The organism is Pseudomonas salicis (genome assembly GCF_057128705.1).
The window spans coordinates 162,191-219,242 of sequence record NZ_JBSKHU010000003.1 but is presented as its reverse complement, the minus strand read 5'-3'; the positions used below and the strand labels follow the sequence as shown (position 1 = coordinate 219,242).

Sequence of the window (57,052 nt, the reverse complement as noted above, 5' to 3'; positions counted from 1 at the left end):
CTGAGCGATGCCCTTGGCCAGCTCGACGTTATAGCCCAGGTGTTCACCGGTTTTCGGGTCGATGGTGCCGAACGGCGGGCCGCTGAGGATCACGCCGATGCTGATTTTGTGGCGCTGCTGGATCTTGTCCAGCGTCGCATCGGCGTGGGCCAGGGTGGCCGCCATCGCCATGCCGATCGAGAGGCCGAGGGCGGTCAGGGTTTTGCCGAAAGTACGCGTGCTCATAACCAATGCCTTGAAAGGGGAACGACTCAGGCGCCTGTGGCCTGGAACTTGTCATGCAGCTCGACCAGTGCTGGCGAGGCCGGGGTGATGTGGTGGCGCTTCTCGCCTTCGATCAGCCAGCCCGTGCGGTGCCAGCCTTTGACGAGGGTGTCGAGTTTGGCTTGGGTGTCGGTCTCGCCAGGGCGGGTCCAGATCACTGACGGGGCCGGGTTCAACTCCGGGGCGATGGCGCGGTAGTCCTTCCATTCAGGGCTGTCGGCGATCAGCGGGTTGATCAGCGTGGCGTCGTGCACGGCGGCGACGCAATTGTTGCCGCGCAGGGCCAGCAGGGATTCGGACGAGCTTTTGAACGCTTTGAGCTCAGCGCCGTATTCGGTCAGCGGCTTGACGTAGCTGCTGCCTTGAGAAGTGCAGACCGGCTGGCCCTTGAGGTCTTCCCAGCGGGTGATCATGCTGTCTTTGAGCACCGCAGCGGTGCCGCCAACGCGGTAGAACGGCGTTGGCACGAAACCGAGTTGCTGGCCGCGCTCGACGGTCCATTCCATGTTGGCGATCAGCAAATCGACCTTGCCCTGCTGCAGAAACTGCACGCGGTTGGCAGGCAGCACCGGCACCAGCTTGACCTCAACGCCCAGTTGACGGCCAATGTCTTCGGCCATGTCGACGTTCAGGCCCTTGGGTTTCTGGTTACTCGGATCAATGGAGCCGAACGGGCCGCCCGACAGCAATACCCCGACCACCACCCGGTGGCGCTGCTCGATCTTGTCCAGCGTGGCGTCGGCCTGAGCGACAAAACTGGCGCCGAGGGCGGCGACCGCACCGACGAACAAGGGAAGCAAACGGGTAATGGGCGAGCGCGTGTACGGCATGGATGTCCCCTCAAGATGGTCAGCGGCTGGGCACTTGTGTCAGCGCCTCGTCATGGGCTGCATCCTAGGGAGGGGAATGCCACAACGGAAATGCAAATATCAAATATGGTTATAACTTTCTGGTTTAGCCGGTTAAATCAAAACGGCATAAGTGCGGTTTTATTGGGCTTATCGGAAATTTTTTACAGGAAGGCTTTTTAAAACCATAAAAATCCGTAATGTATTACGCACTTCGATTGATGTAACACGACGCCCACACGGGTGACCGCACTTCGACCCGATCACGAGATGCCCGATGTCCGACACCCTCGATCTCGAACTGCTGCGCACTTTCGTCGCGGTGGTCGATCACCACAGCTTCGCCGGGGCCGGTGCGCAGTTGTCGCGCACGCAGTCGTCGGTGACCCAACACATGCAACGGCTGGAGCAGCAGATCGGCGTCAGTCTGTTTCAGAAGCAGGGTCGGCAAAAGCAACTGACCGAACCCGGTCGCCAGTTGCTTCGTCATGCCCGGCAGATGCTCTCGCTCAACGACGACGCGCTCAATTCACTGCGTGAAAGCAGCCTTAGCGGCGTGCTGCGCATCGGCTCGCCCCACGACATTGCCGACACGATCTTGCCGCCGATCCTCAGCCACATCGCCCGTTCCGCGCCGAAACTGCGGCTGGAAATCGACGTGGGCCGCAGCCCGTTTCTGATGGACGACTTGCATCGCGGCAAAGTGGACATGGTGATCTCGACCCGCGAAGATCCCGCTCTGGAAGGCTTTGCGCTCAGGACTTCGCCGGTGTGGTGGATCTGTTCGGCGCAGTACCAGCATGTGCCGAGCGAGCCGATTCCGCTGATTCTGGTGGATGAGCCGAGCATCTATCGGCGTTACGCCATCGAGGCGCTGGAACGGGCGAACATCGCGTGGCGACAGGCGTACCTGGCGTCGAATCTGATCGGCATCAAGGCCGCAACCCGAGCAGGACTGGGGGTGACGGCGCGCAGCATGGAAATGCTCGGCCCGGACATGCGTGTGCTGGGGGAAGCCGACGGGCTGCCGAGAATGCCCGACGTGACGTATCACCTGTGGATTCGGCCCAACACCGTGAACCCGCTGGCGCGGCGGGCCTATGAGTTGATTCGGGGGAGTCAGGGGTTGTAGCTAAATTATCCACAGCGTGCCTGTAGGAGTGAGCTTGCTCGCGATGGCTGAGTGTCTGACACATCAACTGTGACTGACTGTACGCCATCTCGAGCAAGCTCACTCCTACAGGTAGCATGCAATTCAAGATCGCCACCGCCGGCAAGCCGTGCTGCTACAGATGTCATCAATGGGCGGTCAACACCCCCTCAATCCACCGTTTCAAATCCGCCACCTCAGCCGAGGTGATGGTGTGCCCTGCCCCGGCGTAGGCATGAAACTCCGGATTGATCAGCAGATTCTCCAGCACCGTCTGCGCTTCAGTGGCGCCCGAGTACGGCACGCGGGTGTCGGCAGCGCCATGGCCGATGAACACTTTCAGCGGCTTGAGGCGGTCGTCGGGTTTGAGTCGTGCATTGAGTGCGGAAAGTATCTTGCCGCTCAACGGCGCGATGCCCCGCACCAGTTCAGGGTGTTGCAAGCCGATTTGATAACTCATCATCGCGCCCTGGCTGAAGCCCACCAAAATCACTTTGTTGGGCTGGGTACCGTATTTTTCGGTCGCCTGCTCGATGAATGTCCTGAGGGAATCGGTGCTCTTGTCCACTTCGCTGGTCACGCCTTCGTACTCGGCCTGATCAGTGTCCTGGGTAAACCACTTGTAGCCACCGCCATCCACTTCCCCCGGCGCGCGCACTGACAGGTAGGTGTAGTCCGCCGACAGGTCGTCCTTGATCCCGAACAGGTCGCGTTCGTCGCTACCGTAGCCGTGCAGGAAGATGATCAGGGGTTTGTCTTTGGAATCGGCGGGGGCCGCTGCGAGATACGGCAGGGCCAGGTCGGTGAGCAACGCGGGTTCGGCATGGGCGAAGCCTGTGAACACACAGAGCAGCGCGGCGAAAAACTTCATCATTGAAAACGGGCCCTTTCAGAAAAACGTCGGGCCCATCATACGCAGCATGATCAAGATGTCAGCCCGTCATCGACGGGGAGAAGCTGTCGGGTTGCTGTCTGAACGGCAAATCCCTGTGGAATTCAGGCTGAGAAACAGGGCGTCAGTTCACGCCATACGCGGCGCGCAGGTATTCCCGGTAGCCCACAGGCTTGCGCCCGATCAGACGCTCCAGATCGCCGCTCACCTCCGCGAACTCACCGTGAGCCACGGCCATTTCCCACTGCGCCTGAAACTCGGCGACCGCAGGCGGAAGACCCGCGTCGATCAGATCGGCCACGAACTGATCGGCTGACACCGGCGAATAAACCACCGGCTCATCGTGAAGCGCCGACAACTCCATGGCTATCTCACGAAAGGACACGGCTTCGGAGGCGCCCAGGGTGTAGATCGCGTTCTCATGTCCCGCCTGAGTCAGCACAACCGCGTTGGCCTCGGCCAGGTCCCCGCGAGTCACCAGTGCGCCTTTGCCTTCGCCCTCGACAACGTGCACGCCCTTGTTCAGCACGTCTTCTCCCAACAAAAAGCCCAGCGCTTCGAAATACAGCCCGTTACGCAAAATCGTGTAGTTCAGGCCGCTGTCCTTCAGCGCTTGCTCAGTCGCGATGTCAGATTCGGTGACGCCGTCGATGTTGAACGACGATCCGGGCTTGCGCTGGATGGAGGTGTAGACCACGTGCCTGACGCCCGCTGCTTTCGCGGCCTCGATCACATTCACATGCTGGGCAAGGCGGTCGGTGAACGCCACCGCAGAGACCAACAGCAGCGCATCGATGCCCTGGAATGCCGACAGCAGCGAGGCGCGGTCCTGATAATCGCCCTGGCGCACTTCGACGCCCTGATCCCGCAGATGGGCCGCCCTGGAACCGTCCCGCACCAGCGCAACCACCTGCTCAGCGCTGACCCTGTGCAACAAGGCCTGCACCGTCAAACCGCCCAAAGCCCCGGTAGCGCCGGTGACCAATATCTTGCTCATGAGAGAACGCCTGTGAGTGAACGAAGGAATGACGTCATATCTGGCCCCAACCACCGTCGACCGGGATGTCCGCACCGTTGATGTAGCTGGCACCGTCCGAGGCGAGGAACAGCGCGACCTTGGCGATTTCGTCCGGCTGCCCGACGCGACCGGCAGGAATCAGCGAGCCGAAGTGTTCGAACATCGCCTTCGCTCCGGCAGCATCTGGCGCCGCACCGGCAAGGCCCGGGGTTTCGATGGCGCCGGGGCTGATGGCGTTGACGCGAATATGACGATCCTTGAGGTCCATCATCCAGCTACGCGCCAGGTTTCGAATGGCGGCCTTGGTCGCCGCGTACAGGCTGTTACCGGCCATGCCTTTGCTCGCCACGACCGAGGAGGTCAGCAGGATCACGCCGCCATCGACCAACAGCGGCAAGGCTTTTTGCACGGTGAAGACCAGGCCTTTGACATTGATGTCGAAGAGCCGGTCTGCCGAACCTTCGGTGATTTCGCCCAATGCGCCGCGTTCGAGAATCCCCGCGTTGGCGAACACCACGTCGAGCTTGCCCTTGCGCGATTTGATCTCGGCAAACACGCGATCCAGATCGCCGAGCTTCGAAGAGTCTGCCTGCACGGCCACCACGTCGCCGCCGATTTCGGCCACTGCCTTGTCCAGTTCTTCCTGACGCCGTCCGGTAATGAACACGCTGGCGCCCTCCCCCACGAAACGCTTGGCAGTCGCCAGCCCCAGACCGGAACTGCCGCCAGTAATGATTGCCACCTTGCCTGCCATTGATTGACTCATGCTGCACCTCGTCGTCGTAATGTAGTGATCGATAAATTACGAGGGCTTTGCATTCAGGGTCAAGCTTTAAATAGAATGATCGCTAAATTACAGGAGGCTCTCTAATGGCCAGACCGCGAAAATTCGACGAACACGAGGTGCTGGATCGGGCCATGGAGGTGTTCTGGCAACTGGGCTACGACGGCGCCTCGATGGCTGAGTTGACCAAGGCGATGAACCTGAACGCGCCCAGCATTTATTTTGCGTTCGGCAGCAAACGCGGGCTGTTCGATGCGGTGCTCGAACACTACGACCTGCATCGCGAGCATTACCGGGACAGCATCCTCGACGCAGCGACGGCGCGGGAAGCGGCTGAACGGTTTCTGTTCGGCGGGATCGAGTGGCTGACCGCCAGCGACGAGCCGCCAGGGTGTTTGCTGGTACAGGCCGGACTGGCCACCAGCGCAGCCAGCGACATTCCGGCCACGCTGGCCTGTCGCCGGGGTCGCATCGTGGCGTTCATGAGTGAGCGCTTCGAACAGGGCCAGCTCAAGGGCAATCTGTCGAAGGAGGCAGATGTACAGGGGCTGGCGCGTTACATGCTGATGATCTTCAACGGGCTGTGCGTGCAGGCCGCTGCCGGCAGTCCTCGGGAAGAACTGGAAGCCGACGCCCGACGCGCGATGATGGGCTGGCCAGATCAGCCTGTCGTGCACTGATCCGGTTTCGCTTTGAGTGACCTTTTTGTGTCAAGTCGCCAGTCGGCTCAACAGCATTCAAAAACTGTAGGAGCGAAATCATTCGCGAATCGGTGGAACAGCCGATACATCTCCGGCGCCTCACCCATCTTTCGCGAATGAATTCGCTCCTACAGTTTGAACGCGTCACGCCTCCGAATCAGCGGCGCAAAGGGACCTCTGTAGGAGCGAATTCATTCGCGAATCATTGGGTCAGCCGATACATCTCTGTCGCCTGACCCACCTTTCGCGAATGAATTCGCTCCTACAGTTGAGGGTTGCATCATCAGGGAGACTTCAGACCTCAATCCTCCAGCGCGGGGAGCCCCAGATGTTCACGCAACGTCGAACCTTCATAGGCCGTGCGGAACAGGCCCTTGCGCTGCAAATGCGGGATCACGCTTTCGACGAATTCACTGAATGACCCTGGCAGGTAGGCCGGAGAAATCACGAAGCCGTCGCAGCCGCCCTGGGTAAACATCTCGGCCAGTTGATCGGCGATCTGCGCACCGGTGCCTACCAGTTGCGGCACCCGCACGCTGCTGGCGAAGATTCGGCCCAGTTCTTCGAGGGTGGTGTCGGCGCCCTGCATCAGCAGTTTTTCCGCCGCTGCCGGGTGAATCGAGGGCGCTTTGGCGATTTCCGCCAGGGTGGCCGACAGCGGAAACGGCGACAGGTCGACGTTCAACTGCGACGCGAGGGTCACCAGCCCCAGTTCCGGCCGCGCCAACGCATTGTGTTTGTCGCGCTTGGCCCGTGCTTCGGCCTCGGTGCCGCCAATGAACGGCATCACCGCCGTCAGCACCTTGCAGCTGTCGGCGCTGCGCCCCTGCTGCACGACTTGCCCGCGCACGTCTTCGCGGAACGCCTGCATGGCCTTGAGGTGCGGATGGATGGTGAAAATCGCCTCGGCCCAACGGGCGCCGAACCGACGTCCTCGCCCCGACGACCCCGCCTGAATCAGCACGGGCCGCCCTTGAGGTGTGCGCGGAATATTCAGCGGGCCTTCGACCTTAAACCACTCGCCGTGATGCTGCACTGACGTAATTTTGTCCGGGTCGGCTAACACGCCGTTTTCCCTGTCCAGCTTCAACGCACCCGGTGCCCAACTGCGCCAGAGCTTCAGCGCGACCTCCACGAACTCGTCGGCACGGTCGTAGCGCAGGTCGTGTTCCAAGTGCTTGTCCTTGCCGAACAAGCGCCCTTCGCTGTCGTTCATCGAGGTCACGATGTTCCACGCCGCCCGGCCTTTGGACAGGTGATCGAGGGTCGCGAACTCACGGGCGATGTGCGCCGGTTCGAAGTAAGTGGTCGAACGCGTGGCGCCCAAGCCCAGCTTGCTCGTCTGCCCGACCAGATAAGACAGGATTGGCAGCGGGTCGAGACGCGTGGCGTCCTGCGCACCATAGCGCAATGCCAGGTCGCGCGACCCGCCCATCTGATCGCCCACGGCCAGCCGGTCGGCAAAGAACAGGAAGTCGAACAGCCCCTCTTCCACGACGCGGGCGGTGCGTGCGTAGTACTCGGGATCGAGGTAATTACCAATGGTTTCCGGATGACGCCATGCCGCATGGCTGTGAATGACCGGCCCGGTCAGCAGGAACGCAGAGAGGTGAATGTGGCGACTCATGAACGCGCTCCTGTCTTATTCGGACTTGGCTTTCGGAACCCACACCGCGATGTCGGAAATCTTCAGCGGTTTCGGAATCAATTTGGCTTCGTAGTAGTAATCGGCGATGCGCTGCTGCTCGGCCAGTTGGTCGATCTTGACGGGCACGATGTCGTAACTGCGGCGGCTGTTGGCCAGTTCCACGGTTTCCGTCGGGATGTTGCCCCACAGCGGCGCGAGGTTTTTCGCGGCTTCCTGCGGATGGCCTTTGACCCACTGCCCGGCGTCGTGAAGCGTGTCGAACACCACTTGCAACACCTCCGGATGAGCCTTGGCAAAACTCGTATTGGCGACATAAAAACGGTTGTAGTTGGCGACATCGTGGGTCCCGTCGGCGAGCACCCGAACATGGTGTTCACGTTGTTGCGTCGCCAGGAACGGGTCCCAGATGGCCCACGCATCGACGTTGCCGCTGGAGAATGCCGCCACGCCATCCGGCGCTTCCAGGTAGACCGGCTTGATATCCGCCAGGGTCAAACCGGCTTTCTTCAACGCCGAGATCAGCAGAAAATTACTGCCCGACCCTTTCGAAACCGCCACGCTTTTGCCCTTCAGGTCAGCGACGCTATGAATCGGCGAACTGTCCTGAACGATGATTGCCTGCGCAGTCGGCGAAGGATTCTCACGCGCGTAATAGGTCAACGGTGTGTTCGCCGCTTGCGTGAACAAGGCGAAGGCATCGGCGACGTCGGCGTGCAGATCGACACTCCCCGCGTTCATCGCGCTCAACAACCCGCTGCTGAACTCATGCCAGTTGACGGTAAAGCCCAGCGGCTTGAGGCGCTGTTCGAGCTGGCCGTCATTCTTCAGTAACAGCCAGAGTGTCGAGGAACGCTGGTAGCCGATGCTGATGACTTGATCGGCATGGGCTGTGACAGTCGCCAGCAGCAAAGCGGCGGCAACGAAAAGTTTGCGAACGGACATGGCGATCCTTGGGAGGGCGGTGATCGGGACGCTCAGATCTGAAAAGCATGAGCGCAGCGGGATAAAGTCGTTTTGATTATAAAAACTGCTGAGAATTATGAAAGAAACGTATGGATCTAAGCTTATGCCCCGCGCACCGGATAACCTCGGTTGAACGCTCGTTCATGGACGGAGGTCTAGCACTAAGTACTGACCCCGTATCCATTGAGGACGACACCGTGAACATCTTCGAAGCCCTGAGAGAAAGCCACGACCGCCAACGCGGTTATGCGGACGCCCTGATCAAGACTCACGGTGACAGCAAAGAGCGTGTGGAAGCCTATGAGAAGCTCAAGGCGGAACTGCATGCCCACGAAACAGCCGAAGAGCGCTTCTTCTATATACCGCTCATGCAGGAGGAGAACGGCGTCGATCCAAGCCGCCACGCCATCTCCGAGCATCACGAGATGGATGAAATGATGGAGGAGCTGGACGAAACCGACATGGCCAGTCCGGCCTGGCTGGCCACCGCCAAAAAGCTCGCGGAGAAGGTGCACCATCACCTCAAGGAGGAAGAACACAAGTTCTTCCAGATCGCGGGCAAGCTGCTGGACGACAAACAGAAAGAGTCGTTGGCGGGGAAATATCAGAAGGAATACGAGAGTCAGCTGGAAGAGGAACAGGGCTGACGCCGGTATTCCATCCCATGCCATTCCTGTGGGAAACGCCGGAGATCATGACCTCCAGAATCTCCCACAGGTTCGGTGCCAATCAGGCCCCTGTGTGAATCACAAAGCCGATGCGTCGGGCTGAACGCTCAGTGATCCGGTCTGGACGATAGGCACATAGCCCGGTGAGCCCACGGACGTTGGGTTATTGGCTTCCGATACCGAGCCGATCTGGCCTGCGACTGCCCCCACGTAATGCGGGTTTGAAGTCGAGACGCCGTCCCACACGGCGGAAGCCGTGGCGGTGCTGCCGTACGCTGCACCCGCGTGCTGATTCGCGGTGTAGGCGTTGGCCGCGGTGGAGGTCGCAATGATCGTTCCATCACTGGCGGTAATCGCATTCGGGCTGTAGTTGAACGCCGTCGCCACGTTACCGTTGGCGTCGAACAGAATCACCGCATCCTGCTTGCCCAGACCTGGGCCATCGATCCCGATCACATTGCTTGCAGTGGTCAGGTTCCACACCGTTTTGAAGTTATCGAACTGGGTTGCATCCACCGACACCACCAACGTTTTGCCTGCCTCCAGCGTCAGGTTGGCGGGCAGCGCCTTGGCACCACTGAACGTGTGCGCATCGTCGGTCATTTTCCAACCGCTGAGGTCGATGGTTGTCGTGCCGTAGTTATAAATCTCGAAGAAATCGCCGCCCACGGCATTGGAGTTCACTTCTGAGATCAGGACGTCGTAATGCGGCACTCTACCGGTGGTGAAGTCGAGGGTCTTGGCAGGGAGGGCGTTGCCGGAATGGTCGGTGACCGCGTTGTCATTGAGCACCAATTTGTATCCGGTTGTGTAGCTCAGCTTGTTGGTCGGCTGCAGGGTGATGGTGTTGTAGTCGACCTTGACACCTGCATCGCCCGCCTTGAAGGTCTGCACCACAACATCGTTCGCATCCTTCAACTCGATGGTGCCCGTGCCAAACGCCACGCCTTCGTCAAAGGTCAGCGACAGCGTGCTGCTCACCGCCACGCCGGTGCTGTCGTCAGCCGGAGAGGCCGTGACCAGCGTCGGCGGGGTGTGGTCCACCACAGGCGAACCGAGGGTGATGATGTTGCCCTTGAACTGCTGATCCGCCGGGTCCAGGTCCTTCGATACAGCGGTTTGCCCTGCCCAGATCGTGTCGCCGTTGTCTTGCAGCAGTTGAATCTGGGTGCCGGGCTTGATGCTGGCAGGCGAAACGATGGATTCGAAGCTGCCGCCTGTTGCCTTCAACAGCGCGTCGAGGTTGTTGTCCAGCTCGACCGGTGCATCCTCAGCCTTGCCGTCCCAGGTGTACAACCGGAAATCGTTGGTCACCGCGTCAGTCGCACCGCCCGACGGGCCTGCGATGATCAGGTAGCCGCTGCCATCCTTCGCCTTGTCGATGGAACGAATGCCGCGACCGCCGAGGTTGAGTTCGATGGCTTCACCAAACGTCGGCGCGGTGGTCATGGTTTTGTCGGCCAGCAGCGCCTGATAGTTGGTCACCGGAACGATCAGCGCCTTGTCGCGGGTAGTGGTGTCGGTTTGCGGCGCGCGGAAACCCAGCCACAGCTCGGAATTGTCGACGGAGGTGGTCATGCCTTCGATGGAGAATCCGTTGGTGTTTTCCGGCGCAAGTCCCGGGCCCGACGACGCGGCGAAACCGAAGTAGCCTGGGGCTTTGCCATTCGCACCATCGTTGTCCCATGCCACCAAATCGGCTTCGAAGCCAGTGTACTTGCCTTGGTATTCGAATTTCGTCGCGGCGCCCGTGCCGGTTACTTTCACACTGAACAGGATTTCGCGGCTGTCGGCATCGAGCCCTTTCTTGGTGTTGCTGTGGGAGCCGGTGACGTAAAGAATGTTGCCCACCATGGTCAAGGCTTCCATGTCGACTTCGCCGGTGCTCCCGGTGGCGTCGCCATAGTCCCACTCCACCAGAGCGTCACCGCCTGAACGGTCGTAAACCCTCAACACGTTGGACTCGTCGTCACCCACGATCATGTATTTGCTGTCCAGCGCGACGGCGCCGGACGCATCGGAGGAACCGAGCTGGCTACCGCTTTTAGGCGTGAAGATGGCCTCGGTCGGTGTTGTTGGCGTCGTAGGGGGAGTCGGCGCCGTACCGCCGGTGGTGATCAGCGTGTTGGCCGTGTCCTTGATCAGCTCGATCGGCGACTTGCCGCTCTGATTCTGGATGATGCTCTGCACTTCGGTTTCGGTCGGCGAGCGGCCCAGCAGGCCGTTGTAGGTCAGGACGATCTGGGCTTTCACGCCTGTGGTGGTCTGGCTTTCCTGGGAACCGCTCACCGACGCCAGCAGTTGGTCACGGCTCAAGCCGTTGGCGAGTTGCTCGGCCCAGTAGTTCAGACCGGCTGCATCCGGGGTGCGGCCAAGCGCGTGTTGGTAGAGTGAGGTGACAAATGCGGTGTTGTCGGCGCTGGCTGTCTGGGCGAATTCCTGGGACTGCGTGAACGCTTGGGCAATGTTGCCCAGGCTCAATCCACTTTTCTGAGCGCTCACCCAATATTGCAGGCCCGCTGCATCCGGCGCCCGACCAAACGCCGTGAAATACAAATTGACGATCGGCGCGACGTTGGTGGCGGCTTCGTTGGACAGTGTGAAGGCTGATACCACGTCAGCCACGGTTTCTGCTCCGCTCTCGATACGCCCGACCCAATAAGCGACTTCGCTGCTGGAGCCGTCGCGGCCGAGAATATTTTTATAGAAGGAAGTAACCGTTTCGAGTGTGGTAGCCATGAGAAGACGTCCGCAGTGATATCAAAATGAACCGGGACGTTAACAACTGAGGTTTACCAAAATGTTTCAGCGCAGATACGGGGGTGTAACAGGACGCAACAAAGCATCCTGTTTTCATTGTTCATGACAGATTCAAGGATCGACCCGCGCCATCATCTCTGGCACCGACTCGTGGCGCTTGGCATAACGCTGGGCGAGCACCGCGCAGACCATCAACTGAATCTGGTGGAATAACATCAACGGCAGAATCAGCACGCCAATGGTGCTGCCCGCAAACAGCACCTGGGCCATCGGCACGCCCGTGGCCAAACTCTTCTTCGAGCCACAGAACAGAATGGTGATGCGGTCTTCGATGCTGAAACCGAAGAGTTTGCCCAGCAGCGTCGAGATCATCAGCACCAGTGCCAGCACCACGCAGCACACGATCACCAATCCCGCCAGGTCCCAGACCGGGATCTTGTGCCAGATGCCTTCGTTCACGGCCTCGCTGAATGCGCCGTACACCACCAACAGAATCGAGCCCTGATCGACGTATTTCAGCCAGGCCTTGTTGCGCCCGACCCATTCGCCGATCCAGCGACGAGCGATCTGACCGGCCACGAACGGCAGCAGCAACTGAATGCTGATCTTCACAATCGCATCGACGGTGGAACCGCCATCGCCGTGCACGTTCAGCAGCAACGTGACCAACAACGGTGTGATGAAAATCCCGAAGAGGCTGGACGCCGCTGCGCTGCAGATCGCCGCGGGGACATTGCCCCGCGCCAGGGAGGTGAAGGCAATCGCCGATTGCACGGTGGCCGGCAGCGCACAGAGATACAGGATGCCCATGTACAGGTCTTTGCCAATCAGCGGCGACAGCACTGGCTTGAGCGCCAGACCGAGCAGGGGAAACACCACGAAGGTCAGGCTGAACACCAGCAGGTGCAAGCGCCAATGCCCGGCGCCCGCAATGATCGACTCTCGGGACAGCTTGGCGCCGTGCAGGAAGAACAACAGCGCGATGGCGATGTTGGTGAGCCAGCCAAACCCCACCGCAACCTGACCGGTGGCGGGGAGAAAACTGGCAATGATCACCACCGCCACGAGGGTCAGGGTGAAGTTGTCGGGTAGGAAACGGGGACGGCTCATGGGCGAAATCCGGTCATGGCAAGGACAGTGTTGCGACTCTACGTCCTTGCTTCAGTGCCAGCTAACGCCAATAAGCCCATGAATAGCGCTCAACGGACAGCGTGGATGATCAGGACAAACCGCCTTCAATCACACGCAGTACCGTCACGCGACGCTTTCCCGGCGCATGACTGATCATTTCATTCAGCGCGGCTTGCCACTTGTGGACGTCTTTTTCCTTGGAAAGCGCCATCAATTGCTCCCAACCCATCGCGTCCTGCGCCTCACCCTGCGCGCTGGAACCCTCAGTCATACGTTCACGCTTCAACAGATTTGCTGCAATTTCCGAGAGGGTACTCAAGGCTGGCTCCATGACACGCTCATCGGGGAGCGCGTCGATACATTAAGTGCGGGATGGGCGCAGACGGTCACAACGTCAAAATTCGGATGTCGCGACGCCCTGCTCCCTCTCTACAGCAATGTTCAGACCACAAGCAGGGGCAGGGCCCAAGATTCAGACAGGAGACATTTTTGCGCTCAAACGCGCGTCAGAGCGGCTGCAACGGGGCTTCGCCCGGCTGGGTCCGGTTCACCAGGCGAAGGCTGTCTCGCCCTCCACGCTTGGATTCGTACAGCGCCGCATCGCCCTGCTCGATCAAGGCCGCGAGGCTCGCCGGGGGCTGGTCGAACAGGCTGGCGCCGATGCTCAAGGTCACGGCTTCCGGGGTCGCGAACGACTGCGCCGCTGCCTCGTGAAAGCGCCCGCGCAAAGTATTGCCGAGTTCGACGATCCGCTCGTGGGACGTGTCGCTCAAAAGGATCACGAACTCGTCGCCGCCCAACCGGGCCGCCAGCGCACCGTTAGGCAGGACTGAGCGAATCATCTCGCTGAGCACGATCAGCAAACGGTCGCCCGCCATGTGACCAAACTGGTCATTGACTGACTTGAAGTGGTCGATGTCGATCAGCAGCAGCGCGCCCGGCCTTGAGGGCGACACATCTTCCAGCAGACGCGGCGCCCGGACTTCGAGCGCGCGCCGGTTGTACAGGGCCGTCAGCGGGTCGCGGGCCGCCAGGCGCTCTATGCGTTTCTCCCGGCGATAGCGCTCGGAGCCGGTCATCGACAGCGCGATCAGCATGATCGCCATCGCCCCTTCCACCAGGGATATTTGAATGATTTCGCCACGAAACGCCGCGAGGTCGATCAACGTGCCTGGCACCGCCCCGGTGATCGCCTTGGCCAGATAAAACAAGCCATGCCCCAGCAGCACGTACCGCAATTGCCCGGCGCCGACGCTCAGGGATTTGCCGTGGGGCCGAAGCAAGGCGCTGGCCTTGAACATCATCAGCGCCACCAGCGACGAGTTCACCGAGAGCATGGTTTTCGACCACCACGGCCCTTCCGGCAGCAGCAACATCGCCACCCACACGGCGAATATCGCGTACCAGCCCCGCGACAGTCGGCCTTCCGTAAAACGCACGACGCCCAGCAAAAACAGCCAGTGCGCCGTCACCAACAAGCCGTTGGCGAACCAGATGCCGATCAGGAGAATGCCGCTGCTGCGCAGCAAGGCCAGGGTCGAGCCAATCGTGATCGTCGCGAATCCGGCACTCCAGAACAGCAACGACGGCTCCCGAACATGCCGCCACTCCACCGCCAGGTAAAGCGCCGCCGCCGCGGCGAGGGCGATCGAAAGGGTCAACATCGTGATGGGGTCGAGCGCCATAAACTGCCTGGTCTGAAAGGGTGCTGTGTGAGGGCGCGATTGTAAGCGTTTGGGGCGGGTTTTCAGAGCGGTGAAATCATATTGCCATGACCAACGGTTAATCGGCGGACGAGTGGATTTGTGAGGGAACACCCTGGGGGCCTACTGGCTCTTCAGAGCCAACCCGATCCACATCCCGACACAATTCCGCACGTTTCTCTTGCACCGTCAGGTCACCCCAGAACCGCCGCGGATTCCCGCACATGAAGCACGAGCAGGTCTTGCCATGATTGGCGAAAATACCAGCGCTTTTCCCGCTCACATCCTGTCGCCATTCATGAGGCCGACTCTTCTGGATTTCGTAAAATTTGGATTTGATGCGACGGTTGTCGTGTCGCCGTTGTGCTCTTGTCATATCCGTCTCCAATAGTCAGATATGACACAGCCCCGGCAGATTTCTCTGGCGGGGCTGACGGCGCACTCAGGGATGTACAGGTATCAAACAACGTCAAGCATAGGGCGCATGAAAAACCGTGACAAGCCTCGCTCAATCCTGCGCCAGAATACTCTTCAACAGCCCCGGAAAACGCGCATCGAGTTCGTCACTGCGCAGCGAGTTCATGTGGGTCGTACCGACGTTGCGGGTGTGAATCAGGCCTGCATCGCGCAGCACCCGAAAGTGGTGTGACATGCTGGACTTCGGACGCCCGCCGTCCAGATCGCCACATGAGGCTTCGTTCACGCCCGCGAGGCAGCGGACGATGTCCAGGCGCACAGGGTCGCTCAACGCGTAAAGCAGGCGTTCAAGGGCGAATTCGGACGGGATGGGATGTTTCAGGGCGCGCATGTGCGCATGATATCGAGGGGTTTCATCTAACGCCATATTTCGAATACTATCGAACAAGCGAAAAAGCACTCACGAGGAAAATGCCCATGTCAGCTCTGTTTGAGCCGTTCATCCTGAAGGACGTCACTCTGCGTAACCGCATCGCGATTCCACCGATGTGTCAGTACATGGCCGGCGACGGTGTAGTCAACGATTGGCACCATGTGCACTTGGCGAGTATGGCTCGCGGCGGCGCGGGGCTGGTCGTGGTCGAAGCGACAGCGGTGTCACCGGAAGGTCGCATCACCCCTGGCTGCGCCGGGATATGGAGCGATGAGCACGCGCAAGCCTTTGTTCCGATGGTCAATGCCATCAAGGCCGCTGGCGCCGTACCCGGTATTCAGATTGCCCACGCTGGCCGTAAGGCCAGTGCAAACCGCCCATGGGAAGGCGATGATCACATGGCCGAAAACGATCCACGGGGCTGGAAAACCCTTGGCCCCTCCCCGGTCGCCTTCGGTGCCAACTTGCCAAAAGTGCCTCAGGAAATGACCCTGGCAGACATCGCCCGTGTCCGCGAGGATTTCGTGAACGCCGCCCGCCGTGCCCGCGAAGCCGGTTTCGAATGGATCGAACTGCACTTCGCTCACGGCTACCTCGCCCAGAGCTTCTTCTCCGAACATTCCAACAAACGGACCGACGCTTACGGCGGTAGCTTCGACAATCGCAGCCGCTTCCTGCTGGAAACCCTGGCTGCGGTGCGTGAAGTGTGGCCAGAAAACCTGCCCCTCACGGCACGTTTTGGCGTGATCGAATACGACGACCGGGACGAGCAGACCCTGACCGAATCCATCGAACTCGCTCGCCGCTTCAAGGCTGGAGGTCTTGACCTGCTGAGCGTCAGCGTAGGCTTCACCATTCCGGAAACCAACATTCCCTGGGGCCCGGCCTTCATGGGGCCGATCGCCGAGCGGGTTCGCCGCGAAGCCGGTCTCCCGGTGACCTCCGCCTGGGGTTTCGGCACGCCACAGCTGGCGCAGACCGCGCTGGAGTCTGGGCATCTGGACCTTGTGTCAGTGGGGCGTGCGCACTTGGCCGATCCACATTGGGCCTATTTCGCCGCCAAGGAACTGGGTGCGGAGAAAGCGTCCTGGACCCTGCCTGCGCCTTACGCTCACTGGCTGGAACGCTATCGCTGACCTGATTCATCGAGGACGGGAGCACGCTCGTCCTCGATGCACTGTTCAAGACGCTTTTTGACGCGGCCATCGCCGCGCCAGGAGGTCTCTTTTTTAGCGAGAAAATCCGGCGGCTTTCATTTCCACGTGCCATGCTCATCGCACCCTGCACAGCGAGGAAGCGACATGACAACGCCTACGGACACGCAAGACCGCCTCGGCATGGCAGTGATCGTTTTCGAATCGCCCATGCTGCCGCGCCTTACGACAGCGGTGCAGAACCTGGGGCTTGAAGTGCAGGCGTTTGACGATGCCAATGAAGCCCGGGCGTATATCACTCACCCGCAGACCTCGATCAGTGTCGTCATCGCCAGCGGCACCCTTCCCGGCGTGCTCAACGGCGCGGACCTCACGACGACGCTCTCCCGCGCCTACCCCGCCCTGCCCTTCATCATCGCGGATCACTACGATGGCCTCGTCGAAAGCAACGTCATGTGCCTCGACTCACCATGGACCGTCGATGAAATCGATGAGCAAGTGGCGGCCATGATCGACAAACTGCCTGAGGGCAAACGCCCGGCCGCCTAGCCTCGGGAAAAGGACCGCCTGCACCTCAGAGGCATTGCCGTTTTAATGCCGCCTCCGGCCGCCGAAGAAAAAATCCTCACCCGGCTCGAAACGTGCGCGGGCGCATCCTTGCGCCTTGCCAGGCCTCTCGCGGGTTACATCACGGGCACTCACTTACGAGTCGATGGCGGGCTGTCCCCCGTTCTCTAACCGTTTGGGTGTTGAGCCTGCCGCGTCACCCACGCCACCGCACACAGCACCATCCCGGCCACGTTCAGGGTGACCGGGTTGAACGCATCGACCAGTATGGACGGTTGCATCACAGCGACGTCGACCAGCAACCCCAGCAGCACGACCGCCGCCAGCATCACAGGCCAGTTCAGACGTGGGACAAGCAGCAAAACTGCGGCGAGCATCAGCTCCGCAACTCCTGCGGCTTGTGACAACCACGGCGCGCCTTCCAGACCGTGAGCGCGCAGCAACACCTGCTCGCCCGGGCTTAACGCGATGAGTTTGGGCACCAACCCGTGGTAGGCGAACATGAACGCCAGACCACCTCGCGCCAGCCAATGGGCCTGACGCAAAGGGCTCACGACTGCGCCTTGAGAAAGCGCTGCTGATGATCCGGGGTCGGCATCAGGCACACGTCGTATTTGCCGAACAAGCGATAGCGGTTGAGCGCGATGCGGTCGTACGCCCAGTCCCGCAGCGCCCGTGGAAAAACTCGCAGCAGCCCGAGTGCGGGCCAAGGCGCGGGCAGCAGCGATGCCACTACGAAAAACGCCTCCGACCTGACCCAATAGTGCTGATCACGAATGACCGCCATGGTGTCGAACGCGTCCACCGCCAAACCCGCCCAGGCCAGCAAATCCTGGCCTTCTCGCGATTGCACGGTGGCGAGTCGGACACGCTTGTGGCGATCGTGACGAATGAGGAATTTCGCCCAGCCGTTACACAGTTTGCAGACGCCGTCGAACAGCACGACGGTTTCACCGGGGGCCAGATGAGGGGCAGCAGTCGGACGTGTCAGAGCGGCAGGCATGGCCGGGCCTTTTGTGTGAAAACGATGGCCGCATTGTAGGACGTTGCTGAGCACGTCTTCCAGCGGCCAGAACCGACAATGCCTGGTGCTTCAGCTCACGCCCGGCGGAATGCCGTCTTTATTGAAATCTTTCAGACGCGCCTTCTCCTGCTCGGTCGAGTGCGCCGGTACGTCAGGTTGTTTGGGTGGCGTTGGCGTTTCGTTCACGGGTGTTTTTTGCTGGTTCATCGCGGAGGGCTCCTGTCGGTCAATCGTGGGGAATCACGCCAGTCATGGCGGTGAACTCGCTCTGCCGGTGCTGCAACTTGTCGAGGACCTCAGGCGGCGTGGACTCCCGAAACACGACCATGTGCCCGACGTCCTTGCCACCTTCGGTGACGCGTTCGATGTCATTGATCATCCAGGTTTTCAACTCGTCGCTGGTCAAGCCGAGCTCCTGCGCCACGCGTTGGTGAAGACGCTCCGCATCGTACTGATTGAATTGATCGGTGTTCATCACGGTCTCTCCTGTGCTGACTGTCAACATCAGGCCCTGATGCGGCGGCACAAGTTCACTGAAATGCACGGTGTCGCCCGTTCAATCCCTTGGCCAGATCTGGCCACGTGTTCAACCCATGGAGCTTCGCGCATGTACCCGACAACCCCCGATGGCCGGTATTTCGTCGTCAAGGAACGGCTGTGGCGCTGCTCCAACCCGGCCCTCGACGAAGCGCAACGTCAGCAGCGAGTGAATGAACTGATGGCGGCGCGGCGGGCGGTCAAAGCCGCGAAAACGTCGCGGGACTCAGCGCAACTGAAAGCGGCGCGGGCGCAGGTCAACGCGGCCAAAGTGGGCTTGGGAGAGCGCGGGCCGGTCTGGTGGAACGACGGAGCGCCTGATTTGAATCGGCGCATGGTCAAGAACACGCCTTACGCCGGGTGGTACGAGGCGTTGAATACACCCGAGTCGTGATCAATCAGGACCTTTTGCCGCTGGACGCGTCCAATCCCAAAGAACCCACCCCACACGATCGCTCACGCCAAAGGACACTCGATGACTTTTTATATCTTTCTGATTGCCTGCGCCGCTGCTGCCAGCACCGGCGTGATCTTCAAACCCGGCAGTTGGTACGAAAGCCTGCAAAAGCCCCGCTTCACTCCGCCAAACTGGGCGTTCCCGGTGGTCTGGACGATCATTTATCTGTTGCTGGCCTGGGCCGGTTATCGACTGACGTTGCTCCCCGACAGCCAAACCGCGTTGGCCTTGTGGGCTGCTCAAATCGCCCTCAACACGTTATGGACGCCGGTGTTCTTCGGCGCCCATCGGATTATCGCGGGCATGGTCATTCTTGCCGCGCTCTGGCTCACCGTCGCCACACTGATCGTGGTGGCAATGCCGGTGGACCTGATCACCGGGCTGATCCTGTTCCCCTACCTCATCTGGCTGAGTGTGGCGGCTGCGCTGAACTTCTCGATTTTGCGGCATAACCGCTAAGTCCCTTCACCGCACGGGAGGAGCGTCGGTCGCAGACCGGTTCAGCGTGCTTCGCTCCTCATCACCTTGCTCTCACCACCTGACTCTCACCGCCTCGCTCCCAACCACCACCGAGTGCGCGGACCAGATTCACCGTTGCCGCCGCTTGAACACCGGTCAGGCGGCTCAGTTGCAGCTCGGCCTGCAACACTTGACGTTGCGCATCGATGACATCCAGGTAGCTGATCTGCCCTTCCTCGTACTGTTTTTTCGACAGCCGCTCGGTGCGCTGCGAGGCGCTGACGGCTGTGCTTTGGTCCCGAGTCTGCTCTCCCAGCAACCGAAGGTCGGACAAGCTGTCCTCCGCTTCCCGAAACGCGATCAGCACCTGTTCGCGGTAGCGGGCGACGTCTTCTTCATACTGGGCGCGGGCCGTGTCGAGGTCGGCCTGTCGACGGCCACCGTCGAAAAGGGGCAAGGTCAATGCGGTGCCGGTCAACGGCCCCAAGACAAAGGCACGCGTGGACCAGTCAAAGAGATTGCCCAGTGAGCCCGCCTCGAAACCGCCTGCACCATTGATCACCAGCCGAGGAAAAAACGCGGATTTCGCTAGGCCGATGCGCGCGTTGGCGGCGGCCATGGCCCGCTCCGCTGCGGCAATGTCAGGCCGACGTTCCAGCAGTTCAGACGGCATGACGTCTGGCACCTGCATGCGGACCGGCTCCAGCGGCGAGGTGGCCAATCCGAATTCAGCAGGCGCTTGTCCCAGCAATACCGCGAGGCTGTGTTCGGACGCGGCACGAAGCCGCGCCACACCCGATGAGTCGGCGCGGGCCGCGAACAGCTCGTTGCGGGCGCGGGCATCGTTGAGTTCACTGATGTCCCCCTCCTTGAAGCGGGCCTCGACCAATTTCAACGTGTCTTCCCGAAGCGCCACGGTGCGTTGATACAGGCGCAGCTGATTGTCGTACTCACGCAGTTCAAAGTAGTTGCGGGCAACGTCGGCCTGGAGCGCCAGTTGTACCGAATGAAACAACGCCTCTTGTTGCGCTTGATCCGCCACCGCAGCGTTGACGCTTTCACTCACCCTGCCGAACAGATCGGGTTCGTAAGAAGCCGTGGCTTGTGCGCGCCATAGCGTCTGAGTGGGTACGTGGGCGCTGTCCGACTGAAACTGCGACGCTGGAGAAAGCCGCTCGCGGGTCGGCCCGAAGCCTGCGTCGAGGGTAGGAAACCGACTGGCACGGGCCGCAGACGACTCCGCCCTCGCCTGCAGCACCCGCGCTGCGGCGGCTTTCAGATTCTGGTTGGCCTTGGCGGCCTGGCGTTCCAGGTCGTTGAGCACCGGGTCGTTGAAGAGGGTCCACCACTCACCCCGCTGCCGGTCGTCCGCCGGTTCCGCTGTTTTCCAGCGATCGGTCACCGCAGCCTCTTTGAAGCGCGCGGGCGTGCGGACGTCTGGCCGTTCATAAGAGGGCGCGACGGAGCAGGCGCTCAGCAACAAGAGCAGCGCGCTGGCCGCCCACCGTGTGGCGTGGCCGTGTATCAGCCTATCGATCATGGTGAGTTCCTCAGACAGTCGTTGACAGGGACGGCGCGTCTTTCTGCGCCACATGGACCTTGCCGCCTGCCAACGTGCGCAGAACCACATAGAAAACCGGGGTCAACGCCAGGCCGAAACCGGTGACGCCCAGCATCCCGAAGAACACGGAAATGCCCATGGCCTGGCGCATTTCGGCGCCCGCTCCGGAGGAGAACACCAGTGGCACGACACCCATGACGAACGCGATGGAGGTCATCAGGATCGGGCGCAAACGCAGCCGACTGGCTTCGATGGCGGCGCGCAATGGCGTGTAGCCGTCGTGTTCCAGCTCTCGCGCGAACTCGACCATCAGAATCGCGTTTTTTGATGCCAGGGCAACCAACACCATCAAGCCGATCTGGGTGAAGATGTTGTTGTCGCCGTGGGTCAGCCACACACCGGTCAAGGCGCACAGCACACTCATCGGCACGATCATGATCACTGCCAGCGGCAGGGTCAGGCTTTCGTACAACGCCGCCAGCACCAGGAACACCAGCAGCACGCTGATCGGGAACACCCACAGCCCCGCGTTACCGGCCAGCACTTGCTGATAGGTCAGGTCGGTCCATTCGAACTTCACGCCTTGGGGCAAGACCTGTAACGCAATACGCTCAGCCGCTGCCTGCGCCTGGCCCGAGGAATAACCGGGCGCCGGGCCGCCATTGATATCGGCAGCCGTGTAGCCGTTGTAGCGCACGACCATGTCCGGGCCGTACGTCGGTGTCACGTGCAACAGCGAGGACAGCGGCACCATTTCCCCCCGGTCGTTACGCGCCTTTAACTGAAGAATGTCGTCGGCCCGTTGGCGGAAAGGCGCGTCGGCCTGGACCCGCACCTGATACACCCGACCAAACGCGTTGAAGTCGTTGGCGTACAGCGAACCGAGGTAGACCTGCAGTGTGCTGAACACATCGGACACGGAGACCCCGAGCTGCTTGGCCTTCACCCGGTCCAGCTCGATGTTCAACTGCGGGAAGTTGATCTGGTAGTTGCTCAGTGATCCGCCCAGTTCCGGGGTTTTGGCGGCTTCGGCCATGAACGCCTTGGCGGCCTTGTCCAACGCCTCATAACCCAGGTCAGCGCGGTCTTCGAGCTGCATCTTGAACCCGCCGAGGGTGCCGAGGCCGAGAATGGGGGGTGGCGGGAAGGCCGCGACGTAGGCCCCCTTGATGCTGGCGAACTTCTGGTTCAGCGACGCGACAATGGCCGCCGCCGTTTCGTCGGCCCCCTGACGTTCGGCAAAGGGCTTGAGCGGCACGAACACGATGCCGGCGCTCGAACTGTTCATGAACCCGTTCACTGACAGCCCCGGATAGCCCACGGCATGGGCCGCGCCAGGCTGATGCATGACGATCTCGCTCATCTGGCGAATCACCTCTTCGGTGCGATCGAGGGACGCGCCGTTCGGCAACTGGGCGATGGTGACCAGGTATTCCTTGTCCTGTTGCGGCAGAAACCCGCCCGGCACGACCTTGGCGATCAGCACGGTCAGCCCCAGCAACACCGCATAGATCATCAGCATGCTGCCCTTGTGCCGGATGACGCCGTTCACTCCCTTCGAATAGCGCTCCGAGCCGCGATGAAAGACGTGGTTAAACGCGCGAAAACCTCGTCCGAATACCCTGTTCATCCCACGTGTCAGCCAGTCTTCCGGCGCGTCATGACCGCGCAGCAGCAGCGCGGTCAAGGCCGGTGAGAGCGTCAGGGAGTTGAACGCGGAAATGACGGTGGAGATCGCAATGGTCATCGCGAACTGTTTGTAAAACTGGCCGGTGAGGCCGCTCATGAAGGCCAGCGGCACGAACACTGCGATCAGGGTCAGGGCGATGGCGATGATCGGCCCGCTGACTTCCTGCATCGCCTGATACGTCGCCTCTCGGGGGGCGAGTCCGCTGGCGATGTTGCGCTCGACGTTTTCCACGACGACGATCGCGTCATCGACCACGATACCGATCGCCAGCACCATGCCGAACAGCGACAACGCGTTGATGGAGTAACCGAACACCAGCAGCAACGCAAAGGTGCCGATGATCGAAACCGGCACGGCGATCAGGGGAATCAACGACGTGCGCCACGATTGCAGGAACACGATGACCACCACCACGACGAGGGCGATGGCTTCGAGCAGGGTGTGGATGACCGCCTGGATGCTGGATTTGACGAAGCGCGTCGGGTCGTACACCAGCCGGTATTCCAAGTCCGTCGGGAACTCAGCGCTCAGGTCCACCAGCTGTGCGCGGATCTCGTCGGAGATGTCCAGCGCGTTGGCCCCCGGCGTCTGGTAAATCGCCAAGGACACCGCCGGTTGGTTGTCCAGCAAAGCGCGCAGGCCGTATTCCGTTGCGGCCAGCTCCACCCGCGCCACATCCCGAAGATGGGTGACGGCCCCGTTGGCGCCGGTCTTGAGCACGATGTCTTCGAACTCGGAAACGGTTTTCAGGCGACCCTGTGCGTTGACGGTCAATTGCATGGCCGTGCCCGGTGCCGCAGGCGCTGCGCCTACAGCCCCCGCCGCCACCTGAATGTTTTGTTCCTTGATCGCGTTGACCACGTCCAGCGCGGTGAGGTTGCGTTGTGCGACCTTGGCGGGGTCCAGCCAGACCCGCATCGAATAGTCACCCGAGCCCCACAAGTCGACGCGACCGACGCCATGGATGCGCTCGAATCTGGTCTTCACGTTGCGCAACGCGTAATTGCGCAGGTAGGTGTTGTCATAGCGGCCGTTCGGCGACACCAAGTGCAGAAACAGCACCAGCGAGGACGTGCTCTTTTGCGTGGTGACACCCAGGCGCTGCACGTCTTCAGGCAACCGGGGCAAGGCCTGATTGACCCGGTTCTGCACCAACTGGGTCGCCAGGTCCGGGTCGGTGCCCAAGGCAAAGGTCACGGTGAGGGTCAGGTTGCCGTCGCTGTTCGCTTGGGATTGCATGTACAGCATGTTCTCGACGCCGTTGATCTTTTCTTCCAGGGGCGCGGCGACGGTTTCGGCGATGACTTTCGGATTGGCGCCGGGGTATTGGGTGCTGACCGTCACCGACGGCGGCACGACCTCGGGGTATTCGGCGATAGGCAGGCGGAAAATCGCAATCAGCCCGCCCAGCAGAATCAGCACCGACAGCACGCCTGCGAAGATAGGACGGTCGATAAAGAAGTTGGAAATTTTCATGAGTCAGTCTTCTGCGTGAGCGTGCGGAATCGAGCGTTGCCGGCGTGGCCGAACGGCGGATGGACATGTCGTTCACTCATGGCTATTGCACCGATGTGCCGATAGATACTTTGTCTCCCGGACGTACCCGTTGCAGCCCGCTGACGACCACCCGTTCGCCCTCCTTCAATCCGGACTTGACGATGCGTTCGTTGCCCTGCAGATCGCCGAGAACGACCTGGCGGTACACGACGTGATCGTCATCGCCGACGACGTAGGCGAACCGCTTGTCCTGATCGGTGCCCATGGCGGCGTCGTCCATCAGCAGCGCGGGATAGGGCTCGCTGCCCCCGACCTTGAGCCGCGCATACAGACCGGGCAGCAGCGCGCCATCGGCGTTGTCGAAGCGCGCCCGCACACGGATGGTGCCGGATGAGGTGTCGAGGGCGTTGTCGACGGATTGAATGACGCCACGGCGCGAATAGCCGGTCTCGTTGCCCAGCCCGAGGTCGACCGGCACCTTGCCGTTGCGGCCTACGCTGCGGATGTATTTCAAGTACGTCTGTTCGTCGGCATTGAACTCGGCGTAGATCGGGTCCATGGACATGACGGTGGTCAGCGATTCCGCACCGGCGCCCGCATGCACGAGGTTGCCCAACGTCACTTCAGCGCGGGAGACCCGCCCTGAAATCGGCGCGATAACCTGGGTGTAAGCCAAGTCGATTTCGGCAGCCTTCAACGTGGCCTCGGCGGTTTTCAGATGGGCGACGGCCTCCAGCGCGGCATTGTTTTTTTCGTCGTAGTCGCGCCGGGCGATGGCATTTTCAGCCAGGAGCCGTTGCGCCCTCGCCCAATCATTCTGCGTGTAGGCCATCCGCGCCCTGGCCGCTGCGACCTCGCCTTTTGCCCGGTCCACCTGCGCCTGATAGGGGCGCGGGTCGATCACGAACAGCACGTCACCCTGTTTCACCATCTGCCCGTCATGGATGTTGACGAACGTCAGCGTGCCGGAGACTTGCGGCCGAACATCCACCCGCTCCACGGCGCTCAAACGCCCCGAGTAGAACTGCCAGTCGGTCACGTTCTGCTGCTTCACCACCGCCACATCGACCACCGGCAAATGTGGCGCTTCCTGTGCGACCGCCTGCTCTGTACGTTCCATCAGGCCATACGTCACGCTAGCGGCAAGTAAACAGCTGCCCGCCAGAACGAGGGCCAGGCGCGGCTTCAATAGGGTTGTCATAGGGGCTCCGAGTCGGTCAATGATCCGCAGATCGAACGGCCGCCCACCCCCTTCTGCCGTATCCAGACGGAGGCTGCACAGTCGCGGGACGTGTTCGATGCCATGGGTGTCGAGGCGCTCAAGGACGCCTGCTCATGAAACGGTGGGCATTTTCGTCACCGCAACGCACAGGGAAAAGGACGTAGTTCCCTCCTTTAACGCCATGAAGGAAACGTTCGCAGCCACCCCCCAGCGTCTGGGCCTTCTTCGCGAATGAATTCGCGCCTACAGAGGGCAGCGTCTCGCAGTGCTTCCGCGACCTCCTGTGACGATGACGGTTTTTGCGGGTTTTACGCCCTTTGCACCGTTCCGGATCTGGCGGATCATCGGCGGGTCACAGACGTGTGTCGCAAGGAACACAGACGTCACAGAGTGGAATTCACGATGCTTGAATAGGTACTGAGATGCGTGATATCGCCTTCCTGATCTTCCCCGGCTTCCAGATTCTCGACCTCACGGGTCCGCTGGCGGCGTTCGAGCTGGCCAAGGGGGTGGGCGTGCCTGATCCCTATCGGTGTTTCGTGGTGTCGCAATCGGGCGGTCCAGTCAGGAGTTCTTCCGGTCTGGAGGTGACAGCGAGCAAGATCAGGTCCAAGCCTTACGACACGTTGACGGTGGTGGGCGCCGATCTATTGTCCAGACCGTACGATCTTCCCGACATCTCGGATCACTTGGCCAGGGCCGCGGCCAAAGGCACCCGACGCGTCGCCAGCGTGTGCACCGGCGCGTTTTTCCTGGCCGAGGCGGGTTTGCTGGACGGACGTCGGGCCACTACGCACTGGAAGCAGACGGCGCAGTTGCAACGTCAATTCCCGAAAGTGAAGGTCGAGCCGAACCGGATTTTCGTCAAGGAAGGCGGCATCTGGACGTCAGCAGGCGTGACGGCGGGCATCGATCAAGCGTTGGCGATGATCGAAGAAGATCTGGGCAGCGCCGTTTCCCACGAAGTCGCAAGGCTGCTGGTCGTTTATCACCGCCGCCCTGGCGGGCAATCGCAGTTCTCAGCCATGGCCGACATGGAGCCCGCCACCGACCGCATGCGCGAGGTGCTGACCTACATGCGCGAGCATCTGCACGAGCAGCTGTCAACCGAACACCTGGCCGCCATCGCCTGCCTGAGTCCGCGTCAATTTGGCCGAGCTTTTCTGATGGAAACGGGTGAAACGCCCGCGAAGGCCGTCGAACGCTTGCGCGTTGAAGTGGCCAGGCAGCGCGTCGAGCGAAGCGCCGAGCCCATCGAGCTGATCGCCCATTCGGTCGGGTTCAGAGACCCGGAACGCATGCGCCGAGCGTTCATCAGAGTGACCGGCCATCCACCACAAAGCGTCCGTCGGCTCTCTCATCAGAAGGGTGTGGACGACGCCCTCGCCATCGCGCCATAACCGGCGGCCTCAGGCGAGGCCGCAAGCCTGGACGTTGAGGCACGCGTCATCCGCCAGGGTCAATCAAACCTTCAAGGCCGCGACGACCTTGATCTCGATCTTGAGCTCCGGCAAGCCAAGCGCTTCGATACCGATCAACGTCCACGCCGGGAACGGCTCGACGAAATGCCGCTTCTTGACCGGCAGGAAATCGTCGAGGTGCTGTTTCAGGTCCACGTGATAACTGACGACCTCCACCAGATCGCCCATGCCCAACCCTTCCAGACGCAACACCTCAGCGATGCGCTGAAAGGCCAGTTCGGTCTGTTCAGCAACGGAAACCGGCACGGTGCCGTCCGCTTTCACACCCACCAATCCTGCGACAAACAACAGCCCACCGGCCCTGACCGCCGGGGCATATTGCCAGTCGGTGAACGCTTGGGTGCTCACGCCGAACACGTCGTTGCCTTCGGGAATTTCTACGACTGATTTGCTCATGTTCAATCCTCATCACATCACGCGACAGCCACACGTAGCGCTGTCTGTAGCTGTGAAGCCTAAGCGTTGCTTGAGGGAAAACGAACGACACAAATCCCTCGCTTTCGGTCATTGAGGGCCATTCAACGCGGGAGAGCCTCGGGCATCCTGTTGTATAGTCGCCCGTCATACGCCTCGGCACTTGGTGACTCATGTCCTACCCGCTCGACACCATCGCCCATACCTATCTGGGCTCCAACGTCTACTCGCAGTTGCGTAACGCGCTGATCACCGGCGGGCTCAAGCCGGATGACCGGCTGCGGATACGGGAACTGGCCGCCCAACTGGGCACCAGTGTCACGCCGGTCCGCGACGCCATCCTGCAACTGGCGAAGGAGAAGGCGTTGGTGCTCAAGACCCCGAAGGACATTCGGGTTCCGGTGCTGGACCGTGAAGCGTATCTGGAAATCCGCACCCTGCGCTTCAACCTCGAAGGCCTCGGCGCCGAGGCCGCTGCCAACGTGGCCACAGAGGCCGACATCACGCGCATCGACACCAATATCCAGCTCAACCTTCAGGCCATCGAAAGGCATGACGTGCCCGAAGCGCTGCGGCTCAACAGCGAGTTTCACTTTCTGATCGCCGAAGCCGCGCGCATGCCCCTGCTGCGGGGTTATCTGGACAGCCTGTGGATGCGCGCAGGCCCTTTGATCGCCCAGGCGTACGCCCACTTTTCCCTGACCATGGCCATCGAACATCACGTGGAAGTGCTCAGCGCCCTTCGCCAAAAAGATGCGGCCGCCGCCAGACACGCGATCCAGACCGACATCATGGACGGCAACCAGAAGATGCTGGAATTCATCGCCGTCAGTCAGGAAGCACTCGACGAGTGACGTCATTTTCAAGGGCCTATTGACACATCACTCGGCTAAAAAACATGATGCATCAAACTTCATACCTCCGGAGAGACCATCATGACTGCCAAGAAGACGCTCCTGTTGACCGGCGCCAGCCGCGGTATTGGTCATGCCACCGTCAAGCATTTCCACGCTGCGGGCTGGGAAATCTTCACCGCATCCCGGCAGGATTGGGTCGCGGAATGCCCGTGGGCAGAAGGCCTGCTCAACCACATTCACCTCGATCTGGAAGACATCGACAGCGTCAGCGACAGCATGGCGGCGATCAAGGACAAGCTCGGTGGACGCCTGGACGCGCTGGTCAATAACGCCGGCATATCACCCAAAGGTCCGGAAGGTGCGCGAATGGGCGTTCTGGAATCCGACTACGCGACCTGGATCAAAGTGTTCAACGTCAACCTGTTCTCCACCGCACTGCTGGCGCGGGGCCTGTTCGATGAACTCAAGGCCGCGAAAGGCAGCATCATCAATGTCACCTCGATTGCTGGCTCGAAAGTGCACCCGTTCGCCGGGGTCTGCTACTCCACGTCTAAAGCCGCGCTCTCGGCCCTGACCCGGGAAATGGCCTACGACTTCGGTCGTCACGGCGTACGGGTCAACGCCATTGCGCCGGGAGAAATCGACACGTCGATCCTCTCCCCCGGCACCGCAGACATCGTCGAACGGCTGGTGCCGATGCACCGCCTGGGCAAGCCCGAAGAAGTCGCGTCACTGGTGTATTTCCTCTGCACCAGCGGCGCGTCGTACGTGAACGGCTCGGAAATCCACGTCAACGGTGGCCAGCATGTCTGAAGCAGTGATGACTGACGTCTCCTGCGCGAAGCTCATGACGACCCAAGCGCCCGAGTTGGACGAACGCAGAGCGCTGGAAATGGCCGCGCAGGTCTACGGCCTGAACGGGACGATTCGGCCGCTGAACGGTGAACGGGACGCGAATTTTCTCGTGCGCTCCGATCGGGGCGCGTACGTGCTGAAAGTCATCAATCCAGCGGAAAGCCCCAGCGTCACCCACTTCCAGACGCAGGCCCTGTTGCACATCGAGCGCCATGGCGCCCACCTTCCGGTGCCTCGCGTGCTGGCGGCATTGAACGGTGAGTTCGAGCCCTGCGTGCGGGTCGGTGAACAGCATTTCACCGTACGCGCGGTGACCTACCTGGAAGGCATTTCGCAGAATCAGGGCACGCCCAGCATGGCGCTGATGCATCAGTTGGGCACGATCCTGGCGGACGTCAATCTGGCGTTGAACAACTTTCAGCACCCCGGTGCGCAGCGCAATCTGCTGTGGGATGTGGGCCATGCCGAACGCACCCGCCCTCACTTGCACTGCCTGGACGCCGCGCAACAACCGCTGGTGACCGCGCTGATGGACCGCCACGAAACCCACGTGAAGCCTCGACTGGCCAAGCTGCGCGCGCAAGTTATCCATAACGACCTGAACCCGCACAATGTCATGCTCGATGCCGCGACCGGCACCCGAGTGACGGCCATCATCGATTTTGGTGACGCCCTGTACGCCCCCCTTATCAATGATCTGGGCACCGCGCTGTCGTACCAGTTCGACGCCGACGCCGCCGACCCGCTCTGGCAAATCAAGGCCTTTGCCGCTGCCTACTCCAGACGCATTCCGTTGTTGCGCGAAGAGCTTGAAGTCCTCGGCGATCTGATCGCCATGCGCATGGCCATGGCGATCACCATCGCCCAATGGCGAGCAAGCCTGTACCCGGACAACCGCGCCTACGTGCTGCGTAACCTCAGCACCACTTGGCGCAACCTGCAATCGCTGGTCGCCCTGCCCGCTGGGCAACTGACCCAAGCGCTGATCAATGCCTGCACACCGGAGGCCGCATGAGTTCCGATCTGCTTTCCCGCCGCGAGCATGCCCTCGGCGCCAGCTACCGCCTGTTTTACGAAGAACCCTTCGCACCGGTGCGGGGCGAAGGCGTCTGGCTGTTCGACCAGAACGGCACGCCCTTTCTGGACGCCTACAACAACGTGGCTTCCGTGGGCCACTGCCACCCCGCGGTGGTGCGGGCGATTGCCGAACAGAGCGCGCAGCTCAACACCCATACGCGTTACCTGCACTCGGCGATCGTCGACTACGCCGAAGATTTGCTCAGCGAGTTTCCCGAGTCCCTGAACAACCTGACCATGACCTGCACCGGCAGCGAGGCCAATGACCTCGCGCTGCGCATCGCCCACTGTCACAGCGGCGGCACGGGGATTCTCGTGACACGCTGGGCCTATCACGGCGTCACCAGCGCGCTGGCAGAAATCTCGCCGTCATTGGCGACTGGACTGCCCACCGCCAGCCATGTGCGCTTGCTCGACCCGCCGGATTCGTATCGCGGCAACCATTTCGTGGCCAGCGTCAAAGCCGCCCTCGCGGACATGCGGGCTCACGGCATCCAGCCTGCGGCGTTGATGGTGGACAGCATTTTTTCCAGCGACGGTGTGTTTTCTCCGTCCAACGGCGAACTGGCCGCTGCCGCTCAGTGCGTGCGCGAAGCTGGCGGCCTGTACATCGCCGATGAAGTCCAGCCCGGATTCGGCCGCACCGGCGCGCAGCGCTGGGGATTTCAGCACGACGCCGTGATTCCGGACCTCGTGACCCTGGGCAAGCCCATGGGCAATGGCCACCCCGTCGCAGGCGTGGTGGGCCGCTCGACGCTGTTCGACCAGTTCGGCCGTCAGCAGCGCTATTTCAATACGTACGGCGGCAATCCCGTGTCTTGCAAAGCCGCGCACGCAGTGCTCGGCGTGCTTCGCGATGAGAACCTACAGGCCAATGCCCATGACGTGGGCGGCTACCTCAAACGCGGGTTGCAAGCCTTGGCCGAGCGCTTCGAAGTGATCGGCGATGTTCGTGGCGAGGGCCTGTTTCTCGGCGTCGAACTGGTGGAAGACCGCACTACCCAATCCCCCGCCACCCGCATTGCGGCAGCGACGGTGAATGGCATGCGCCGCAGGCAGGTGCTGATCAGCGCCACCGGCCCCGCCGCCAACGTCCTCAAGATCCGTCCGCCACTGGTGTTCCAGCGCAACCATGCCGATCTGTTGCTGGAACGGTTGGAAGCCACGCTGAGGGCGGTCACATAAAGCCCCTCCGGATTGGCCCGCACCGTCTAAACTCCATCCAGTCGCAAAAAGAACGGGCCGCGTCGCTTTTGTAAGAAAAAATCAAAAACGGCATGCCAAGCTGCGTTCCATACCCGACCAAGGGCGTGACAAAGATCGCGCCGGGTACAACAAGATGCCCGACAAGGGTGCCCTGGCTTCGGCCTGAAAATCCACGTGCCCGTGACGTGGTACATGCGCCGCAGCCCACACTTTCGGACAACCGACAACCATCTGGTTCGTCCGTGACCGTGAGGAATGCTGTATGCCTGACCAGATGTCGATTCTGCCCATGGTCAACAGCCTGCTGGAGCGCCACAAAGGCTCTCCGGGCGCACTGTTGCCCATTCTCCACGAGATTCAGGAAGGCATCGGTTACATCCCCGACGCCGCCATCCCCGACATAGCCCACGCCCTCAACCAAAGCCAGGCCGAAGTGCGTGGCGTCATCAGTTTCTATCACGACTTCCGCACCGCGCCACCGGCCCGCCATATTCTGCGCCTGTGCCGGGCCGAGTCCTGCAAAAGCCGGGGGGCCGAGCAATTGGCGGCGCAATTGCGCGAGCGTCTGCAACTGGACGATCACGGCAGCAGCGCCGACGGCAATATCAGCTTGCGGCCGGTGTATTGCCTGGGCGCGTGCGCGTGCTCACCCGCGCTGGAGCTGGACGGAAAACTGCACGCGCGGCTCAGCGCTGAGCGTCTTGATGCCCTGCTCGACACGTGCCGGGAGGACGCACAATGACGCGTCTATACCTGCCCGCCGACTCCGTAGCCCGCGCCGTGGGGGCGGACGCCGTTGCCGTGGCCCTCGCCAGCGAAGCGCGCACACGCAACCTGCCACTGGACTTGCACCACACCAGCTCCCGAGGCCTTTACTGGCTGGAACCGCTGCTGGAAGTGGACAGCCCGCAAGGCCGCCTCGGTTTCGGCCCGCTGACGGAAGATGACGTCCCCGGCGTGCTCGACGCGCTGCTCGGCGATCCCTCCAGCCATCCGTTGTCTTTGGGATTGGTGGAAGAGTTGCCCTATCTGAAGACCCAACAACGCCTGCTGTTCGCCCGCGCCGGGATCACTCAACCGCTCTCGCTGCAGGATTACAAAACCCACGGCGGTTTCGAGGGCCTGACCCGCGCCATTGCCGTGGGTGGCGACGAGACAGCTACCGCCGTGTTCGACTCCGGCCTGCGCGGTCGCGGCGGCGCGGCCTTCCCTGCCGGGATCAAATGGCGCACCGTCCGCAGCAGGCAAGCCGCGCAGAAATACGTGGTGTGCAACGCCGACGAAGGCGATTCCGGGACCTTCGCCGACCGCATGCTGATGGAAGGCGACCCCTTCCTGTTAATAGAAGGCATGGTCATCGCCGGGATCACCGTCGGCGCCAGCCTCGGCTACATCTACGTGCGCTCGGAATACCCCCAAGCCATCGCCACCCTGCGCGAAGCCATCACGATTGCCCGCTCCGCTGGCTTCCTCGGCGACGACGTCGCGGGCAGCGGCCTGGCGTTCGATATGGAAGTCCGGGTCGGCGCAGGCGCGTACATCTGCGGTGAAGAAACCGCGCTGCTGGACTCACTGGAAGGCAAACGTGGGCTGGTGCGCGCCAAGCCGCCAATCCCCGCGTTGAAAGGGCTGTTCGGTCAGCCGACCCTGGTTCATAACGTGCTGACCCTGGCGTCGGTGCCGCTGATTCTGGCCAAGGGCGCGCAGTTCTATCGCGATTACGGTATGGGCCGATCTACCGGCACCATGCCGTTTCAACTGGCGGGCAACATTCGCCACGGCGGCCTTGTAGAGCGGGCATTTGGCCTGACCTTGCGGGAACTGGTGGAAGTCTATGGCGGCGGGACCGCCAGTGGTCGTCCGCTGAAAGCCGCGCAAATTGGCGGCCCGCTGGGCGCCTGGGTACCGCCGTCACAGTTCGACACACCGCTGGACTACGAGGCGTTCGCTGCCATCGGCGCGATGCTCGGCCACGGCGGCGTGGTGGTGGCTGACGACACCCTGGACATGGCCCACATGGCGCGGTTCGCCCTGGAATTCTGCGCCGAAGAATCCTGCGGCAAATGCACACCCTGCCGCATCGGTTCGACCCGGGGCGTCGAGGTCATCGACCGGATACTGGCTGCGCCTGACCAGAACGTTCGGGATCAGCAGGCCATCATCCTCAAAGACCTGTGCGACACCCTGCAATTCGGTTCGCTCTGCGCGCTCGGCGGCATGACCGCCTACCCCGTCGCCAGCGCGCTCAAGCACTTCCCTGCCGACTTTGGTCTGCAACTCTCGGAGGCCGAGCAATGATCACGATATTCGACCCGAAAACCGACGCCGACTTAGGCACGCCCGCCCGCCACAGCGGCGTGCAGGTCACCCTGAACATCGACGGCCAACGTATCAGTGTGCCTGAAGGCACCTCCGTCATGCGTGCCGCCGCGCTGATGGGCACCACCATTCCCAAACTGTGCGCCACCGACAGCCTCGAAGCGTTCGGCTCCTGCCGCATGTGCCTGGTGGAAATCGAGGGCATGCGCGGCTATCCGGCCTCGTGCACCACGCCGGTCACCGAAGGCATGACCGTGCACACCCAGACGCCGAAACTTGCGACGCTGCGCCGCAACGTCATGGAGCTGTACATCTCCGATCACCCGCTGGACTGCCTGACGTGCTCGGCCAACGGCAACTGCGAACTGCAAACCGTTGCCGGTCAGGTCGGCCTGCGGGAAGTGCGCTACGGCTACGAAGGCGAAAACCATCTCGCTGACAAGAAAGACGTGTCCAACCCGTACTTTGATTACGACCCGAGCAAGTGCATCGTCTGCAGCCGCTGCGTGCGGGCCTGTGAAGAAACCCAGGGCACTTTCGCGCTGACGATCACTGGACGCGGCTTCGAATCCCGCGTGTCCGCCGCCGGTGGCGACAACTTCCTCGAATCGGAGTGCGTGTCCTGCGGCGCCTGCGTGCAAGCCTGCCCCACCGCGACCCTGATGGAAAAAAGCGTGGTGGAGAAAGGCCAGCCGGAGCACAGCGTCATCACCACCTGCGCCTATTGCGGCGTGGGCTGCTCGTTCCGCGCCGAGATGAAAGGCGATGAACTGGTGCGCATGGTCCCGGACAAGAACGGCCATGCCAACCATGGCCACTCCTGCGTCAAGGGCCGTTTCGCCTGGGGCTATGCAACCCACCCGGATCGCATCACCAAACCGATGATCCGCAAGCACATCAGCGACCCTTGGCAGGAAGTCAGCTGGGACGAGGCCGTGACTTACGCCGCCAGCGAAATGCGTCGCCTGCAACAGAAATACGGCCGCGATTCCATTGGCGGCATCACCTCCAGCCGCTGCACTAACGAAGAAACCTATCTCGTACAGAAACTGGTGCGCGCCGCGTTCGGCAACAACAACGTCGACACCTGTGCGCGGGTTTGCCACTCGCCAACCGGCTATGGCCTGAAACAGACGCTGGGCGAATCGGCAGGCACCCAGAGCTTCGACTCGGTGATGAAAGCCGATGTGATTCTGGTCATGGGCGCCAACCCCAGCGATGCCCATCCGGTGTTTGGTTCTCAACTCAAGCGCCGCCTGCGCGAAGGCGCTCAACTGATCGTCATCGACCCACGGCGCATCGATCTGGTGGATTCGGTTCATGGCCGGGCCAAGATTCACCTCGCGCTGCGTCCGGGCACCAACGTCGCCATGCTCAACGCCTTGGCTCACGTGATCGTCACCGACGGCTTGCTCGATCAGGCGTTCATTGACGCCCGCTGCGAAGGCAATGACTTTGCCCGCTGGAGCGAATTCGTCAGCCGCGCAGAGCATTCGCCGGAAGTACTGGGCCTCATCTGCGGTGTGAACGCCGCCGACATTCGCGCCGCCGCCCGCCTCTACGCCAGCGCCAACAACGCCGCCATTTATTACGGGCTGGGCGTCACCGAACACAGTCAGGGCAGCACCGCCGTCATGGGCATCGCCAACCTGGCCATGGTTACCGGCAACATTGGCCGTGAAGGCGTCGGCGTGAACCCGCTGCGTGGGCAGAACAACGTGCAGGGTTCCTGCGACATGGGCTCATTCCCCCACGAACTGCCGGGCTATCGCCACATCTCCAACGAAGTTGTGCGCACTCAGTTCGAGAATGCCTGGAACGTCACGCTGCAACCCGACCCAGGCCTGCGCATTCCCAACATGTTCGAATCGGCGCTGGCCGGTCAATTCAAGGGCTTGTACTGCCAGGGCGAAGACATCGCCCAGAGCGACCCGAACACCCAGCACGTGACAGCAGCCCTGTCGGCCATGGAATGCGTGGTGGTGCAGGACATCTTCCTTAACGAAACCGCGAAATTCGCCCACGTGTTCCTGCCGGGCGCTTCGTTCCTTGAAAAAGACGGCACCTTCACCAACGCCGAACGCCGCATCTCACGGGTGCGCAAGGTCATGGACCCGCTGGGCGGCAAGGCCGACTGGGAGGGCACCGTCGCGCTGGCCAACGCCTTGGGCTACCCGATGAGCTACACACACCCGTCGGAGATCATGGACGAAATCGCCAGCCTGACGCCAACGTTCACCAACGTCAGCTACGCCGCGCTGGACGTTCACGGCAGCCTGCAATGGCCGTGCAACGAAGGCGCGCCCGACGGCACGCCGACCATGCACATCGACCAGTTCGTGCGTGGCAAAGGCCGCTTCATGCTCACCGGCTACGTGCCCACCGAGGAAAAGGTCAATACCCGCTACCCGCTGCTGCTCACCACCGGCCGCATCCTCAGCCAATACAACGTTGGCGCCCAGACCCGTCGCACCGAGAACGTTGCCTGGCACGAAGAAGACCGGCTGGAAATCCACCCGACCGACGCCGAAAGCCGTGGGGTCAACGAAGGCGATTGGGTGGGCATCGGCAGCCGGGCCGGCCAGACCGTGCTGCGCGCCCGGGTGACCGAACGCGTCGCACCGGGCGTGGTGTACACCACGTTCCACTTCCCGGAATCCGGCGCCAACGTCATCACCACGGACAACTCCGACTGGGCCACCAACTGCCCGGAATACAAAGTCACCGCCGTGGAAGTCAGCCGCGTCTACCACCCTTCCGAGTGGCAAAAACGCTACCAGGCCTTCAGCGACGAACAGCAACGCCTGCTCGACGAACGGCGCCAGGCTCGCCACACCGACAAAGCGGAGGTGCGCCGATGAGCGACGCCAACCTGATCAAAATGGTCAACCAGATCGCCAAATACTTCGCCACCGAACCGGATCAAGAGGCCGCAGTTCTCGGTGTGCGCAACCACATCCAGATGTTCTGGACGCCGGGGATGAAGAAGGAGTTGGTGGCGTTGCAGGCGGCGAATCACGGCGCGGAATTGCACCCGCTGGCGCAAGATGCGGTAAAGGGGGCTGGATGGTAGAACCGGCCAGAGGTGAATGCTGAAACCCAAAAGCCCCGAGTGATCGGGGCTTTCTTACTCATGCGACAGGGTCTTGGCTGGCCGTCGGTCGTTTGATTCCAACCGGGCAATTGCCGTATTTTGTGGGCTGCTCGTGGTCATTCGGAGCGGACCCACTGCGACATTGTCCATCACACGCGCGCTCCATCAAGTAAACCCGCGCCCCGCCGACATAGAGGTACAGAGCGTTTTGCGGCGAAATACGCCGACTGTGGCGCTCCCTCGATGAATCCCGCACGCGGCATGTGACAGGGAACTGACAGCCAACATCAGATGAGTACTCGATGCACTGGATATTGCATATTGGCGCACCCAAAACAGGGTCAACGGCCATCCAGCGGTTCATTTTCGACAATCGCGAACAATTGAAATCCCAGGGCATTCTTTATCCCGACGTCAGCCTGCGCGGATACGGCCATCATGACCTCGCTTTCTTGCTGGGTGGGGGTTATCCGGAGTGGGCCACGGGCCAGGAAAAGTCGCTCGCGCAGTTGCGCGACGAGCTCAAGGCGGCTGTAACGGGCAGTGACGCCCATACGGTGATCATCAGCAGCGAAAATTTCTTTATCTTCCCCAACCCCCAAGGCCTGCTGGACACGATGCGGGACGCCGGACTCGCGCCCGACGACCGAATTTCTGTCGTCTGTTATATCCGGCGGCAGGACGACGCCCATCTGTCCTGGTACAACCAGACCGTCAAGGCGCAGGGCAATGCGCTCAACTTTGCCGCCACCACTCGCCGCGACTTCGGGCTGTGGGACTATGCCGAGCGCCTGAAGCCGTGGCAGGAAACCTTCAAAGACGCCACCTTCGTCCTGCACGACTACGCCCGCTTCACCCGCGAAGACATCCGTATCGATTTCTTGCAGACACTCGGCCTGCCCGCTCAATCATTCGACTTGCCGAACGGGCGAGTCAACGAGCGCATCAACCGCGACATTCTCAATGTCCAGCGCCTGATCAACCGTCTGCCCATACGCACCGTCAACAAGCGGCGCTACCACAAACAACTCATTGAGCTGACGGCCGCAGCCGCTGGCAAAGCGGTGTTCGACGACAGCCCGTTTCTGACCGTTGCCCAGCGTCAAGCGCTGGTCGACAGCTACGCCGCCAGCAACAGAGCCATCGCACGGTCGTTCTTTCATCGCGATGAACTGTTCGCGCCCATCGCGCCTGGCGAGCACACCCACACCAGTGCGGCACCACGCGGGGCAACACTGACCAAGGTAGGCTTCGTCCTGCATTGGCTTTTCAATCATCGCCTGCGTCTGTCACGCCGCACTTGAGGTATCTGTTCATGTCGCGCATCAGCACCGAATATCAGTTCAAGGATCACCCACAAACCTGCGACCGGGACGACCTCTGGGGTCAGGTCAAACGCACTGTCGGCGGCAAGCCGGTGACAGAGGAACAAATCGCCATGATCATTGATGCGATCAGCCAAGGGGTCGACCTCAACGCTCAAGACCGGCTGCTGGACCTGTGCTGCGGCAATGGCGCCTTGAGCACTCAACTGTTCGGACGTTGCGCCGGCGGACTGGGCGTGGACTACTCGGACTTTCTGATCGATGTCGCCAACGAGCGGTTCGCCCGCCCTCCTGTCGAGCGCTATGTCCTCGACGATGCGCTGGCTTATCTGCATCGGGAAGAAGAACCGCAGCTGTTCACCAAAGCCATGTGTTACGGCGCATTCCCCTATTTTCCGCAGCCACTGGCGCTGGAGTTCTTGCAACTGCTGCACGCGCGGTTTACCGGCATCGAGCAGGTCTTCCTGGGCCAACTCCCTGACAGAAGTCGCATGGATGAATTCTTTACCTCACGCGTTCGCGTGCCCGGCGAAGAAGATGATCCTGGCAGCCTGATGGGCATCTGGCGAACCCAGGAACAACTCACAGAACTCGCCCAACGGGCCGGATGGGAAGTGCGCTGCAGCCGTATGCCAACGACGTTCTTCTCCTCGCATTACCGCTTTGACGCGATCCTGACCCGGATTTGAATACCCCCGCATACCTGGAGCACTTCTGCTCATGAGTACCGTCAGCCCTCTCGCCTTGTTCGGCGGCCAGCCCCTGTTCGAACGGCCGTTGACCACCGGGCAACTGGCCAATCGCGACCCCGAACGTTTTTTCGAGCTGGCCAGCGCTTCGCTGGAGCGCCGCCGGCTGACCAATCAGGGTCCGCTGGTCGATGAGCTTGAGCAACGCCTGTGCGAGCTCCATGGCACCCGGCATTGCGTCGCCTTTGCCAACGCCTGCTTTGCAATCATCCTCGCCTTGCGCAATCTGGCGCGGCCGAACGCACGCAAAGTGATCCTGCCCTCGCTCACCTTTCGCGGTTTGCCTCACCTGATTCGCTGGGCCGGATACGAGCCGCAGTTCTGTGACGTCGACCCGCTGACTCACACCCTGGCCCCGGGCGAGCTGGCCCGGCTGATCGACGCCGACACTGCGGCCGTGCTGGCGGTGGAGAACATCAATGGCCTGTGTGACATCGACGCGCTGGAACGCCTGACACTGGATGCTGGCATACCTCTGCTGGTCGATGCCGTGTATGGCATCGGGGGTCGCTACACAGACACCCTGCGGGACAACCGCGTAGGGACGCGTGGAAACGCTTCGGTTTTCAGCCTGCACGCCACCAAACTGATCAACGGTTTCGAAGGCGGCTATCTGACCACCGACGACGATGAACTGGCCGCGCAACTCCAGCGCCAGCGCAGCTTCGGCTTCGGCGACGCCGCCATTCCGGTCGAACTGGGCATGAATGCGAAACTCAATGAGTTGCATGCTGCCATGGCACTGTCTAACCTTGATCACATGCACGCCATTATCAACGACAACAAACGGCGTTTTGCCTGCTACCAGCGGCACTTTCAGGACCTGTCCTGGCTTTCATTCGCCGACTACAGCCAATCGCCCGGCACCTACGGTCTCGTCTTGCTGAAAGTGGGCACGCATGCCCCCTACAGCCGCGACGAACTGATCCGCATCCTGCGCGCCGAAAACGCTCTGGTCCGTCCGTATTATTCCCCACCTCTGCATCAACTGGAGCCAGGCTCACCTGCTCTGCCCGTGACCGAAAGCATCAGTCGGCAGTACATCCAGATGCCCGTCGGCGACCTGCTCGTCGAAGCGGACATCGAGCGTCTGGCACAACTCTTCAAGCGTCTGGAACAGGACGCAGTGCTGCTCGGCACACCCCTGGAGAGCGTCCCACAATGAACGAAAAGCCAGTGTTTGATGCGCCGTTGCATGTCGGGCAATTGAACCTGCCCGACCAGACCGAATTTCGGGACATGTTCGAGGGCATCTTTGCCCGACAGTTCTACACCAACCATGGCCCATTGGAGCAAGCGGCAGATCAGGCTCTCGCCGAGCATTTCGGGGTACGGCACGCCATCACCGTGGTCAATGGGACCGTGGCGCTGATGCTGCTGTTGCGCGCGATGGAACTGAGCGGTGAGGTGATCGTGCCCGCCTTCACCTTCCCCGCCACGGTGCAATCGTTGGTATGGGCCGGGCTCAAGCCGGTGTTCTGTGACGTTGACGGCGATACACAGATGCTCAACGCAGCGCTGGTAGAGGCCGCTATCACGCCGGCGACCTCGGCCATTCTCGGCGTACACATCTGGGGGCGAGGCTGCGACCCCCACGGCCTGGCCGGGGTGGCAAAAAAACAGGGTCTGCAATTGCTGTTCGACGCCGCTCACGCCACCGCTTGCACCTTCGAGGGGCAGCGAATGGGCGGATTTGGCCGCGCCGAGATCTTCTCATTCCACGCCACGAAAATTCTCAGCGGTGCCGAAGGTGGCTGCATCACCACCAACGACGACGCTCTGGCGGCCCGCTTGCGCACCCTGCGCAGCTTTCACGCCAGTGACGAACACGCCAGCGGCATCCTGCGCTTGAATGCGAAACTGTCGGAAGCCCAAGCGGCCATGATCCTTTTGGGGCTGCGGCATCTGGATCGTTTCATCCAGGAAAACCGCCAGCGCTATGAGCTTTATCGACAAGGGCTGGCAGGCATCGACGGTCTGGAATTCATCGATTATGCCGCCGGCGAACAGAGCAACTATCAATTTGCCGTGGTCCGCGTCACCGCCACGAAACTGGGCATCAGCCGCGATGAATTACTGGATTGGCTAACCGCCCGGAATGTTTTGGCACGCCGTTACTTTCACCCCGGTGTGCACCGTACCGAGCCCTTTGCCAGCGCGCTTTCAACCGAGCTCAAGGTCACAGATGAGCTGTGCCAAGTGTTGCTGCAATTACCGACGGGCCAGGCCATAACCCAGGATCACGTACGCGACATTTGCGCGCTGATCCGCTCGGCAATCACATAACGACTGACGGCACAGACCCCATGATCAGCACATTGGGCATCATGCAACCTTACTTCTTCCCCTATCTGGGCTACTTCCAGTTGATTGCATCCGTGGAACGCGGCGTGATCTTCGATACCGCGCAGTACGGTCGCAAGAGCTGGATGAATCGTAATCGAATCCTCGATGGCAAAGGCGGTTGGCAGTACATTCAGGTGCCGGTCAGCACGACGCTGGGCAGCTCGATTCAAGCCACCACGGTGATCGATCACTGCGCCGCCCAGCAACGCATTCTCGGCCAACTCGGTATCTATCGAGGCAAGGCACCGTTTTACCGTCGGGTGACTGAATTGATTCCAGCCGTCTTCGATTCGGTGACAGGCAACAGCATCAGCGACCTGAACACGCGTTCACTGCAGGTGGCGTGCGATTACATCGGCCTGCGCTTCAACTGGACACCGCATTCAGCCCTGAACCTGGAACTGCCGCCCATTGAGCATCCCGGTCAGTGGGCGCTGGAAATCAGCAGCCAGATGGGCGCCCGACGCTATATCAATTCGCCGGGCGGAAGGGACATATTTGTCCCCGATGAATGGCAACAGCGCGAGATCGAATTGCGCTTTCTGGATCTGTCGACCTTCGTTTACCCCACCGGCGCGTTGCCCTATGTCGGGAATCTGTCGATCCTCGATGTATTGATGTGGAACGAACCCGGCGACGTCGCCCGCTACATCCGCGAGCATACCCGAGTGGCCTGCTGACTCAGACCCCGAGCCGGTCTAGCATGCGTTCCAGAGTATCGAGAGGAACCGAATAGTTGATGTGTTTATTTTGCACATCACCCTCATCGCCACCCACGAACATCGGGTCATAACCGAGGGTTCGCATCGGGCCAACAAACCCACTGAAGCCGAAGAGGTCCTGCCCGGAAAAACCGGCCTGCCCCAACACCACAATCTTGACCGCAGTGTCGGCGAACATCAGGTTAAGCCACGACGAACCGTTAGGCCCGACAATGGCTTCTGCTTCCTGAAACAGATGGATCTGCTCCTCCAGGCTCAAATCTTCCGGGTAAATCGTCTCGAAGCCTCGCGCTTGCAGGCAGGCGGCCACTTCATTGTCATTCAATATCAAACGCCATTGCCGCTTGCGCCGGGAAAGGAATAAGCGCCTGGAGCCCCGCGCGACCCGTGGCAGCGTGGCGAGGACCCGATCGCGCAAAAAGCTGAAACAATCGGGCGAAAACGGCCCTTGCTCATAGCCCCGCACGGGATGCCCCGGCACCAGATGCATGGGGTAAAAGCTGGGTGTAGGGGCGATTAGCAGCCGTTTGCAAGACAACGCGACACCCGGCTGCAATACCACCCATTCGTTACTGACCACCCGGCGCAGGTACTCGTAGTGACTGGCGGGCATGCCCGCATCGACGATGATGGGCATCGAATCGAACTCGGGATGACGGGACAACGCCCGCAAGCGACACAAAAACTCGGGCATCCAGTGACCGAACTCCACCGATGCGGCCCCGGAAAGCATTATTCCCGCTTCTATCTCCTGAACGGTGTAAGGCGCCATATCAAGGAGAAGACGCTGCCCGTCCCGCCCTTTGATCGCGCTCTCCTGGTGCCATAGGACATATTGGCCGAAGCGAGGGTGGGTCAGGCAATCATTGAGCGCAGCGCCGTCAGGGGTCAGGATCAGGTCGGAACGGGAAAGGATCGTCGCGTTTTGGATGATGCAGGCGTAAGGCCGCTGGCCTTCAACAACGACCTTCAACGGCTCAGCGGCGCCCGGCTCCAGGGATTCAGGCTCTTCGCAGCGGATGCGCTCGGCCTCGTCCAGATAATCGAGCGCTACACCCTGGCTCGCTGTCCATTCGGCAACCGACATCAGCACGGCTTCTCGGCCGTCGATCCCCAACGCCCGCAACTCGTCTTCGCACCCCCACCTGAACAACAGATTTGTCCAGAGTGGGGTGACTGCCGCCTTCAACGCAGGATCGGTCACTGTCTGATAAACATCACGACCGCTGGCAAGACCATAAGCCGCCACGATCTCCTCCAGCAGCAGCCCCAGGCCCTCGACGTGGCCCGGCGAACGCTCATAGGCCGACATGAACGCCAGCGCCGCTTTGCGGTGATCCTGCAATGCGCGGTGTGACAAGCCCAAAACGAACGGCGCGGCCCACTCCCGGCAACCTAATGCGATCGCGGTGTCGCAGGCACTCACAGCGGCAGGGAAATCCCCCAACTTCTGACAGACCTGCCCGAGCAGCGCAGCCAGAGAGGATGACTCGGGAAACAGGGAGACGGCTGCCTCGGCAATAGGGCGGGCGTCGGCGTAACGGCTCGCCGCCATGCATTCCCGCAGTGTCGAGATCAGAGTGCCTTCATCGGCATCCGCAAGCGTGCGCTTCAAGTCTGTTATCGCTTCAGCGTTCAAAAGCATGATTTCCCGTAGGACGAACGTGTTTGGCCTGTAGGGTGCGAGCCCTGATTGCAGGAACCGCCTTATGAGCGGTAACGGTGCATCAGTTGCGCCACCAATTGCTCGATCATCTCAGCCCCATCATGATTGCTGGTGTCGATAATGAACTCCGGCGTCAGCGGCGCTTCGTACGGGCTGTCGATCCCTGTGAAATTACGGATTCGACCCTCACGCACGGCGCGGTACAAACCTTTGGCATCGCGGCGGACACATTCGCCCAGCGGCGTGCTGACGTGTATCTCGATGAATTGATCAGGGTCCAGTCCATGTCGAGCGGCATCCCGGTCGGCGCGAAAAGGCGAAATCGCCGAGACGATGACAATCAGTCCCGCATCCACCATCAGTTTGGCGACTTCGGCCAAACGCCTGATGTTCTCGTGACGATCGCTGTCGCTCATGCCCAGATCACTGCAAAGCCCCTGACGCAGCCTGTCACCGTCCATCAAATAACTGTGCAACCCGTGCTGCTGCAAGGCCTGATCAATACGATTGCCCAGCGTGGATTTACCCGCCCCGGACAAGCCCGTCAGCCAGATGCAACAGGCCCGCTGACGCTTCATGTCTTCGCGTTGAACACGGCCCACGAGAAGCTCGGGCACTAACGGGGCCGGGTTTGACTCAGGTAAACGGGTATCGGTCATAAGCGAACAACTCGTTGATAACGTACACGCAAAAAACGATGGAAAGTCTACGTTATTTCGGCAGGTTTACCGAAAGCCTTAGCAGAGCCGCTCTGCTTCCCGAGGATGGGGGCCGAGGCAGCGGGGAAACAGGTCGGACTCAAACCCCAGAAACGACAAAGCCCTGAATAATCAGGGCTTTGTCGTATAAAAGATGGCGGAGGCGCACAGAACCGGACCCGCAAGATGGCTTTGTGATCATCACTGCCGGTTCAGTCCCAAAGGCCCCATCACCCGCTATCGCGTTGCTTGCACAGCCGAGCCCTGTTTAGGCGCAATCGGAAGCTGGCTGAAGTCACGCAAACTCCCAGGATTGTGCGGGTTGCCAATCAGGAGGCGTTCGGATTTATACCCTTGGCTCGCAATACTCCTGGCCGGCTCAAACTCATCAAAACGCAGCCCTGCCAAATCTGTCCACGTGTGGATGAAGTGAGACGTACTGTAGGGGCGTGCCAGGTAGTCAGCAGGTTCCAGAGTCGTGCCTTGTGCAGCTTTCCAACTGGGCGATTTCCAAACGATGAATGGCACTGTGTACATTGGGCGAGTGGGTGCAGCCTCGTTGCGGCCCAGCACCTCTGGCGCTACCGGGTCATATACGGATTCACCGTGATCAGACAGGTAGAGCAGGAAGCCGTTAGGGTCTGTGTCGCTGAAGCGCTTGATCAGCGACGAGACGACGTAATCGTTGTACCGCACCGCATTGTCGTAGCTGTTGTAGACCTCTAGCTGGCCATCAGTGACATTTGCCGGCACCCCGATCCGATCCTTGAAGTAATCGTATGTGGGTGGGTAGCGATACTTGTAGCTCATGTGCGTGCCCAGCAGGTGCACCACAATCAGCTTACGTGGCGCGTCGTCTTCCAAAACTTTAGAGAACGGGTCCAGGACGTCCTCGTCGTATTGGCTGGTCTCGTTCTGATCGCGGTTGTTGTTCAGGTAGGTCTGCTGGTCTGCCTGCTGAGAAAACAGGGTGAGCATTGTGTTGCGCTTGGTCATGGTCTGCTGGTTGGTAATCCAGAACGTCTTGTACCCGGCCTGCTTCATCACGCTGATCAGGGTTGGCGTACTCAGGTATCGATCCGGATGCTCCTCGTCAGCAAATGTCAGTACCTGCTGAAGGGTCTCGATCGTATAGGGGCGTGGCGCGACCACTTGGCTGAATATCTGCAGCTGGCCACGTAGCTGGTCCAGATTGGGCGTCGTAGGACGGCCATAACCATAAACGCTCATACGCTCCCGGTTCGTTGATTCGCCAATGACCAATACCAGCGTGGAGCGTTGACCTGCATGCGTGTCGGTCAGGTTCTTGAGAGGAGGAATCTGCGCCTGGGTCGCCATCATCGTCGACATCTCGGCGAGTTGCTGACGATACTGGTGATATCCGACGACCATCTGCCAAAGGGCCGCGGCTTCGATATTTTCCTCGAATTTCGCTGCCGCCAGTTGAAGGGTCGGTCGCTTACGATACTGGTTGACAGCGTTGAAGCCCACGCCGACGGCAATGAACAAAACACCACAGGTCACTAGCGCCTTACGCGTCAGGTACGCTGGCCTGACCCGCGTCCACAGCACCAGCCCTGCGAAGGTGTAAGCGGCGATTGCCCCCACAATCGACCAGGAAAAATAGTGCCCCAAGTACTCTGTTGACTCCTGCATGTTCGAGTCGAACATGATGAAAATCACGCTTTGGGAAAACTCCTGCCCATAAATCAGAAAGTATCCGAGGCCAGTCAGTGAGGACGCCCAAAGAAGAAGTCCAATGACGCCAGCAAGAATCCTCGCACGGGCGGGAAACAGGATCAGCGGAATCAGCCACAGCAACGTGACCATCGACGCCTGGATCATCCCCTTCCAGCCTGCAACGCCAGCGCGAATGATAAGGAGCTGTGCGACACCGGAGAAGTACCAGAAGAACAGATAGGCCCAACCTAGACGCGCCCAGACTGCCCGGTTCGGTGTTGCGGGTCCTGAAACTTTAGCTTTCATAACGTCCTCGATTAAACCGCTCTTTACCGAGCGAGGCAGGCCTTCAGGCACCAAACCCTGTGATTCAACGACCGGTGAGTCATTGAGATAAAGCGCGTCCGAACGCTTCAAACATGAGTTTCTACCGCCTGGTGGGAATTGCCTTGCTGATTGATCAGCAACTGACGTACCAGTTGGGCGCAGATCGCCTGTACCCGTTCCAGCGGCTGGCTGGCGTCCACGTCGATAATTTTCGCGTTATTGAAACGGAGCAACGAGGTTGCCTGTACCTTCTGCTTCAGCAGAGAAAGGTTGTGGTCGGGCTTGCGAGAGAATGCCGTATCAGCATCAATGTTCAATCTAATGACCAGCGTGGGCCGATGGCTGACCATCCTCTGGTAAAGCGCAAACTCACGCTTTGCAAGCCACGCCGTAAAGCGGCCAGTAGGCGTTGATGCGTTCAGGCCCGGGCCGTCATAGAACCCCGGCACGTCAACTTGAGGGTATCTGTCGCAAATAACGATGGAAGCCCGATCGCGTAACGCCTGCATCTCCCTGAAGCGACGGACGCGCAGTAGCGAAAATCCGTAGATGGTCAACGCCGTGAAGACCCCAGGGATTTTTTCGCCCTTGGTACGAGCCTGTGTCGCCTTGGCGGCCAATCGACGTCCGACGGCAGGCCCGATCAATGGCCAGGCCTGTATCTTGAGTCCTATGGCGCCTGTACCCAATCCCAAGTAGGCATAGGCAGCGCCCTCACCTGCCAGGGTGGAGCAAAGGTGGGCCGCCACGGTGGTTTTTCCCGCGCCGTCCGAACCAATAATGGCCACGAGCGGCGCCAGAGGGCGGTCGCCTCTCCCGCGAGGAGTTTCGAATAGGGCGCGCATGTCTGCTACCTCTCCCCCTACGGATTCGCCAGGCTGCGGGACACCGCTGCTTTGGCTTGCGCAATGACCTCTTCGAGCGGCAGGCGACTGTCGAGATCCAGAATCGGTGCTCCCTGATATTCAAGCTTGGGGACGTTCGCAATCTTGAGTGCAAGCGATTCGTAGCGGTGATCAGGTTTGCGCGCAAACGCGGTCTCGACATCCACGTTCAAGCGAACAACCAGATCCGGACGGTAGCTGATCATGTAGTCGTACAGCTTTTTCTCACGCGCCGCCAGGAACCGAATCAGCGCGTTCCCATGCTTGACTGCGAGCAACCCGGGGCCATCGATTTTCATATTGGCAACTGCGATCTGCGGAAAACGATCAGCGACGATGGTGATGCCTTGGCGTCGCAGCTTCATCATCTTCTGGTAACGACGATACCGGCGGATCGACAACAGGAAGATGGCAAATGCCGCCAAGGTGCTGGGGCCGCTGGAGATTTGTGCGTGTTTGTGATTGCCACGTGGAGAGTTGGCAGCGATCAGCCGACCGATTGCTTTGCCCACCAACGGCAACCTGACCAACCTTTCACCTATCTGCTTGGACTGAATGCCCAAATGGCAACTCTGCACAGGCTGCGACCGGCTCAGCCACGTGAGGATAGCCTCCGAGACGGTCGACTTTCCGGAGCCATCACAGCCGACAAATGCGATGAGCGGCCCCAGTACCCTTCCTTTCTTGTCCAGGTGCGGCTGACGTTTCGGAACCTGGACTTCGCCGTTCTGCTCCATATGATGATCTGGCGCAGGTGCATGTTGGTGTTTAGAAGAAAGCATTATTGGGCCCGTCTCGTACGAGTAAAAAGAAGCTGGATGCAGAGTCAAACTTCCAGATTGGAAGGCTCATTGACCAGATAGGCACGGTTTTTCATTCGCTTGATCTCGCCGTCCCTGAGCTCGATGATTTCGTCAGCGATGTCGATAAGCCCCGGACGATGAGAAACGGCAATGATGGTGATCTCTGGCGCCAACGCTTTCAGCGACTCACAGATATCTTTCTCGGCAGCCGGGTCGAGCGAGCTGGTCGCTTCATCCAGAATGAGCAACTGAGGTCTGTGGGCGAGCGCACGTGCAATCACTATTCGTTGCCGCTGACCACCTGAAAGCTTGCCCCCTCGTTCGCCCACGATCGACTGCATGCCTTGGGGAAGTTGGGATACGAACTCCCATGCACCTGCCTGGCGCAATGCTCGCTCCGCATCCGCCTCGGTGAGCGCTGGCTCGCCCAAAGTGACATTCGCAAGGACGGTGTCGTGTAAAAGCAAAGTTTCCTGCGTGACGTAGCCAATCATGCGACGCCACATGCGGCGATCTAGGTCAGGAAGCGGAATACCGTCTATGAGCACTCGACCTTGTTGAGGGGTCAACAACGCACACACCAGGTCGAGAATCGTGGTTTTCCCTGCCCCGGAGGGGCCCACCAGCGTCGTCATCGTCCCGACATCGAAAGTCAGTGATGCGCTGTTCAAAACCTTGCGCTCGCCATAAGTAAATGTGACGTTCTGAAACTCGATCCGGTCTTTGAGCGTGGGCTGCACGGTACCGCCGACAGGCTCGGCTTCTCCCCTGGCCGTCACTACCGCTTCGCGCAGCGCCCAAAAGGCACTCTCTTGCCCCGCCATGCGGTGGTAACGCTGCTGCGCCTTGTGCATAAGGCCTAGCACTCTCACCACCATGAATATGAGCACCATGACGGATGACAACGGCAACTTCCAGATAACCAGGCCCGCATACAGACCGGCTGCGGCGAGAATGGCCAGCAAGGGCTCCTGGAGTGCGCGCAATGTCTCGCGGCTGGTGACCTCCTTCTCCATTGCCCCATTCAGCTCAGCAGCCTGATGGCGCAACAACGAATCGGCGATATCCTCCCTGGCCATTGCCTTCAATGGTTTGACTGACCCCAAGGTGTCGCTGAGGTTGATCAGCAACTCCCGCATCAGGCTGGTCTGGCCCTTCCCTGCTTTACGGGATGTTTTGACCAAACCACGCAGGGCGAAAAGAATGACCACGCCGAGAACCAAGCACACCAGCGCAGCTTGCCAGGAGACGAACAGCGCGATGACGCCGTACGCGATCGCCTGGATGGAGAGCGCAACCATGTTCGCGGCGTGCTCATAAGCGGTTGATGCTCGGTAGGCTTCGGTAGCCACGGCGTTGGCCAATGCTCCACCCGGCTGACGCAGATAGTATTCCCAGCGGCTACCCAGTGTTGCGTTGATCAGATCGACCCTCAGGTCGGTTGCGACATGGGCTACGGTGTAGCCAACCTGGCGGTTGGCCAGAAGAATCAACAGACTGCTGATGGCCATGCCCACGACAATGATGACGAGTAGCGTGATGATCGTTGGCTCCAATCCAAAGAACTGAAGCGCGTTGCCAACAAGGGCGCCAAACGTCGAGTGCGCATTGTCGCCCAGCATCACTGACATCAGGGGCAGCATCGTTGTCAGACTGACGCTCTCGACCAGGCCGGCAACGACCAGGCTCAGCAGCATCAATGCCGTTCGTATCGGATACGAACGCCCAAAAACAAAAATAATTCGCATAACACTCACATTCGGTTCAAGGTTCTCTGCACCGCACGGCAATTCCCTGCACTACAGTTCGTCTGCACCCCTCGCTGTCAGGCCGTAGGCTCAAGCAATGGACGTAGAGCGGCGAACGCTTCGATGATCTGATCAATTTGCGCGGTTGTGTGGGCGGCGCTGACACTGCAGCGAACCAATGTGACGCCCGACGGCGTGGCAGGCGGAAGTACCAGATTGACATATACACCCTGATCAATGAGTGCTCGCCAGAACTGTACACCCTGCTCTTTGCTACCGACCATGACCGGGACAACGGGGCTCACGCTCGGCCCTAACGAATAGCCCAATTCCGCCAGCCCATCGTAAAGCCGACGGGCATTGTCCCAGAGGTTCGCCCGCAGATCCGGGCGCGCAGCAATTGTCTTCAAGGCCGATCGCACAGACGCCACGACCGAAGGAGAGGGTGAGGCCGTGAAGATGTAGGGACGGCTGGCATAACGCAGCACTTCCATCCCACTGCTCAGGCCCGCGGCAAAACCACCGATTGCAGCCAGACTCTTGCTGAAGGTTCCCAGGATGATATCGACATCATCCTCCACGCCCTGCTCTTCCGCCAGGCCTCGACCGTTAGGGCCCATGACGCCAAACGAGTGAGCTTCGTCAACCAACAAGAAACCGCCCAGACGGCGTTTAACGTCAACGATTTCTTTGAGTGGAGCCACGTCGCCGAGCATGCTGTAGATGCCTTCCACGATGATCAGCGCATCCTTCGCGCGTTCCCCAAGGCGCAGCATGCGGCGCTCAAGGTCTTTTGCGTCGTTATGGTGAAAACGGATGATTTCAGCCCCACCCAAGGCGCATGCATCATAGATACTCGCGTGACAATCGGCGTCGAGCAGTACCACTTCGCGCGGGCCGGCAAGCGTCCCGATGATGCCCAGGTTAGCCACATAACCAGTGGAGAAAACCATGACCGATGGCCGATCCAGAAATTCGGCCAACTCTGCTTCCAGCGCCGAATGACCGCCGTAGCTGCCGTTGGCCATTCTTGACCCAGTTGTGCCCGTACCTTCGGCGGTCAGCGCTTTGCGCGCAGCTTCGATAGCGTCTTCATCGAATGTCAGGCCCAGGTAATTGTTAGTGCCAGCCAAAATGACATCGGTACCGCCGATACGCCCACGCGTCGATGAATAGAGCGCTTCGATTCGAGTACCAAATGGGCTAGGGTCAAGCGCCTGCAGACTGGAACGCTCAGCGGCCAGGCGGGAGAACTTGTCATACAGTCCCATGACTTTTCTCCAGATAGCCAATCAGAGAGGCGGCAAGCTGCCTTGGCGTGCGAACGTCCATGAGGATATTGATCGGTATCGACAGGTCATAGTCGTCCTCAAGCTTCATCAACAAATCCATCATTTTTACTGACTCAAGGCCTAGGTCATCGACCATGTCACTGTCAGGCCCTACCTCACCTGCACCGGGAATCATGTCCCGAAGACACGTCAAAACATTCTCTATGATCACATCTTGCGTAAACATACTTAGCCTCGTTGGCGCGCGAATTTGCACACGTTCAAAACAAACCTTCCTGCAGGGCACGTCGTAGCTTTATCTGGGGACTCCAGCCGGTTGCGGCCGTTATCGCCGTGTTGCTGCATGTCCAGTCAGGGTGTGTGAGCTCATTGACTTTGCTGGTGGTCAGCATTGGGTTACCGCGAACCACGTAGGAAATGACCAGGTTTGCGCGGGCAACGGCTCTCAAGACGGCGGTTGAAATGGCCAGTGATCGAACTGGAGCCGCCCGTATATCGGTCGCAATCTGCGCCAGCCCCTTCCAGCTGTATCCGCCGAGCGTGCCGTCACTGATTTCGTAAAGAGCCGAATTCGAGTTCGGCGCTCCAAGCCATTGCCCAACAGCCGCTACAAGGTCAAAGACGTGCACAAAGCTGAGATGCGTATCCCCTGCGCCGAGCCTGATCTGCAGCCCCTTGAGCAACCAGGTGAACAGTGGCCGTAGTTCGCGATCTCCCGGGCCATAGACTGCCGTCGGACGGAAGATCGTGACGGCCATGGCTCCTGCTACCCGGATGACTTCCTGCTCGGAGTCATGTTTGGATTTTGCGTACCACGAGAGCTCTGGATGGCGAGCGGCAAGAGATGACATCAACAGAAAACGTTTGCAGGTGCCGGCTTTAGCAGCGGCTTCAGCGACCCGACGGCTGCCGTCCACATTGGCAATGCGGAAACTACGGGCATCACGCCCTCGAACCGCCCCCGCGCAGTGGATGACGATATGTGCCCCTGCAACCAGCTTTGCCAGTGAGTCACTGTCCTCAAGCGATCCCTTTACCCACAGAACACCGTTTTCAAGCCCAGCCTGTGTGCGACTGAGCGCGCGCACACGGACACCACGACCAACGAGCATTCGCGCTATTTGACCGCCGATAAAACCGCTGCCACCGGTAAGGGCAATCGTTGGCTCGGTCATGCGGTTTCGGCCGCAGCGAAGCTCTCGGGGAGTGCGGCGCGAAGACTCATGAAGCGCTTGCGGGCTTCGGCCCGGGCTGGTTTTCCTGAGGAGGTGCGAGGAATGCTATGGGGCGGTACCAGGTCGATGGTCGGGGAGATACCGAATTCACTGTGGACCTTGGCAAACAATGTATGAGAAAGACGCGCCCTCTTCTCCTCATCGAGGATGCGGTATTGAACCTGGATCACCACCGATGGATCAGCGTCCTTGTCGGTAATGAAAACGATCGCGTCCCCCGGCCTGATTTCCGGCTCGGACTCGACAATGAGTTCAATGTCTTGAGGCCAGATGTTACGACCTCGGATGATGATCAGATCCTTCTTGCGCCCGGTGACGTAAAGATCCCCATCGAAAAGATATCCCAGGTCGCCAGTATCGAGCGTTTTGGTCGCTGCGAGAGTTTGAATGGAATCGTGATCCTGGAAATAGCCCGTCATCAGGCTCGGGCCAGAAATCATGACTCTGCCCACTTCGCGCTCGGCCAGGACATTGCCAGAGTCATCTACGATCAGCAGTTCGTGCCCCGGCAGCGCGCGGCCGCAGTTAACGAAAGCACTGACCGCTGAAGATTTTTCAGTGGCGCTGAGCGCCCTACCTTCCGTTTCCAAAATGTCTCGGTCGATCCTGTCAACCTGAGCACCTGTGTCCGGTCTGGCAAAGCTGACAGCCAACGTGTTTTCTGCGAGCCCGTAGCACGGCATAAATGCGCCAGCCTTGAACCCAGCGGCGGCAAAGTGCTCGGCAAATCGGTCGAGTGTGGCGATGGAAATCGGTTCAGCGCCAACACCTGCTACGCGCCAGTTCGACAAATCGAGGCTTTCTACTTCAGCGGCACTGCAACGACGTACACACAGATCGAACCCGAATGGCGGCGCCACCGAGACCGTACCCCTGTTCCGACTCAGCAAGTTAAGCCACTGTTTGGGCCGCATCGCGAAGTCTTGCGTGCGCAGGTAATCGACCGATATCTGCGTGGCCATGGGCGCCAATACAAAACCTACCAACCCCATGTCGTGGTAGTACGGCAACCAGGAGACACAGCGGTCGCCGGGACGCAACCGGATTCCGTCAGTGCTGATACCGCGCAGATTGGCCATGACCGAACGCTGGGTGACCATGACGCCACGCGGAAAACGGGTACTCCCAGAAGTGTATTGCAGATAGGCAACGTCATCGGGTTGAGCTGGGATAAGCGCGGCGCCACCCATAGGAAGCGCTTCCAGATCGTCATCCGTGCCGATGAATTTCAGCTCAGTGGTGCCCAGTGCTTCGCGCGCGTAGGGCAGCCATTCCTGCTCCCCGAGCACAACCGATGGCGAGCAGCTTGCGATGAGTCCACGGAGCTTTTCGACGTACGATTGGTGTTGCCCTACCCCAGCGGGAACCGGCAGCGGAACAGCGACCAGGCCTGCGTACTGGCACGCGAAGAAAAACTCGACGAATGAGGGTGTTGTGTCCGCGATCAGGGCGACGCGATCACCTTTGGACAAACCCAAGGTCAGTAACCTTCTGGCGGCGCCCTGGGCTCTGGCCTTGAGCTCTCTGTACTCGAGCACTGCCGTCAGTTGGCAGCGTCGGTCATAAAAATTCATCCCCGTGCGACCCAGCGCTGCGTAATCCAGGGCGTCCGCTAAAGAAGGGAAATCTGCAAGTCGCTGCACCAGTTCTTGAGTAGAGCTAGTTTCGGACAAATATAAAACCGTCATTAATTTGGACTCTAATCAGGGCACTACGAAAACCGGCACTTATGGGGCAGGCGCCGCCGCACGTCCAAAAAGCAAGGTTCGTAGAGATAGCTGAATATGGACGCCGTCACATTTTCAGGCATCGCCTAAAGCGAATAACTGGCTCGTGGACCTGAGCCATTTCGAAAAGCCGGCTTCCATAGCTTTCCTAAAAGAGTACCGTCAGATAGATCGAGATCTACTATCAAACGAATTAATACTCTACATTGACAATGGTCGATAGACGTAACGAAATATTTCAGCGACAGTCAGGAGCCGCCGCCGGATACCTCGCTCGACGTTGGAACATCAGGCCTCACCGTCCACTTTTTGCCTAGAAGGCCTGCAGGCTAATGAATAAGAACAACCCGCTGCTTACCATTGAAGCAGTAGAGAACCGGCAGTCGCTGAACGACTTCGTAACGTTTCCAGGCACGCTCTATAAAAACGATCCCTCTTGGATCGAGCCGCTCTACGTTGAACGGTTAGAGCATCTCTCACCCAAAAATCCGGCCTCAGGACACGTTACGTGGAAAGCCTGGCTTGCCAAACGCAATGGTGCTGTTGTAGGCCGCATTCTTGCTCAAGTAGATACTTTGCACCGGGAGTTGCATGGAGCAGACACAGGCCACTTCGGTATGCTGGACGCGATCGATGATGGTGAAGTATTCGCGGCGTTGATCGCCACAGCCGAGCAGTGGCTCAAGGGTCAGGGTGCTCAGCGGATTACCGGGCCTTTTACCCTGAACATCAACCAGGAAAGCGGCCTCCTCGTCGACGGCTACGAGACGCCGCCATCCGCGTTCATGAACCACAACCATCCTTACTATGAAAACCATGTGCTGGGATCAAAGTACGAACCTGCCATGGATTTGATTGCCTACTGGATGCGCCGGGACGAGCTCAATTTCCCGGCCCCGCTCAAGAAAATGATGGACCGGGAAAGGTCTACGATCCGTATCCGCCAGATTGATCGGTCAAAATTTGCCGCCGAGATGCAAATTCTGCGGCAGATATTCAACGATGCCTGGGCCAACAACTGGGGTTACGTTCCCTTTACCGAGCACGAGTTTTCCGAGCTAGGCAAGCAGTTGAAATTCCTTGTTCCCAGCGACCTCATTTATATCGCTGAAATAAACGATGAGCCCTGCGCATTCATCGTGGCCATGCCTAACATTCATGAGGCCATCGCGCCTCTCAAAGGGCGTATGCTGCCATTTGGATGGTTGCGTCTGATTTGGAAACTCAAAGTCTCCGGAACACGAACCGCCCGCGTGCCTTTGATGGGCGTCAAGCAACAATATCAGTTCAGCCGCCAAGGCCCTGTCCTGGCATTACTGCTTATCGAAGCTCTGAAAGCCCCCTTCCTCCGGCGCAATATCGAGGCCCTCGAAATGTCTTGGATCCTCGAAACGAATGCCGGGATGCGCGGAATTCTGGAGCGCATAGGTGCCAAAGCCTATAAGCGGTATCGGCTCTATGAAAAGCACATTTGAATCGGCGCGCTATTCGGCCCTCATTCTGGCAGGTGACAGACGCCCAGGAGACCCCGTTGCCGCCCTTGGGGACGCAGGCTGTAAAGCGTTGACGCCTGTCCTTGGTCTGCCAATGCTTCATCGGGTAGTCGGCGCATTGCGGGACTCCAAGCGTGTGTCCGATATCACATTGGTCGGCCCAGGCAATCGGATGCTCGACAGTGATCCAACGCTGCGCGAGATGATTGATCGTGGCGAGTTGGCAATGCTCGAACCGGCGGCGTCACCGAGCCTGAGCGCGTATCGCGGCTTGACCCATATCCGCTCGCGGCCAGTGCTGGTGACGACTGCCGATCACGCGTTACTGCAATCTGACATCGTCGATTATTTTCTCGAACGTTCTCAGATGAGCGGATGCGACGTGACCGTGGCCTTAACACCACTTGCCACGGTCATGGCCAAATTCCCCGAGAACAGGCGGACGGCTATCAAGCTCAAAGGCGGCCCGTACTGCGGCAGCAACCTGTTTGCGTTCATGACCGAGGAAAGCGCCAAGGTCGCCGACTTTTGGAAAGACATCGAGCAGCGCCGTAAAAACCCTAAAAAGGTCGTCATGGGTGCACTCGGCATAGCGTCGACTGTGCGATATCTCTTGGGAACCCTAAGCCTTGATCAGGCCACGCAACGAATCTCCCACACCTTGGGTGTTCGCGTGGGCGCCGTGATCATGCCGTTTGCCGACGCTGCCGTGGACATCGACACCGTAGAAGACTTTCTACTGGTCGAAAAAACGCTCCGGCTGCGGGCATCAATGTGAATACCACCCAGCCTCCTCATTGGGCCAGGCGAGCTATTGGCTGCAAATCCGCGGGAGCTTCACGATGTTTCTGATCGAACGGTACATCATTGCCGAGATTCGTCGACCGGTAACGGTGATGGTCGGTATCTTGACCTTCGTATTCGCAAGTTATTCGGCAGAACGCTACCTGACCCAGGCCACAAATGGCACGCTGGCTGTGCAGTCCGTGGCGGACATGGTGATGTACAAAGTCATCATCGCGCTGGAAATGCTGGTACCCGTTGCCCTCTACACGTCTGTAGCAATGGCGTTGGGCAGGCTTTATCACGACTCCGAAATCACCGCCATCCTGGCCTCAGGCAGCAGTCCTGTACGCCTCTACAAAGCGATCGCCCTGATCTCGCTACCTCTCGCCATCGCTGTGACAGTGTTGTCTGTCTATGGACGTCCCTGGGCGTATACACAGAGCTATCAGTTGGAGCAGCAGTCCAAAACCGACCTGGACGTCAGTCACCTCCTGCCTCAGCGTTTCAACCTCAATCCTGACAACGGCCGGATGATCCTCGCGGAATCCATAGACAAGGATTCAGGTGAGCTCACTGACGCATTGATCTATGACCCGGGCGACGGTAAATCCCGCATCTTTCGGTCTCATACGGCAAAAGTCATCGACGCCAACCCTGCTGCCCCCTTGGTTGAACTCACCAAAGGGAGCTCGTACACCCTGGATCATCAGGATTCCAAGG

General features: G+C 60.2%; 54 protein-coding genes (2 of these 54 cut by a window edge). 24 read left to right on the top strand and 30 right to left on the bottom strand.

Going from position 1 to position 57,052, the window contains the following annotated elements; all coding sequences use genetic code 11:
* On the bottom strand, positions 1–171 hold the 5' end (the start) of the coding sequence (locus ACWKWE_RS11710) for a transporter substrate-binding domain-containing protein (protein WP_483850962.1). Its footprint begins 624 nt before the window's first position; the window shows 171 of its 795 coding nt (coding positions 1–171); its start codon is at positions 169–171; the stop codon falls past the left edge of the window.
* 80 nt (positions 172–251) lie between these two features.
* Entirely contained in the window at positions 252–1,094 is an 843-nt protein-coding gene (locus ACWKWE_RS11705) for a transporter substrate-binding domain-containing protein (RefSeq protein ID WP_483850606.1), read from the bottom strand.
* Positions 1,095–1,389: 295 nt separating this feature from the next.
* Between ACWKWE_RS11705 and ACWKWE_RS11700 the strand changes: the two genes are divergently transcribed.
* Positions 1,390–2,244, top strand: a complete 855-nt coding sequence (locus ACWKWE_RS11700) for a LysR substrate-binding domain-containing protein (RefSeq protein ID WP_166594886.1) — start codon at positions 1,390–1,392, stop codon at positions 2,242–2,244.
* Between the two features lie 166 nt (positions 2,245–2,410).
* On the opposite strand, the gene ACWKWE_RS11695 is transcribed toward ACWKWE_RS11700, so the two are convergent.
* From ACWKWE_RS11695 to ACWKWE_RS11685, 3 genes are all read right to left on the bottom strand, one after another.
* Complete coding sequence (locus ACWKWE_RS11695) at positions 2,411–3,136, bottom strand: alpha/beta hydrolase (RefSeq protein ID WP_166594885.1); 726 nt, start codon at positions 3,134–3,136, stop codon at positions 2,411–2,413.
* Between the two features lie 142 nt (positions 3,137–3,278).
* Positions 3,279–4,151 (bottom strand): SDR family oxidoreductase, encoded by an 873-nt coding sequence (locus ACWKWE_RS11690; RefSeq protein WP_483850605.1) that lies wholly within the window; start codon positions 4,149–4,151, stop codon positions 3,279–3,281.
* Between the two features lie 34 nt (positions 4,152–4,185).
* Positions 4,186–4,938 (bottom strand): SDR family NAD(P)-dependent oxidoreductase, encoded by a 753-nt coding sequence (locus tag ACWKWE_RS11685; RefSeq protein WP_483850604.1) that lies wholly within the window; start codon positions 4,936–4,938, stop codon positions 4,186–4,188.
* Positions 4,939–5,042: 104 nt separating this feature from the next.
* Between ACWKWE_RS11685 and ACWKWE_RS11680 the strand changes: the two genes are divergently transcribed.
* Positions 5,043–5,636, top strand: a complete 594-nt coding sequence (locus ACWKWE_RS11680) for a TetR/AcrR family transcriptional regulator (RefSeq protein ID WP_483850603.1) — start codon at positions 5,043–5,045, stop codon at positions 5,634–5,636.
* 322 nt (positions 5,637–5,958) lie between these two features.
* On the opposite strand, the gene ACWKWE_RS11675 is transcribed toward ACWKWE_RS11680, so the two are convergent.
* Positions 5,959–7,284, bottom strand: coding sequence for an LLM class flavin-dependent oxidoreductase (locus tag ACWKWE_RS11675; RefSeq protein WP_483850602.1), 1,326 nt, complete (start codon positions 7,282–7,284; stop codon positions 5,959–5,961).
* Positions 7,285–7,299: 15 nt separating this feature from the next.
* Positions 7,300–8,247 carry an aliphatic sulfonate ABC transporter substrate-binding protein gene (locus tag ACWKWE_RS11670; RefSeq protein ID WP_483850601.1) on the bottom strand — a complete coding sequence of 316 codons (948 nt, stop codon included), beginning with the start codon at positions 8,245–8,247 and terminating at the stop codon, positions 7,300–7,302.
* A 218-nt stretch (positions 8,248–8,465) separates the two neighbouring features.
* Between ACWKWE_RS11670 and ACWKWE_RS11665 the strand changes: the two genes are divergently transcribed.
* Positions 8,466–8,915, top strand: coding sequence for a hemerythrin domain-containing protein (locus ACWKWE_RS11665; protein WP_483850600.1), 450 nt, complete (start codon positions 8,466–8,468; stop codon positions 8,913–8,915).
* Between the two features lie 99 nt (positions 8,916–9,014).
* Here the strand turns inward: ACWKWE_RS11665 and ACWKWE_RS11660 are convergent, their stop codons facing one another.
* From ACWKWE_RS11660 to ACWKWE_RS11640, 5 genes are all read right to left on the bottom strand, one after another.
* Positions 9,015–11,675 (bottom strand): DUF3616 domain-containing protein, encoded by a 2,661-nt coding sequence (locus ACWKWE_RS11660; protein ID WP_483850599.1) that lies wholly within the window; start codon positions 11,673–11,675, stop codon positions 9,015–9,017.
* 132 nt (positions 11,676–11,807) lie between these two features.
* The gene (locus ACWKWE_RS11655; RefSeq protein ID WP_166594877.1) at positions 11,808–12,806 is read right to left on the bottom strand and encodes a bile acid:sodium symporter family protein; all 999 of its coding nucleotides are present in this window, start codon (positions 12,804–12,806) and stop codon (positions 11,808–11,810) included.
* 109 nt (positions 12,807–12,915) lie between these two features.
* Positions 12,916–13,158, bottom strand: a complete 243-nt coding sequence (locus tag ACWKWE_RS11650; RefSeq protein ID WP_483850598.1) for a hypothetical protein — start codon at positions 13,156–13,158, stop codon at positions 12,916–12,918.
* 175 nt (positions 13,159–13,333) lie between these two features.
* Positions 13,334–14,512 carry a GGDEF domain-containing protein gene (locus ACWKWE_RS11645; RefSeq protein WP_483850597.1) on the bottom strand — a complete coding sequence of 393 codons (1,179 nt, stop codon included), beginning with the start codon at positions 14,510–14,512 and terminating at the stop codon, positions 13,334–13,336.
* Between the two features lie 526 nt (positions 14,513–15,038).
* A complete protein-coding gene (locus ACWKWE_RS11640; protein WP_178115712.1) occupies positions 15,039–15,374 on the bottom strand; it encodes an ArsR/SmtB family transcription factor in 336 nt (111 codons plus the stop codon).
* 50 nt (positions 15,375–15,424) lie between these two features.
* On the opposite strand from ACWKWE_RS11640, the gene ACWKWE_RS11635 reads away from it, so the two are divergent.
* Positions 15,425–16,516: an NADH:flavin oxidoreductase/NADH oxidase gene (locus ACWKWE_RS11635; RefSeq protein WP_483850596.1), complete on the top strand. Its 1,092-nt coding sequence runs from the start codon at positions 15,425–15,427 to the stop codon at positions 16,514–16,516.
* 165 nt (positions 16,517–16,681) lie between these two features.
* Entirely contained in the window at positions 16,682–17,083 is a 402-nt protein-coding gene (locus ACWKWE_RS11630) for a hypothetical protein (protein ID WP_341963597.1), read from the top strand.
* A gap of 185 nt (positions 17,084–17,268) precedes the next feature.
* On the opposite strand, the gene ACWKWE_RS11625 is transcribed toward ACWKWE_RS11630, so the two are convergent.
* The 4 genes from ACWKWE_RS11625 to ACWKWE_RS11610 all read right to left on the bottom strand — a co-directional run bounded on the left by ACWKWE_RS11625 (position 17,269) and on the right by ACWKWE_RS11610 (position 18,600).
* A complete protein-coding gene (locus tag ACWKWE_RS11625; RefSeq protein WP_483850595.1) occupies positions 17,269–17,655 on the bottom strand; it encodes a DoxX-like family protein in 387 nt (128 codons plus the stop codon).
* Positions 17,652–18,104, bottom strand: a complete 453-nt coding sequence (locus tag ACWKWE_RS11620) for a thiol-disulfide oxidoreductase DCC family protein (RefSeq protein ID WP_483850594.1) — start codon at positions 18,102–18,104, stop codon at positions 17,652–17,654. The genes ACWKWE_RS11625 and ACWKWE_RS11620 overlap by 4 nt, the downstream gene beginning before the upstream one ends.
* Before the next feature lie 90 nt (positions 18,105–18,194).
* On the bottom strand, positions 18,195–18,332 hold the full coding sequence (locus ACWKWE_RS11615; RefSeq protein ID WP_483850593.1) for a hypothetical protein: 138 nt from the start codon (positions 18,330–18,332) through the stop codon (positions 18,195–18,197).
* A 19-nt stretch (positions 18,333–18,351) separates the two neighbouring features.
* The gene (locus ACWKWE_RS11610; RefSeq protein ID WP_166594868.1) at positions 18,352–18,600 is read right to left on the bottom strand and encodes a hypothetical protein; all 249 of its coding nucleotides are present in this window, start codon (positions 18,598–18,600) and stop codon (positions 18,352–18,354) included.
* Positions 18,601–18,732: 132 nt separating this feature from the next.
* Here ACWKWE_RS11610 and ACWKWE_RS11605 point away from each other — a divergent pair, with 132 nt between their 5' ends.
* Positions 18,733–19,056 (top strand): hypothetical protein, encoded by a 324-nt coding sequence (locus tag ACWKWE_RS11605; RefSeq protein ID WP_166594867.1) that lies wholly within the window; start codon positions 18,733–18,735, stop codon positions 19,054–19,056.
* A gap of 81 nt (positions 19,057–19,137) precedes the next feature.
* Complete coding sequence (tspO, locus tag ACWKWE_RS11600) at positions 19,138–19,578, top strand: tryptophan-rich sensory protein TspO (RefSeq protein WP_483850592.1); 441 nt, start codon at positions 19,138–19,140, stop codon at positions 19,576–19,578.
* 61 nt (positions 19,579–19,639) lie between these two features.
* On the opposite strand, the gene ACWKWE_RS11595 is transcribed toward tspO, so the two are convergent.
* From ACWKWE_RS11595 to ACWKWE_RS11585, 3 genes are all read right to left on the bottom strand, one after another.
* Complete coding sequence (locus ACWKWE_RS11595) at positions 19,640–21,118, bottom strand: efflux transporter outer membrane subunit (RefSeq protein WP_483850591.1); 1,479 nt, start codon at positions 21,116–21,118, stop codon at positions 19,640–19,642.
* 10 nt (positions 21,119–21,128) lie between these two features.
* Entirely contained in the window at positions 21,129–24,305 is a 3,177-nt protein-coding gene (locus ACWKWE_RS11590) for an efflux RND transporter permease subunit (RefSeq protein WP_483850590.1), read from the bottom strand.
* Positions 24,306–24,387: 82 nt separating this feature from the next.
* A complete protein-coding gene (locus ACWKWE_RS11585) occupies positions 24,388–25,527 on the bottom strand; it encodes an efflux RND transporter periplasmic adaptor subunit (protein ID WP_483850589.1) in 1,140 nt (379 codons plus the stop codon).
* 443 nt (positions 25,528–25,970) lie between these two features.
* Between ACWKWE_RS11585 and ACWKWE_RS11580 the strand changes: the two genes are divergently transcribed.
* Positions 25,971–26,948 (top strand): GlxA family transcriptional regulator, encoded by a 978-nt coding sequence (locus ACWKWE_RS11580; RefSeq protein WP_166594862.1) that lies wholly within the window; start codon positions 25,971–25,973, stop codon positions 26,946–26,948.
* 63 nt (positions 26,949–27,011) lie between these two features.
* Here ACWKWE_RS11580 and ACWKWE_RS11575 read toward each other — a convergent pair whose 3' ends face one another.
* Positions 27,012–27,425 (bottom strand): Rid family hydrolase, encoded by a 414-nt coding sequence (locus ACWKWE_RS11575; RefSeq protein WP_166594861.1) that lies wholly within the window; start codon positions 27,423–27,425, stop codon positions 27,012–27,014.
* Between the two features lie 191 nt (positions 27,426–27,616).
* Here ACWKWE_RS11575 and ACWKWE_RS11570 point away from each other — a divergent pair, with 191 nt between their 5' ends.
* The 13 genes from ACWKWE_RS11570 to ACWKWE_RS11510 all read left to right on the top strand — a co-directional run bounded on the left by ACWKWE_RS11570 (position 27,617) and on the right by ACWKWE_RS11510 (position 41,951).
* Positions 27,617–28,297: a GntR family transcriptional regulator gene (locus tag ACWKWE_RS11570; RefSeq protein WP_166594860.1), complete on the top strand. Its 681-nt coding sequence runs from the start codon at positions 27,617–27,619 to the stop codon at positions 28,295–28,297.
* Positions 28,298–28,378: 81 nt separating this feature from the next.
* Positions 28,379–29,113, top strand: a complete 735-nt coding sequence (locus ACWKWE_RS11565; protein ID WP_483850588.1) for an SDR family NAD(P)-dependent oxidoreductase — start codon at positions 28,379–28,381, stop codon at positions 29,111–29,113.
* On the top strand, positions 29,106–30,170 hold the full coding sequence (locus ACWKWE_RS11560; RefSeq protein ID WP_483850587.1) for a phosphotransferase: 1,065 nt from the start codon (positions 29,106–29,108) through the stop codon (positions 30,168–30,170). The genes ACWKWE_RS11565 and ACWKWE_RS11560 overlap by 8 nt, the downstream gene beginning before the upstream one ends.
* Complete coding sequence (locus ACWKWE_RS11555; protein ID WP_483850586.1) at positions 30,167–31,417, top strand: aspartate aminotransferase family protein; 1,251 nt, start codon at positions 30,167–30,169, stop codon at positions 31,415–31,417. Before ACWKWE_RS11560 ends, ACWKWE_RS11555 begins: the two co-directional genes overlap by 4 nt.
* Positions 31,418–31,700: 283 nt before the next feature.
* The gene (locus tag ACWKWE_RS11550) at positions 31,701–32,180 is read left to right on the top strand and encodes a formate dehydrogenase subunit gamma (RefSeq protein WP_483850585.1); all 480 of its coding nucleotides are present in this window, start codon (positions 31,701–31,703) and stop codon (positions 32,178–32,180) included.
* Positions 32,177–33,736, top strand: a complete 1,560-nt coding sequence (locus ACWKWE_RS11545) for an NADH-ubiquinone oxidoreductase-F iron-sulfur binding region domain-containing protein (protein WP_483850584.1) — start codon at positions 32,177–32,179, stop codon at positions 33,734–33,736. The genes ACWKWE_RS11550 and ACWKWE_RS11545 overlap by 4 nt, the downstream gene beginning before the upstream one ends.
* Positions 33,733–36,618 (top strand): formate dehydrogenase subunit alpha, encoded by a 2,886-nt coding sequence (gene fdhF / locus ACWKWE_RS11540; RefSeq protein ID WP_483850583.1) that lies wholly within the window; start codon positions 33,733–33,735, stop codon positions 36,616–36,618. Before ACWKWE_RS11545 ends, fdhF begins: the two co-directional genes overlap by 4 nt.
* Positions 36,615–36,830, top strand: coding sequence for a formate dehydrogenase subunit delta (locus ACWKWE_RS11535; RefSeq protein WP_166594853.1), 216 nt, complete (start codon positions 36,615–36,617; stop codon positions 36,828–36,830). The genes fdhF and ACWKWE_RS11535 overlap by 4 nt, the downstream gene beginning before the upstream one ends.
* Positions 36,831–37,153: 323 nt before the next feature.
* Positions 37,154–38,155, top strand: a complete 1,002-nt coding sequence (locus tag ACWKWE_RS11530; protein WP_483850582.1) for a hypothetical protein — start codon at positions 37,154–37,156, stop codon at positions 38,153–38,155.
* An 11-nt stretch (positions 38,156–38,166) separates the two neighbouring features.
* Positions 38,167–38,865, top strand: coding sequence for a class I SAM-dependent methyltransferase (locus tag ACWKWE_RS11525; protein WP_483850581.1), 699 nt, complete (start codon positions 38,167–38,169; stop codon positions 38,863–38,865).
* Between the two features lie 31 nt (positions 38,866–38,896).
* Positions 38,897–40,090 (top strand): DegT/DnrJ/EryC1/StrS family aminotransferase, encoded by a 1,194-nt coding sequence (locus ACWKWE_RS11520; protein ID WP_341963557.1) that lies wholly within the window; start codon positions 38,897–38,899, stop codon positions 40,088–40,090.
* The gene (locus ACWKWE_RS11515) at positions 40,087–41,211 is read left to right on the top strand and encodes an aminotransferase class I/II-fold pyridoxal phosphate-dependent enzyme (protein WP_483850580.1); all 1,125 of its coding nucleotides are present in this window, start codon (positions 40,087–40,089) and stop codon (positions 41,209–41,211) included. Before ACWKWE_RS11520 ends, ACWKWE_RS11515 begins: the two co-directional genes overlap by 4 nt.
* A 20-nt stretch (positions 41,212–41,231) precedes the next feature.
* The gene (locus tag ACWKWE_RS11510) at positions 41,232–41,951 is read left to right on the top strand and encodes a WbqC family protein (RefSeq protein WP_483850579.1); all 720 of its coding nucleotides are present in this window, start codon (positions 41,232–41,234) and stop codon (positions 41,949–41,951) included.
* A 1-nt stretch (position 41,952) separates the two neighbouring features.
* Here the strand turns inward: ACWKWE_RS11510 and ACWKWE_RS11505 are convergent, their stop codons facing one another.
* From ACWKWE_RS11505 to ACWKWE_RS11460, 10 genes are all read right to left on the bottom strand, one after another.
* The gene (locus tag ACWKWE_RS11505; protein WP_483850578.1) at positions 41,953–43,608 is read right to left on the bottom strand and encodes a glycosyltransferase family 61 protein; all 1,656 of its coding nucleotides are present in this window, start codon (positions 43,606–43,608) and stop codon (positions 41,953–41,955) included.
* Positions 43,609–43,700: 92 nt separating this feature from the next.
* Positions 43,701–44,318: an adenylyl-sulfate kinase gene (gene cysC / locus ACWKWE_RS11500; protein WP_483850577.1), complete on the bottom strand. Its 618-nt coding sequence runs from the start codon at positions 44,316–44,318 to the stop codon at positions 43,701–43,703.
* A 276-nt stretch (positions 44,319–44,594) separates the two neighbouring features.
* On the bottom strand, positions 44,595–46,343 hold the full coding sequence (cptA, locus tag ACWKWE_RS11495; RefSeq protein ID WP_483850576.1) for a phosphoethanolamine transferase CptA: 1,749 nt from the start codon (positions 46,341–46,343) through the stop codon (positions 44,595–44,597).
* A gap of 107 nt (positions 46,344–46,450) precedes the next feature.
* A complete protein-coding gene (locus ACWKWE_RS11490; protein WP_483850575.1) occupies positions 46,451–47,209 on the bottom strand; it encodes a nucleoside/nucleotide kinase family protein in 759 nt (252 codons plus the stop codon).
* A gap of 17 nt (positions 47,210–47,226) precedes the next feature.
* Entirely contained in the window at positions 47,227–47,985 is a 759-nt protein-coding gene (locus tag ACWKWE_RS11485; RefSeq protein WP_483850574.1) for a nucleoside/nucleotide kinase family protein, read from the bottom strand.
* An 89-nt stretch (positions 47,986–48,074) separates the two neighbouring features.
* A complete protein-coding gene (locus tag ACWKWE_RS11480) occupies positions 48,075–49,799 on the bottom strand; it encodes an ABC transporter ATP-binding protein (RefSeq protein ID WP_483850573.1) in 1,725 nt (574 codons plus the stop codon).
* 77 nt (positions 49,800–49,876) lie between these two features.
* Positions 49,877–51,070, bottom strand: coding sequence for a serine palmitoyltransferase (gene spt / locus ACWKWE_RS11475; RefSeq protein ID WP_483850572.1), 1,194 nt, complete (start codon positions 51,068–51,070; stop codon positions 49,877–49,879).
* Positions 51,057–51,317: an acyl carrier protein gene (locus ACWKWE_RS11470; RefSeq protein ID WP_401144432.1), complete on the bottom strand. Its 261-nt coding sequence runs from the start codon at positions 51,315–51,317 to the stop codon at positions 51,057–51,059. Before ACWKWE_RS11470 ends, spt begins: the two co-directional genes overlap by 14 nt.
* 34 nt (positions 51,318–51,351) lie before the next feature.
* A complete protein-coding gene (locus tag ACWKWE_RS11465; RefSeq protein WP_166594844.1) occupies positions 51,352–52,266 on the bottom strand; it encodes an NAD-dependent epimerase/dehydratase family protein in 915 nt (304 codons plus the stop codon).
* Positions 52,263–54,014 (bottom strand): fatty acyl-AMP ligase, encoded by a 1,752-nt coding sequence (locus tag ACWKWE_RS11460; protein WP_483850571.1) that lies wholly within the window; start codon positions 54,012–54,014, stop codon positions 52,263–52,265. The genes ACWKWE_RS11465 and ACWKWE_RS11460 overlap by 4 nt, the downstream gene beginning before the upstream one ends.
* Positions 54,015–54,385: 371 nt before the next feature.
* Between ACWKWE_RS11460 and ACWKWE_RS11455 the strand changes: the two genes are divergently transcribed.
* From ACWKWE_RS11455 to lptF, 3 genes are all read left to right on the top strand, one after another.
* On the top strand, positions 54,386–55,528 hold the full coding sequence (locus ACWKWE_RS11455; protein WP_483850570.1) for an N-acetyltransferase: 1,143 nt from the start codon (positions 54,386–54,388) through the stop codon (positions 55,526–55,528).
* Between the two features lie 22 nt (positions 55,529–55,550).
* Positions 55,551–56,324 carry a nucleotidyltransferase family protein gene (locus ACWKWE_RS11450; RefSeq protein ID WP_483850961.1) on the top strand — a complete coding sequence of 258 codons (774 nt, stop codon included), beginning with the start codon at positions 55,551–55,553 and terminating at the stop codon, positions 56,322–56,324.
* 64 nt (positions 56,325–56,388) lie between these two features.
* On the top strand, positions 56,389–57,052 hold the 5' portion of the coding sequence (gene lptF / locus ACWKWE_RS11445) for an LPS export ABC transporter permease LptF (RefSeq protein ID WP_166594841.1). Its footprint extends 413 nt past the window's final position; the window shows 664 of its 1,077 coding nt (coding positions 1–664); the start codon lies at positions 56,389–56,391; its stop codon lies beyond the right edge, outside the window.

Bases quoted from the DNA above. Each gene is read 5' to 3' on its own strand.
- ACWKWE_RS11470 (WP_401144432.1), bottom strand. From the start codon at position 51,317: ATGTTTACGCAAGATGTGATCATAGAGAATGTTTTGACGTGTCTTCGG.
- ACWKWE_RS11685 (WP_483850604.1), bottom strand. From the start codon at position 4,938: ATGAGTCAATCAATGGCAGGCAAGGTGGCAATCATTACTGGCGGCAGT.
- ACWKWE_RS11695 (WP_166594885.1), bottom strand. From the start codon at position 3,136: ATGATGAAGTTTTTCGCCGCGCTGCTCTGTGTGTTCACAGGCTTCGCC.
- ACWKWE_RS11615 (WP_483850593.1), bottom strand. From the start codon at position 18,332: ATGAACCAGCAAAAAACACCCGTGAACGAAACGCCAACGCCACCCAAA.
- ACWKWE_RS11490 (WP_483850575.1), bottom strand. From the start codon at position 47,209: ATGCGCGCCCTATTCGAAACTCCTCGCGGGAGAGGCGACCGCCCTCTG.
- ACWKWE_RS11565 (WP_483850588.1), top strand. From the start codon at position 28,379: ATGACTGCCAAGAAGACGCTCCTGTTGACCGGCGCCAGCCGCGGTATT.
- ACWKWE_RS11655 (WP_166594877.1), bottom strand. From the start codon at position 12,806: ATGAGCCGTCCCCGTTTCCTACCCGACAACTTCACCCTGACCCTCGTG.
- ACWKWE_RS11610 (WP_166594868.1), bottom strand. From the start codon at position 18,600: ATGAACACCGATCAATTCAATCAGTACGATGCGGAGCGTCTTCACCAA.
- ACWKWE_RS11575 (WP_166594861.1), bottom strand. From the start codon at position 27,425: ATGAGCAAATCAGTCGTAGAAATTCCCGAAGGCAACGACGTGTTCGGC.
- cysC (WP_483850577.1), bottom strand. From the start codon at position 44,318: ATGACCGATACCCGTTTACCTGAGTCAAACCCGGCCCCGTTAGTGCCC.
- ACWKWE_RS11465 (WP_166594844.1), bottom strand. From the start codon at position 52,266: ATGACCGAGCCAACGATTGCCCTTACCGGTGGCAGCGGTTTTATCGGC.
- ACWKWE_RS11510 (WP_483850579.1), top strand. From the start codon at position 41,232: ATGATCAGCACATTGGGCATCATGCAACCTTACTTCTTCCCCTATCTG.
- ACWKWE_RS11480 (WP_483850573.1), bottom strand. From the start codon at position 49,799: ATGCGAATTATTTTTGTTTTTGGGCGTTCGTATCCGATACGAACGGCA.
- spt (WP_483850572.1), bottom strand. From the start codon at position 51,070: ATGGGACTGTATGACAAGTTCTCCCGCCTGGCCGCTGAGCGTTCCAGT.
- ACWKWE_RS11670 (WP_483850601.1), bottom strand. From the start codon at position 8,247: ATGTCCGTTCGCAAACTTTTCGTTGCCGCCGCTTTGCTGCTGGCGACT.
- ACWKWE_RS11705 (WP_483850606.1), bottom strand. From the start codon at position 1,094: ATGCCGTACACGCGCTCGCCCATTACCCGTTTGCTTCCCTTGTTCGTC.
- ACWKWE_RS11460 (WP_483850571.1), bottom strand. From the start codon at position 54,014: ATGACGGTTTTATATTTGTCCGAAACTAGCTCTACTCAAGAACTGGTG.
- ACWKWE_RS11580 (WP_166594862.1), top strand. From the start codon at position 25,971: ATGCGTGATATCGCCTTCCTGATCTTCCCCGGCTTCCAGATTCTCGAC.
- ACWKWE_RS11555 (WP_483850586.1), top strand. From the start codon at position 30,167: ATGAGTTCCGATCTGCTTTCCCGCCGCGAGCATGCCCTCGGCGCCAGC.
- cptA (WP_483850576.1), bottom strand. From the start codon at position 46,343: ATGAAAGCTAAAGTTTCAGGACCCGCAACACCGAACCGGGCAGTCTGG.
- ACWKWE_RS11660 (WP_483850599.1), bottom strand. From the start codon at position 11,675: ATGGCTACCACACTCGAAACGGTTACTTCCTTCTATAAAAATATTCTC.
- ACWKWE_RS11690 (WP_483850605.1), bottom strand. From the start codon at position 4,151: ATGAGCAAGATATTGGTCACCGGCGCTACCGGGGCTTTGGGCGGTTTG.
- ACWKWE_RS11545 (WP_483850584.1), top strand. From the start codon at position 32,177: ATGACGCGTCTATACCTGCCCGCCGACTCCGTAGCCCGCGCCGTGGGG.
- ACWKWE_RS11535 (WP_166594853.1), top strand. From the start codon at position 36,615: ATGAGCGACGCCAACCTGATCAAAATGGTCAACCAGATCGCCAAATAC.
- ACWKWE_RS11485 (WP_483850574.1), bottom strand. From the start codon at position 47,985: ATGGAGCAGAACGGCGAAGTCCAGGTTCCGAAACGTCAGCCGCACCTG.
- ACWKWE_RS11630 (WP_341963597.1), top strand. From the start codon at position 16,682: ATGACAACGCCTACGGACACGCAAGACCGCCTCGGCATGGCAGTGATC.
- ACWKWE_RS11645 (WP_483850597.1), bottom strand. From the start codon at position 14,512: ATGGCGCTCGACCCCATCACGATGTTGACCCTTTCGATCGCCCTCGCC.
- ACWKWE_RS11640 (WP_178115712.1), bottom strand. From the start codon at position 15,374: ATGGCGTTAGATGAAACCCCTCGATATCATGCGCACATGCGCGCCCTG.
- ACWKWE_RS11700 (WP_166594886.1), top strand. From the start codon at position 1,390: ATGTCCGACACCCTCGATCTCGAACTGCTGCGCACTTTCGTCGCGGTG.
- ACWKWE_RS11680 (WP_483850603.1), top strand. From the start codon at position 5,043: ATGGCCAGACCGCGAAAATTCGACGAACACGAGGTGCTGGATCGGGCC.
- ACWKWE_RS11590 (WP_483850590.1), bottom strand. From the start codon at position 24,305: ATGAAAATTTCCAACTTCTTTATCGACCGTCCTATCTTCGCAGGCGTG.
- ACWKWE_RS11585 (WP_483850589.1), bottom strand. From the start codon at position 25,527: ATGACAACCCTATTGAAGCCGCGCCTGGCCCTCGTTCTGGCGGGCAGC.
- ACWKWE_RS11595 (WP_483850591.1), bottom strand. From the start codon at position 21,118: ATGATCGATAGGCTGATACACGGCCACGCCACACGGTGGGCGGCCAGC.
- ACWKWE_RS11550 (WP_483850585.1), top strand. From the start codon at position 31,701: ATGCCTGACCAGATGTCGATTCTGCCCATGGTCAACAGCCTGCTGGAG.
- fdhF (WP_483850583.1), top strand. From the start codon at position 33,733: ATGATCACGATATTCGACCCGAAAACCGACGCCGACTTAGGCACGCCC.
- ACWKWE_RS11675 (WP_483850602.1), bottom strand. From the start codon at position 7,284: ATGAGTCGCCACATTCACCTCTCTGCGTTCCTGCTGACCGGGCCGGTC.
- ACWKWE_RS11525 (WP_483850581.1), top strand. From the start codon at position 38,167: ATGTCGCGCATCAGCACCGAATATCAGTTCAAGGATCACCCACAAACC.
- ACWKWE_RS11515 (WP_483850580.1), top strand. From the start codon at position 40,087: ATGAACGAAAAGCCAGTGTTTGATGCGCCGTTGCATGTCGGGCAATTG.
- ACWKWE_RS11560 (WP_483850587.1), top strand. From the start codon at position 29,106: ATGTCTGAAGCAGTGATGACTGACGTCTCCTGCGCGAAGCTCATGACG.
- ACWKWE_RS11520 (WP_341963557.1), top strand. From the start codon at position 38,897: ATGAGTACCGTCAGCCCTCTCGCCTTGTTCGGCGGCCAGCCCCTGTTC.
- ACWKWE_RS11620 (WP_483850594.1), bottom strand. From the start codon at position 18,104: ATGCCTGCCGCTCTGACACGTCCGACTGCTGCCCCTCATCTGGCCCCC.
- ACWKWE_RS11530 (WP_483850582.1), top strand. From the start codon at position 37,154: ATGCACTGGATATTGCATATTGGCGCACCCAAAACAGGGTCAACGGCC.
- ACWKWE_RS11635 (WP_483850596.1), top strand. From the start codon at position 15,425: ATGTCAGCTCTGTTTGAGCCGTTCATCCTGAAGGACGTCACTCTGCGT.
- ACWKWE_RS11605 (WP_166594867.1), top strand. From the start codon at position 18,733: ATGTACCCGACAACCCCCGATGGCCGGTATTTCGTCGTCAAGGAACGG.
- ACWKWE_RS11650 (WP_483850598.1), bottom strand. From the start codon at position 13,158: ATGGAGCCAGCCTTGAGTACCCTCTCGGAAATTGCAGCAAATCTGTTG.
- ACWKWE_RS11570 (WP_166594860.1), top strand. From the start codon at position 27,617: ATGTCCTACCCGCTCGACACCATCGCCCATACCTATCTGGGCTCCAAC.
- tspO (WP_483850592.1), top strand. From the start codon at position 19,138: ATGACTTTTTATATCTTTCTGATTGCCTGCGCCGCTGCTGCCAGCACC.
- ACWKWE_RS11455 (WP_483850570.1), top strand. From the start codon at position 54,386: ATGAATAAGAACAACCCGCTGCTTACCATTGAAGCAGTAGAGAACCGG.